The organism is Dysgonomonas sp. 216 (assembly GCF_010501065.1).
GTDB lineage: Bacteria > Bacteroidota > Bacteroidia > Bacteroidales > Dysgonomonadaceae > QVMM01.
Map to the genome: position 1 here is coordinate 1 of NZ_QVMM01000006.1, position 57,671 is coordinate 57,671.

The 57,671-nt window shown below is 36.8% G+C and carries 46 protein-coding genes and 1 tRNA gene (1 of these 47 running past the window's edge); 28 read left to right on the plus strand and 19 right to left on the minus strand.

Annotation, left to right across the window (positions count from 1 at the left end; translation table 11 throughout):
* Positions 1-218: 218 nt before the first annotated feature.
* Positions 219-839 carry a phBC6A51 family helix-turn-helix protein gene (locus tag D0T53_RS04840; RefSeq protein ID WP_163265648.1) on the minus strand — a complete coding sequence of 207 codons (621 nt, stop codon included), beginning with the start codon at positions 837-839 and terminating at the stop codon, positions 219-221.
* A 285-nt stretch (positions 840-1,124) separates the two neighbouring features.
* Between D0T53_RS04840 and D0T53_RS04845 the strand changes: the two genes are divergently transcribed.
* The 17 genes from D0T53_RS04845 (at position 1,125) to D0T53_RS04920 (ending at position 25,814) form a co-directional block, all read left to right on the plus strand.
* Entirely contained in the window at positions 1,125-1,745 is a 621-nt protein-coding gene (locus D0T53_RS04845; RefSeq protein WP_163265650.1) for a TetR/AcrR family transcriptional regulator, read from the plus strand.
* Positions 1,746-1,827: 82 nt separating this feature from the next.
* Positions 1,828-3,078, plus strand: a complete 1,251-nt coding sequence (locus D0T53_RS04850; RefSeq protein WP_163265652.1) for a TolC family protein — start codon at positions 1,828-1,830, stop codon at positions 3,076-3,078.
* A gap of 6 nt (positions 3,079-3,084) precedes the next feature.
* Complete coding sequence (locus tag D0T53_RS04855) at positions 3,085-3,978, plus strand: HlyD family secretion protein (protein WP_163265654.1); 894 nt, start codon at positions 3,085-3,087, stop codon at positions 3,976-3,978.
* 13 nt (positions 3,979-3,991) lie between these two features.
* A complete protein-coding gene (locus D0T53_RS04860; protein ID WP_163265853.1) occupies positions 3,992-4,903 on the plus strand; it encodes an ABC transporter ATP-binding protein in 912 nt (303 codons plus the stop codon).
* Complete coding sequence (locus tag D0T53_RS04865) at positions 4,903-5,640, plus strand: ABC transporter ATP-binding protein (protein ID WP_163265656.1); 738 nt, start codon at positions 4,903-4,905, stop codon at positions 5,638-5,640. The genes D0T53_RS04860 and D0T53_RS04865 overlap by 1 nt, the downstream gene beginning before the upstream one ends.
* A gap of 31 nt (positions 5,641-5,671) precedes the next feature.
* A complete protein-coding gene (locus D0T53_RS04870; protein ID WP_163265658.1) occupies positions 5,672-6,781 on the plus strand; it encodes an ABC transporter permease in 1,110 nt (369 codons plus the stop codon).
* 12 nt (positions 6,782-6,793) lie between these two features.
* On the plus strand, positions 6,794-6,922 hold the full coding sequence (locus D0T53_RS13545; RefSeq protein WP_255489392.1) for a hypothetical protein: 129 nt from the start codon (positions 6,794-6,796) through the stop codon (positions 6,920-6,922).
* The gene (locus tag D0T53_RS04875; RefSeq protein ID WP_163265660.1) at positions 6,916-8,028 is read left to right on the plus strand and encodes an ABC transporter permease; all 1,113 of its coding nucleotides are present in this window, start codon (positions 6,916-6,918) and stop codon (positions 8,026-8,028) included. The genes D0T53_RS13545 and D0T53_RS04875 overlap by 7 nt, the downstream gene beginning before the upstream one ends.
* A 383-nt stretch (positions 8,029-8,411) precedes the next feature.
* Positions 8,412-11,699: a T9SS type A sorting domain-containing protein gene (locus D0T53_RS04880; protein ID WP_163265662.1), complete on the plus strand. Its 3,288-nt coding sequence runs from the start codon at positions 8,412-8,414 to the stop codon at positions 11,697-11,699.
* A 308-nt stretch (positions 11,700-12,007) separates the two neighbouring features.
* Positions 12,008-13,351 carry a T9SS type A sorting domain-containing protein gene (locus D0T53_RS04885; RefSeq protein ID WP_163265664.1) on the plus strand — a complete coding sequence of 448 codons (1,344 nt, stop codon included), beginning with the start codon at positions 12,008-12,010 and terminating at the stop codon, positions 13,349-13,351.
* A gap of 15 nt (positions 13,352-13,366) precedes the next feature.
* A complete protein-coding gene (locus D0T53_RS04890; RefSeq protein WP_163265666.1) occupies positions 13,367-16,429 on the plus strand; it encodes a family 43 glycosylhydrolase in 3,063 nt (1,020 codons plus the stop codon).
* Positions 16,430-17,111: 682 nt separating this feature from the next.
* Positions 17,112-17,879, plus strand: coding sequence for a transcriptional regulator (locus D0T53_RS04895; RefSeq protein WP_163265668.1), 768 nt, complete (start codon positions 17,112-17,114; stop codon positions 17,877-17,879).
* Positions 17,872-18,825, plus strand: a complete 954-nt coding sequence (locus D0T53_RS04900; protein ID WP_163265670.1) for a nucleotidyl transferase AbiEii/AbiGii toxin family protein — start codon at positions 17,872-17,874, stop codon at positions 18,823-18,825. The genes D0T53_RS04895 and D0T53_RS04900 overlap by 8 nt, the downstream gene beginning before the upstream one ends.
* A 427-nt stretch (positions 18,826-19,252) precedes the next feature.
* Positions 19,253-22,072 carry a type I restriction endonuclease subunit R gene (locus D0T53_RS04905; protein ID WP_163265855.1) on the plus strand — a complete coding sequence of 940 codons (2,820 nt, stop codon included), beginning with the start codon at positions 19,253-19,255 and terminating at the stop codon, positions 22,070-22,072.
* 6 nt (positions 22,073-22,078) lie between these two features.
* Positions 22,079-22,996 carry a DUF5655 domain-containing protein gene (locus D0T53_RS04910; protein WP_163265672.1) on the plus strand — a complete coding sequence of 306 codons (918 nt, stop codon included), beginning with the start codon at positions 22,079-22,081 and terminating at the stop codon, positions 22,994-22,996.
* Positions 22,993-24,537, plus strand: coding sequence for a type I restriction-modification system subunit M (locus tag D0T53_RS04915; protein WP_163265674.1), 1,545 nt, complete (start codon positions 22,993-22,995; stop codon positions 24,535-24,537). Before D0T53_RS04910 ends, D0T53_RS04915 begins: the two co-directional genes overlap by 4 nt.
* A gap of 53 nt (positions 24,538-24,590) precedes the next feature.
* Positions 24,591-25,814: a restriction endonuclease subunit S gene (locus D0T53_RS04920; RefSeq protein ID WP_163265676.1), complete on the plus strand. Its 1,224-nt coding sequence runs from the start codon at positions 24,591-24,593 to the stop codon at positions 25,812-25,814.
* Here the strand turns inward: D0T53_RS04920 and D0T53_RS04925 are convergent.
* A complete protein-coding gene (locus D0T53_RS04925) occupies positions 25,807-26,532 on the minus strand; it encodes a restriction endonuclease subunit S (protein WP_255489393.1) in 726 nt (241 codons plus the stop codon). The genes D0T53_RS04920 and D0T53_RS04925 overlap by 8 nt on opposite strands.
* A 1-nt stretch (position 26,533) precedes the next feature.
* Here D0T53_RS04925 and D0T53_RS04930 point away from each other — a divergent pair, with 1 nt between their 5' ends.
* Positions 26,534-26,989, plus strand: a complete 456-nt coding sequence (locus tag D0T53_RS04930) for a restriction endonuclease subunit S (RefSeq protein WP_370457788.1) — start codon at positions 26,534-26,536, stop codon at positions 26,987-26,989.
* Here the strand turns inward: D0T53_RS04930 and D0T53_RS04935 are convergent.
* The gene (locus tag D0T53_RS04935; RefSeq protein WP_163265678.1) at positions 26,982-28,226 is read right to left on the minus strand and encodes a restriction endonuclease subunit S; all 1,245 of its coding nucleotides are present in this window, start codon (positions 28,224-28,226) and stop codon (positions 26,982-26,984) included. The two genes, D0T53_RS04930 and D0T53_RS04935, sit on opposite strands and share 8 nt — an antisense overlap.
* An 81-nt stretch (positions 28,227-28,307) precedes the next feature.
* Here D0T53_RS04935 and D0T53_RS04940 point away from each other — a divergent pair, with 81 nt between their 5' ends.
* A complete protein-coding gene (locus D0T53_RS04940; RefSeq protein WP_163265680.1) occupies positions 28,308-29,234 on the plus strand; it encodes a site-specific integrase in 927 nt (308 codons plus the stop codon).
* A gap of 89 nt (positions 29,235-29,323) precedes the next feature.
* Here D0T53_RS04940 and D0T53_RS04945 read toward each other — a convergent pair whose 3' ends face one another.
* On the minus strand, positions 29,324-30,007 hold the full coding sequence (locus tag D0T53_RS04945; RefSeq protein WP_163265682.1) for a hypothetical protein: 684 nt from the start codon (positions 30,005-30,007) through the stop codon (positions 29,324-29,326).
* A gap of 183 nt (positions 30,008-30,190) precedes the next feature.
* Between D0T53_RS04945 and istA the strand changes: the two genes are divergently transcribed.
* Both istA and istB read left to right on the plus strand, forming a co-directional pair.
* The gene (gene istA, locus D0T53_RS04950; protein ID WP_163265684.1) at positions 30,191-31,792 is read left to right on the plus strand and encodes an IS21 family transposase; all 1,602 of its coding nucleotides are present in this window, start codon (positions 30,191-30,193) and stop codon (positions 31,790-31,792) included.
* 48 nt (positions 31,793-31,840) lie between these two features.
* Entirely contained in the window at positions 31,841-32,608 is a 768-nt protein-coding gene (istB, locus tag D0T53_RS04955) for an IS21-like element helper ATPase IstB (RefSeq protein WP_163265686.1), read from the plus strand.
* A 261-nt stretch (positions 32,609-32,869) separates the two neighbouring features.
* Here istB and D0T53_RS04960 read toward each other — a convergent pair whose 3' ends face one another.
* The 7 genes from D0T53_RS04960 to D0T53_RS04990 all read right to left on the minus strand — a co-directional run bounded on the left by D0T53_RS04960 (position 32,870) and on the right by D0T53_RS04990 (position 40,329).
* Entirely contained in the window at positions 32,870-34,711 is a 1,842-nt protein-coding gene (locus D0T53_RS04960) for an ATP-binding protein (RefSeq protein ID WP_163265688.1), read from the minus strand.
* A 102-nt stretch (positions 34,712-34,813) separates the two neighbouring features.
* On the minus strand, positions 34,814-35,557 hold the full coding sequence (locus D0T53_RS04965; protein ID WP_163265690.1) for a Shedu anti-phage system protein SduA domain-containing protein: 744 nt from the start codon (positions 35,555-35,557) through the stop codon (positions 34,814-34,816).
* A 16-nt stretch (positions 35,558-35,573) separates the two neighbouring features.
* Positions 35,574-36,002: a hypothetical protein gene (locus D0T53_RS04970; protein WP_163265692.1), complete on the minus strand. Its 429-nt coding sequence runs from the start codon at positions 36,000-36,002 to the stop codon at positions 35,574-35,576.
* A 126-nt stretch (positions 36,003-36,128) separates the two neighbouring features.
* Positions 36,129-37,340, minus strand: a complete 1,212-nt coding sequence (locus tag D0T53_RS04975) for a site-specific integrase (RefSeq protein ID WP_163265694.1) — start codon at positions 37,338-37,340, stop codon at positions 36,129-36,131.
* 99 nt (positions 37,341-37,439) lie between these two features.
* A tRNA-Val gene (locus tag D0T53_RS04980) sits at positions 37,440-37,514 on the minus strand.
* A gap of 99 nt (positions 37,515-37,613) precedes the next feature.
* Entirely contained in the window at positions 37,614-39,371 is a 1,758-nt protein-coding gene (locus tag D0T53_RS04985; RefSeq protein ID WP_163265696.1) for a DNA polymerase III subunit gamma/tau, read from the minus strand.
* A gap of 70 nt (positions 39,372-39,441) precedes the next feature.
* Entirely contained in the window at positions 39,442-40,329 is an 888-nt protein-coding gene (locus D0T53_RS04990; protein ID WP_163265698.1) for a beta-1,6-N-acetylglucosaminyltransferase, read from the minus strand.
* Between the two features lie 161 nt (positions 40,330-40,490).
* On the opposite strand from D0T53_RS04990, the gene D0T53_RS04995 reads away from it, so the two are divergent.
* The 3 genes from D0T53_RS04995 to priA all read left to right on the plus strand — a co-directional run bounded on the left by D0T53_RS04995 (position 40,491) and on the right by priA (position 45,231).
* Positions 40,491-41,888 (plus strand): OmpA family protein, encoded by a 1,398-nt coding sequence (locus D0T53_RS04995; RefSeq protein ID WP_163265700.1) that lies wholly within the window; start codon positions 40,491-40,493, stop codon positions 41,886-41,888.
* A gap of 269 nt (positions 41,889-42,157) precedes the next feature.
* Positions 42,158-42,778: a porin family protein gene (locus D0T53_RS05000; protein WP_163265702.1), complete on the plus strand. Its 621-nt coding sequence runs from the start codon at positions 42,158-42,160 to the stop codon at positions 42,776-42,778.
* Positions 42,778-45,231, plus strand: coding sequence for a primosomal protein N' (gene priA, locus D0T53_RS05005; RefSeq protein WP_163265704.1), 2,454 nt, complete (start codon positions 42,778-42,780; stop codon positions 45,229-45,231). Before D0T53_RS05000 ends, priA begins: the two co-directional genes overlap by 1 nt.
* 86 nt (positions 45,232-45,317) lie before the next feature.
* Here the strand turns inward: priA and rplS are convergent, their stop codons facing one another.
* The 8 genes from rplS to D0T53_RS05045 all read right to left on the minus strand — a co-directional run bounded on the left by rplS (position 45,318) and on the right by D0T53_RS05045 (position 52,210).
* Positions 45,318-45,680, minus strand: coding sequence for a 50S ribosomal protein L19 (rplS, locus tag D0T53_RS05010; protein WP_163265706.1), 363 nt, complete (start codon positions 45,678-45,680; stop codon positions 45,318-45,320).
* Positions 45,681-45,815: 135 nt separating this feature from the next.
* Positions 45,816-46,691: a carbon-nitrogen hydrolase gene (locus D0T53_RS05015; RefSeq protein ID WP_163265708.1), complete on the minus strand. Its 876-nt coding sequence runs from the start codon at positions 46,689-46,691 to the stop codon at positions 45,816-45,818.
* Between the two features lie 13 nt (positions 46,692-46,704).
* Complete coding sequence (locus D0T53_RS05020; RefSeq protein WP_163265710.1) at positions 46,705-47,733, minus strand: agmatine deiminase family protein; 1,029 nt, start codon at positions 47,731-47,733, stop codon at positions 46,705-46,707.
* Between the two features lie 398 nt (positions 47,734-48,131).
* Positions 48,132-49,193: a bifunctional diaminohydroxyphosphoribosylaminopyrimidine deaminase/5-amino-6-(5-phosphoribosylamino)uracil reductase RibD gene (gene ribD, locus D0T53_RS05025; RefSeq protein WP_163265712.1), complete on the minus strand. Its 1,062-nt coding sequence runs from the start codon at positions 49,191-49,193 to the stop codon at positions 48,132-48,134.
* Between the two features lie 132 nt (positions 49,194-49,325).
* A complete protein-coding gene (locus D0T53_RS05030) occupies positions 49,326-50,126 on the minus strand; it encodes a hypothetical protein (RefSeq protein ID WP_163265714.1) in 801 nt (266 codons plus the stop codon).
* 12 nt (positions 50,127-50,138) lie between these two features.
* A complete protein-coding gene (locus D0T53_RS05035) occupies positions 50,139-50,504 on the minus strand; it encodes a GntR family transcriptional regulator (RefSeq protein WP_163265716.1) in 366 nt (121 codons plus the stop codon).
* A 1-nt stretch (position 50,505) separates the two neighbouring features.
* Positions 50,506-51,372, minus strand: coding sequence for a hypothetical protein (locus D0T53_RS05040; RefSeq protein WP_163265718.1), 867 nt, complete (start codon positions 51,370-51,372; stop codon positions 50,506-50,508).
* A 7-nt stretch (positions 51,373-51,379) separates the two neighbouring features.
* On the minus strand, positions 51,380-52,210 hold the full coding sequence (locus D0T53_RS05045) for an ATP-binding cassette domain-containing protein (RefSeq protein ID WP_163265720.1): 831 nt from the start codon (positions 52,208-52,210) through the stop codon (positions 51,380-51,382).
* Between the two features lie 224 nt (positions 52,211-52,434).
* On the opposite strand from D0T53_RS05045, the gene D0T53_RS05050 reads away from it, so the two are divergent.
* From D0T53_RS05050 to D0T53_RS05065, 4 genes are all read left to right on the plus strand, one after another.
* The gene (locus D0T53_RS05050) at positions 52,435-53,043 is read left to right on the plus strand and encodes an L-threonylcarbamoyladenylate synthase (RefSeq protein WP_163265722.1); all 609 of its coding nucleotides are present in this window, start codon (positions 52,435-52,437) and stop codon (positions 53,041-53,043) included.
* A gap of 72 nt (positions 53,044-53,115) precedes the next feature.
* Entirely contained in the window at positions 53,116-54,582 is a 1,467-nt protein-coding gene (locus D0T53_RS05055) for a S41 family peptidase (protein WP_163265724.1), read from the plus strand.
* Positions 54,583-54,609: 27 nt separating this feature from the next.
* On the plus strand, positions 54,610-57,048 hold the full coding sequence (thrA, locus tag D0T53_RS05060; RefSeq protein WP_163265726.1) for a bifunctional aspartate kinase/homoserine dehydrogenase I: 2,439 nt from the start codon (positions 54,610-54,612) through the stop codon (positions 57,046-57,048).
* 43 nt (positions 57,049-57,091) lie between these two features.
* On the plus strand, positions 57,092-57,671 hold the beginning of the coding sequence (locus D0T53_RS05065; RefSeq protein WP_163265728.1) for a cofactor-independent phosphoglycerate mutase. The gene runs 632 nt beyond the window's last position; 580 of the gene's 1,212 nt are visible here — the first part of the coding sequence; its start codon is at positions 57,092-57,094; its stop codon lies off the right edge, out of view.

A 57,671-nucleotide genomic window follows, 5' to 3' on the forward strand; every position in this document is an offset into this window, starting at 1 on the left:
TGCAGGCGGCAAAGGCGTTAAAAATTAAAAGCTGTTTGAGCAGCTTTAGCTGCGAGTTATTTTTAATTTAGCCTTTACGGCTGCAATGCTGTCCCCAAGAAGGTATAGCCGCAAAATGCCTTTTTGATTCCTTTTGCGGCATAGGGCAAAAGGAATGCAAGTGATCTTCGATCACGCGCAGTAGCGGCAGTTAAAAGAACGTTTTTTAAGCAATAAAACTACCCTTCGTAATCGTCGGGCATAGGTTGATATACGTAGTTGGGATCGTTAAGGCGGCGGGGCAATTGTTCCATCTCCCATTTGGTTTCTTTGTCTACAACTTCTACAATGATGGGCCGACGGCTTGGCGAGTTCTCTTTTTCTTCTTTCTCGGCTTTTTCGCGACGTTCTTCACGCTCCATTTTCAGTATATGGGCAATGTCCGACGCTTTTGGTTCGCAGTGTTTTTCGGTTACAATTATTTCTTTCAGTTCCATCTCTTCGGGGTCGAGTGCCGAGGGAACATATTTCTTTTTCACTATTTTCTGGGTATAGCCTTCCATTTTTCGGCGCATGGCATTTCGAGCAAGACGGTACAAGCGTTCCTGACGCTCTTCGATTGCTTCTTCAACAGCCTGAGCAAATTCGGGTTTGTTTTTCTTCCATTCGTAAAACGTTTCGCGGCTTATTTCTGCTGCATCGCACACGTTAGCAATCGACAGGTAATCTTCGGAGATAAGGATGCAAATTTTTTCTACTGTTTCGGGGGTATANGCATCGCACACGTTAGCAATCGACAGGTAATCTTCGGAGATAAGGATGCAAATTTTTTCTACTGTTTCGGGAGTGTACTTTGCCATAATTCTAGTGGTTTTAAATATTAGTTTTTTACTTATAGATAAAACGTTCGAATTTTCTTCGGGATATTTTTGGCAACCGGTTGTTATTTAGTTAAATATGGTATTTGCTTCTTTTTTTAATCATGTTTTAGTTTTTGTGCTTCGAACAACAAAGCTTTTTACTATTGCCGTTGATTATTGTTTAAAAAAGTTAAATAGAGGAGAGTCTGCTTTAGTGTATAAGATAATCGTATATATTTGCATTAACAGCCGTGTTAAACAAAGCTGTTAATAAGAAAAAATAATATGTCTACAAAAGAAAAAAACAACGAACAACTTATACTGGAGGCAGCAGAGGCCGTTTTTTTAGAAAAAGGCTACGATAAAGCTAAAACAACCGAAATAGCAAAAAGAGCGGGTGTAACTCATGCAATGTTGCATTACTATTTCCGGACAAAGGAGAACTTGTTTGATATGATATTTCGGCAAAAATCGGAAATGATGTCAAAAGTATTATTAATATCATTTGAGCAGGATTTGCCTTTTCTCGAAAAGGTAAAAAAAGGTATCGAAAACCATTTCGATGCAATAGCTTCTAATTTTCGTTTGCCCGGCTTTGTATTCAGGGAAATACTGGATAATCCGGAGCGTCGGGAAAAATTCTTGAAAGTAGTTTCGCCAAAAGCCTTAGCTGTTTTAACCAAGTTTAAGGATGAAATGGACATTGAGGTTGCTAAAGGAAGCATTCGCCCTATAGAAGCTTATGACCTTATTATGAATATTATGTCGCTTAATATATTTGTGTTCATCATATCTCCGATGGCTAAAGAATTGTTGAATATGAATGATGATGATAAATTTAAAGCTTATTTACAGCACCGTAAAGCAATGAATGTTGAACTGATTTTGAGCCATTTGAAAGTATAATTTTTTTATCACGTTGTTAACAGGGTTGTTAATCACGGCTGTTAACAAGATAAAAACAAGAATTAATTATAAATAAACACTTATGAAACCCAGCGTATTTATCTTATTTCTGATTTTTTATTATCCTGCGTTTTGTTTTGGGCAAATACGGATAGAAGATTGTTATGCAAAAGCAAAAGCCAATTATCCGCTTATCAAACAATATGGTCTTATCGAGAAGTCGAAGGATTATAATTTGTCGAATGCCGGTAAAGGTTATTTGCCTCAGTTTCAGTTGTCGGCAAAAGCTACATACCAATCCGAAGTTACAGAAATACCTGTAAATATTCCGGGCGTCGAAGGTTTACATAAAGATCAATACAGTGTTACGCTGGACTTGGATCAAACAATATGGGATGGAGGTGTTATCGGTTCTAAACGTAACGCAATAAAAACACAAGCCGAGGTAGACCAAAAGAATATAGATGTAACAATGTATAGTATTAACGAAAGCATCAATCAGTTATTCTTTTCAATACTATTGTACGATGCTATGCTTGAACAAAATGTGCTTTATCAAAAGGAATTGCAACGAAATTACGATCAAATAACAGCATATATAAATAACGGCATAGCTAATCAATCCGATCGGGATGTGATTAAAGTAGAGCAACTGAAGGCGAAGCAAAACCAATCGCAACTCAGGCACGATAAACAGGCCTTTATGCAAATGTTATCGGCCTTTATCGGAGAACGAATAACCGAAAATGCAGTATTGCAGAAGCCCGAAATACACTCGTATTTATTACTGGATATTAACCGTCCTGAACTGGAATTATACGATGCACAGTCGCGAAATATGGATGCGATGAGGAAAGAAATAAAAGCGGGATTAATGCCTAAACTGGGTGTCTTTCTGACAGGAGGATATGGGCGTCCCGGATTGAATATGCTTGAAAACGAATTTTCGGCTTATTATATTGGGGGAGTACGACTTACATGGAAGTTTGGGGGCTTATATACACGGAAAAACGATCTCAGGGTTATCGAAACCAATCAGGAATCTATACGAACCCGACGCGAAACCTTTATGTTTAATACTAATCTGGAGGCGACTCAGAAAAACAGCAATATCAGGAAACTGAACGAGGTGCTGGCTTCGGACGATGATATAGTTACATTGCGGGGTTCTATCAAGCATTCGGCCGAGGTTAAGGTTCATAACGGAACTATGTCGGTTACCGATTATATGCGGGAAGTAATTGCCGAACAAATGGCTAAGCAAGACAAGATAACACACGAACTTGAACTTATTCAGGCAATATATAATCTGAAATATATAACAAATAACTAAAATACAATGAAAATAAGCAATCTACTATTTATCGCGATCGGTATAATAATTGTATCTGCTTGTGGCAGCAATGACGATTTCGATGCCTCGGGCGTATTTGAAACAACAGAAGTAATTGTTTCGGCAAGGGGAAGTGGCGAGTTGGTGCAATTTAATGTGCAGGAAGGGCAATTGGTCGATTCCACTTCGTATATCGGGGTTATCGATACTGTGCAGCTTCATCTAAAGAAGCTGCAGCTGATAGCATCGGCAAGTGGAGTTAGCAATAAACAGACGAGCATTCCGAAACAAATTGCAGCATTGCAACAACAAATTGCTACTCAAAAGCAAGAGCAAAAACGTTTCGAGAATCTGGTTAAGGCAAATGCTGCAAACCAAAAGCAATTGGACGATATTAATGAGCAGATAAAACTGTTAGAGAAACAACTGGCTGCTCAGCTGGAAACGTTGAGCAACACAAACAGTAGCATAAAGGATGAGAACTTGTCTCTGAACATGCAAATAGCTCAGATTGAAGACCAGATCGAAAAATCGATAATTACCAGTCCAATTAAAGGAACGGTTCTGGCAAAGTATGCCGAACGTGGTGAGTTGGCTACACAAGGACGGGCTTTGTTTAAAGTTGCCGATATAGAACGCATGTATTTGCGGGCATATATAACAGCATCGCAGTTAACTATGCTGAACATGGGACAACAGGTAAAAGTGTATGCCGATATGGGCGAAAAAGACCGTCGCGAGTATCAAGGTACGGTTACGTGGATATCCGATAAGGCGGAATTCACACCTAAAACAATACAGACCCGCGACGAGAGGGCTAACTTGGTTTATGCAGTGAAGATTGCAGTGAAAAACGACGGATACATCAAAAGGGGGATGTATGGAGAAATACGGTTTTAAAAACAAAGTTGAAATGAGTGCGGTTTCGGTAAAAGATATAAGCAAAAGCTTTGGTTCGGTTCAAGCCTTAAACAATATAAGTTTTGAGGTGCCCGAAGGGTGTATCTTCGGGATAATAGGTCCCGATGGTGCAGGAAAAACCTCTTTGTTCCGCATACTGACAACCTTAATGTTACCCGACAAAGGAGATGCTTTTGTAGATGGAAGCCACATTAAGAACGATTACCGGCTGATTCGTAAAAAAATAGGATATATGCCGGGGAAATTCTCCCTGTATCAGGATTTGACTGTCGAAGAAAACCTAAACTTTTTCGCAACCCTTTTTAATACAACCATCGAGGAGAACTACTATCTGATAGAGGATATATATAAACAAATAGAACCTTTCAGGAAAAGGAGAGCAGGTAAGTTATCGGGAGGGATGAAACAAAAACTGGCACTAAGCTGTGCTTTAATCCATAAACCTAAAGTCTTGTTTCTTGACGAACCGACGACGGGAGTCGACCCTGTATCGAGAAAAGAATTCTGGGAAATGTTGAAGAAGCTGAAAGAGCAGAATATAACAATACTGGTATCGACCCCGTATATGGACGAGGCTTCGCTTTGCGACTATATTGCTCTGATGCGTAACGGTTCGTTTATGCAGATTGATACCCCTGATAATATTGTAGCCCGGTATTCCGAAACTTTATGGGCGGTAAAGGGAGATGCTATGTTCGGCTTGTTTAACGATCTGCGCAGTTATAATCAGGTTAAAACCTGCTTTACATTCGGGGATGCCTTACATGCCGCCGTCGATAAAAGCCTGACCATGCTCGATTTAAGAAATTATCTGGAGCAAAAAGGCCATACCAATATCAATATTCAGGAAATAAAACCTTCGATCGAAGACTGTTTTATGTTGATGACCGAAACACAAGCATAATGAAAGAAACTGTAATACAAACCGAAAACCTGACCAAAAAATTTGGCGATTTTGTTGCTGTCGATAACATTACTTTCGAGGTGGCAAAGGGCGAGATATTCGGATTTTTAGGAGCTAATGGTGCGGGAAAAACAACGGCGATGCGAATGTTATGCGGTTTAAGCCTGCCAACATCGGGCACGGGAACTGTTGCGGGTTTTGACATACGGAAACAGTCGGAAGATGTGAAAAAGAATATCGGCTATATGAGTCAGAAGTTTTCGCTTTACGACAACCTGAAAGTGTGGGAAAACATACGGCTTTTCGGGGGGATATATGGAATGAAAAGCAAACAGATATCCGAAAAAACCGAACAGATATTGGACGAATTGGGGTTCAGCGACGAAAGAAATACACAGGTAAGGGAACTTCCATTGGGATGGAAACAAAAACTTTCGTTTTCGGTATCTATTTTCCACTCTCCGAAGATTGTATTTCTGGATGAACCTACCGGAGGAGTCGACCCGATTACCCGGCGCCAGTTTTGGGAACTGATATATCAGGCTGCTGACAATGGCATCACGGTTTTCGTAACTACCCATTATATGGACGAGGCGGAATATTGCAACCGAATTTCGATAATGGTAGACGGAAAAATGGTAGCATTAGATTCTCCTCAAAATCTGAAGCTCAAATGCGATGTGCAAAGCATGGATGAGGTTTTCCGTTTTTATGCACGGAGGGCTACGCGCGAATAATTGTCAAAAAAAAAGAAATTAATATCATCAGATGTCTCAATTTTTATCGTTCATAAGAAAAGAATTTTACCACATCCTTCGGGATACACGCACAATGCTCATTCTGTTAGGGATGCCAATTGTGCAGATTATTCTTTTCGGGTTTGCAATAAGTACCGAAGTAAAGAATACTAAGGTTGCGGTATTCGATCCGTCGAAAGATGCAACTACCCGCCATATTATCGATAGGTTTCAGGCAAGCGAATATTTCACCGTGTCCGACTATTTGTATAACCCCGATCAGATAGAGAAAGTACTGAAAGAAGGCAGGGCTAGTATTGTTATGGTTTTTGACGAAAACTTTAGCAATAACTTATTGCACACAGGCAAGGCAGATATTCAGTTGATAGTTGATGCAACCGATCCTAATCAGGCAACAACAATAACCAATTATGCAACAAATATTCTTAACCGGCAATATTCCGAAATAACAGAGGGTAGCTCCGGCGCACCTTTTACCATCGTTCCACAGATACGAATGCTCTATAACCCACAGATGAAGGGTGCTTATAATTTTGTGCCAGGAGTAATGGGGCTTATACTGATGCTTATTTGTGCCATGATGACATCTATAGCCATAGTTCGCGAAAAAGAGACAGGAAGCATGGAGGTGTTGTTGGTTTCGCCCGTTAAGCCCATATATATAATACTGGCAAAAGCTGTTCCTTATTTTACACTATCGATAGTGAATTTTATTACCATTCTCTTATTGTCGGTATTTGTGTTAGGCGTACCAATTGCAGGCAGCTTGGTGTTGTTAACGGCAGTGTCGCTGTTATTTATTCTTGTGGCTCTGCTATTCGGGCTTTTAATATCTAATGTAGTAAATACACAGGTTGCAGCTATGCTTATTTCGGGTATGGGGTTAATGTTGCCAACAATATTATTGTCGGGTATGATGTTCCCTATCGAAAGCATGCCCGCAATATTGCAATGGATAGCGAATATTACGCCGGCGCGTTGGTATATAGAGGCAGTCAGGAAATTGATGATACAAGGTGTTGACGGTGTATTTGTGATAAGGGAGTTTGCCATTCTTATATTTATGGCTTTGGTGCTTATGGTAATCAGTTTACGGAGTTTCAAAACGCGTATGCAATAAAAAATGACGGTTATGAATTTTTTATTATTAGAGGCTTTGGTGCAAATAGAGCAGGAGAAAGAAAATACGGCTGAAAACAACAACGCCCGTGCCGAGGATAATGCTTCGGACGAAAACATTAAAGACGAAGAGCCATGCTGAAATTTCTGTTGGAAAAAGAGTTTAAACAAATACTTCGGAATTCGTTTATCCCAAGGATGATTATTGCTATGCCTGTTATGGTAATACTAATTTTGCCTTGGGCGGCGAATCAGGAAATAAAGAACCTGAAAATAAGCATAGTGGATAACGACCACAGCACATATTCTGCACGCCTTATAGAGAAAGTTGTTTCGTCGGGTTATTTTCATATTTACGATGTTGCCGATACTTACGGTAAGGCTATGGAAAGTATTGAATCGGGCAATGCCGATCTTATCCTTAATATTCAACCCGATTTCGAGAAACATCTTATGCAGGGAGTTGCTGCCGAAGTAATGATTTCGTCGAATGCCGTGAACGGAACAAAAGCAGGGCTTGGATCGGGATATCTGGCTACAATTATAGCCGATTTTTCGGACGACTTGCGCGAGGTGCATGGTTATAAGGCTACTGCTAACGGCGGGGCTGTTATAAACATTGTGCCCAACAATAAATTCAATTCTTCTCTCGATTATAAGGTGTTTATGATTCCGGCTCTTACGGTAATGCTTTTAACCATGCTTACAGGCTTTTTACCTGCACTGAATATTGTTAGCGAAAAAGAGGCCGGAACTATCGAACAGATGAATGTTACACCTGTAAATAAATTTGTGTTTATACTGGCAAAACTTATCCCCTATTGGGTTATAGGCTTCATTGTTATTTCCATATGTTTCGGAATAGCCGCCCTTGCCTACAATCTGTTTCCTGCGGGCAGTCTGGGTACGGTATACCTGTATGCGAGCGTATATATACTTGTTGTTTCGGGGCTGGGGCTGGTTATATCGAATTATTCGAATACAATGCAGCAGGCCATGTTTGTTATGTTCTTTTTTATGCTTATCCTTATTCTTATAAGTGGTTTGTATACCCCTATAAACAGCATGCCCCAATGGGCACAAGCTATTGCGGCTGTTAATCCTTTAAAATACTTTATCGAAGTTATGCGTTCGGTATATCTGAAAGGAAGTAGCCTGACCGAACTGACCGGTCAGTTATATATACTTTGCGGATTTGCCGTATTTTTTAACGGATGGGCTGTATTGAGTTATAGAAAAAGCAGCTGATTTTTTGCTGTTCTTTTAAGGCTCCTTACTTTTGTCCCCGGCATGTGTCGGATAAGAAGAGAGTAGATTTTTTTTTCATCGAAATTTCACACATTTCTGAAATACAGCGTGTTAAATATTATGTGTTAACACTTTGTGTCATTTCGTGTCGGCATTTTGTTGCGATTTGACACAAAAAAATCATTTTTAGTACTTACCTTTGTGCCCGCAAAAGCACAAATGTGCTGCATTATCCTCCCGATATTTCGTATTTCGACTATATAAAAAACGAATAACATATTTTATAATCCGAAACGCAAAGGTGGTAGGCCTTGTATTGTTTGCGATAAATATTTTTGTGTCTAAAACTCTTAGCGTTTAATAAAAAATAACTATACATCGAAATGAAGAAAGTATTACTCTTATTCGTGCTGTGCCTGTTGGCATATACAACGCAGGCGCAACAAAAAATTACCTTCACATGGGATTCCTTTGCCAATGGGGCTAAATCTGTAAGCTTGCGGGCAACAGCAGGAACAGATAATATTACCGTGGACTGGGGAGACGGAACCATCGCTAAATTGAGTGGTACAGGAACAGATGCTTCTACATCGGTCACAGGTCTTATAACTTACACCGAAGCCAAGAGCTATACTGTTACCATAACGGCAGATGCGGGAACCGACCTTACCTATTTTAGTGTATATCTAGATATGAACCTGAGAAGCCTTGATGTGAGCAAAGCTACCAAACTGACATCTCTGATATGCCGTGGAGACGGCAATTGGCTTACCGAATTGGATGTGAGCATGCTTCCCGAACTGGAGACCTTATATTGTTTCAGCAATCGCCTCAAGAAACTGAAAATTAGCGAAGCCGTTAACACAAAACTAAAATCATTACTCTGTTATAAGAACCGTTTGCCCTTGTCGCAACTTTATCCTATATGGGCGAATAAGAATATAAGCACATCTAAAAACATAGATGGCCAGTCTTTTACCGATAGCATAATGGTAAATGCATACACCGACCTGAGCTCGGAACTCTCTTTTGGCGGGGTAGAAACCCAATTCACTCTTTTCGTTTACAACTATAACAGTTACAGCTGGGAACAAACTCTTGTGAAAGGTAAAGACTATTCGTGGGATGCAGGCAGGCTTTATTTCCATAAAGAAGGATATTATAAAGTGGAAATGACCAATCCCAATGTACGCAATGGCACAAGTGACGAAGGTTCCGACCTTACCGTAACGGCATTTTATCTGGTAACACCACCTGCCGTAACCTTCACCTGGGCGGGTAGTGCATCGAGCAAACGTTTTAGTTTTAGGGCAACCTCTGGCACCGATAATGTGGTGGTAGACTGGGGCAACGGCACCCAATCGACATATAGTGGAGGCGGAGATGAAAGTCCTAAAGCAGCTTGGGTAACTTACGGCGACACCAAATCTTACACGGTTTCCATCAGTACCGTCAAAGGCTCAGAGCTGACTATGTTGTCTTGCTTTGATAATCAACTAAGTGCTTTGGATGTCACAAACAATCCGGCATTACGCTCTTTGTCTTGCTATAAAAATCAACTAAGTGCTTTGGATGTTACAAATAACCCGGCATTAAGCATTTTGTATTGCTTTAATAATCACCTAAGTGCTTTGGATGTTACAAATAACCCGGCATTAAGCATTTTGTATTGCTTTAATAATCAACTAAGTGCTTTGGATGTTACAAATAACCCGGCATTAACCGCTTTGTCTTGCGATAACAATCAACTAAGTGCTTTGGATGTTACAAACAATCCGGCATTAACCGCTTTGTATTGCGATAACAATCAACTAAGTGCTTTGGATGTCACAAACAATCCGGCATTAAGCTATTTGGATTGCTATAATAATCAACTAAGTGCTTTGGATGTTACAAATAACCCGGCATTAACCGCTTTGTCTTGCTTTTATAATCAATTGCCGTTAACAGCATTATATGCTGCTATAAGCAATGGAGCGCCTTATACCAATGCTCTTTCCATATCGCCTCAAACCTTGGCAGCAGATACTGTTCAGGTAAATGCAGGTATTGCCATTCCGGTAATCGATGGTACCGAAAGCGAAGTTACAGTAGTCAATGCAACAGCCGGCACAGACTACACTTATGCCAACGGCACACTTACTTTCTTCAAAACGGGTGAATATACCGTAACTATGACCAACAGCAAGGTGGTTGGCAAAGATGGTAGCAAAGCAGAGGTAAGAGTTACATATACGGTAACACCGCCTGCCGTAACCTTCACCTGGACGGGTAGTGCATCGAGCAAAAGTTTTAGTTTTAGGGCAACCTCTGGCACCGATAATGTGGTGGTAGACTGGGGCAACGGCACCCAATCGACATATAGTGGAGATGACAGAGCTAAAACAGCTTCGGTAACTTACGGCGACACCAAATCTTACACGGTTTCCATTAGTACCGTCAAAGGCTCAGAGCTTACCCTGTTGTCTTGCTTTAATAATCAACTAAGTGCTTTGGATGTCACAAACAATCCGGCATTACGCTCTTTGGATTGCTATAATAATCAACTAAGAGTTTTGGATGTCACAAACAATCCGGCATTACGCTCTTTGTCTTGCTTTAATAATCAACTAAGTGCTTTGGATGTCACAAACAATCCGGCATTAACCGCTTTGTCTTGCTCTAATAATCAACTAAGTGCTTTGGATGTCACAAACAATCCGGTGTTAAGCTATTTGTCTTGCTCTAATAATCAACTAAGTGTTTTGGATGTTACAAATAACCCGGCATTAAGCTATTTGTATTGCGATAATAATCAACTAAGTGCTTTGGATGTTACAAACAATCCGGCATTAACCGATTTGTCTTGCTCCACTAATCAACTAAGTGCTTTGGATGTCACAAATAACCCGGCATTACGCTATTTGTCTTGTTCTGAAAATCAACTAAGTGTTTTGGATGTCACAAATAACCCGGCATTACGCACTTTGTATTGCGATAATAATCAACTAAGTGCTTTGGATGTTACAAACAATCCGGCATTAAGCACTTTGTATTGCGATAATAATCAACTAAGTGCTTTGGATGTTACAAATAACCCGGCATTAAGCTCTTTGTATTGCACCCATAATCAATTGCCGTTAACAGCATTATATGCTGCTATAAGCAATGGAGCGCCTTATGCCGATGGTCTTTCCATATCGCCTCAAACCTTGGCAGCAGATACTGTTCAGGTAAATGCAGGTATTGCCATTCCGGTAATCGATGGTACCGAAAGCGAAGTTACAGCAGTCAATGCAACAGCCGGCACAGACTACACTTATGCCAACGGCACACTTACTTTCCTCAACACGGGTGAGTATACCGTAATTATGACCAACAGCAAGGTGGTTGGCAAAAATGGCTACAAAGCAGAGGTAAGCGTTACATATACGGTGGAAGGCTTGCCGGTAGGTATTGGCAGCAACAATAGCGATGTGTTCTCGGTTTATCCAAATCCTGTTTCCGATGTGTTGTATATCAAAGCAGCCGATGTTCGGCAAGTCGACGTTTACAACGTGCAGGGTGTGGAGGTTATTTCGCTGTCGGGCAATATTCAAAAGCTGGATATGAGTAGCTTAACACCAAATAGTTATGTGGTTATTGTGCGCACAACCGACAGATTGTATCGGGCAATAGTGGTAAAAAAGTAAACGATCTTTATAAAACTATATACCAGAACGGGTATCTCTATCAATAGGGGTATCCGTTTTTTTGTGACTACATTGGTTACACATTACTGCTATATTGGTAAAAAACGCATTGGGTTGGAACATACATAGTCCGATTAATCTATAAAATGAGGTGTATTCGTAGATAAAACGTATATTTATGGCGGAGTATAGTGAAAATGCATCAAATTATCCAATTCATATCAGCCTAATTATAAAGATATAAATTATCTAATTTTAATGCTACACTTTGGAAAATATTAAATAACTAATTTTGAACGCTTTATCTTATGAAAAGAGACTTGTACCAATTGACCTTAATAATAATCTTTGTTATTGGAGGTGTTTTTAATTTATCGGCTCAAATATCAGATGAAACAAGCCCTGAGGAGTTGAAACTACCCAATGCTTATATTGTAAATCCGGGTAGTAGCATTAGCATTCCCATCATAAAAGCTTATGCAATATGGACACAAATAGAAAGTTTGTCCAATACAAATCCCGATTTATCTGGTAATATTACGGCAGAATTGCTCTGGCAGGATAATCAGTCGCTAATATCTTCGGTATCAATACAAGGAACGGCAAAAACCGCAAATATTAATATTGTAACAAACAGCAATAAGGGTAATGCGGTAATCGGACTGAAAATTGGAGGAATAATAAGATACAGTTGGCATATATGGGTAACTGACTACGACCCGAAAAACCAAAATATCAGATATGCGGCCGATGGCGAAGAGCTGTTTTTTATGTCTACAAACTTAGGAGCAACAACCGATTTGAACGATAATCCGGAATCTTTCGGATTGTTATATCAGTTCGGGCGTAAAGACCCATTCCCCGGAGCCGGTTCGATACTTGAAAATAACTACAGCAATATAGGACGCACAATATACGACATTGACAATAATGTATTGGATCAAGGTATAAAGTATGAAGATGTAATCGAAACCCATAATTTAGCCAACGCTATCCAAAATCCTTTAAGTTATTATGTTGGGAATGACGTAAACGGTAAGGACTGGTATAGTTCCAATCCTCTACATAATGATACATTATGGTGCGGAACAACCGGAGAAAAGGGTGTATTTGATCCGTCACCCGAAGGATGGCGTATACCTCCAGCACACAAAATGTATCCAAATTTATTAAATGAAGCAGAGCAAAATATATCGGGGTATTCAATGAGTGGCAGCAGGGATTTTACAAACGGATTGTTTTTTATGACCAGAGACTATGGAATGTATTGGTCGTCAACGGCAAACAATTCCTTAGCATATTACATGTTTCTTTCCGATCTTTTGGTACAGGCAAAAAGTTCCCATTATCGTTCAAATGGATACTCTATTCGTTGTATAAAGGACTTAAACTACGGAACCAATATTAGTAATGAAGTGCTAAACAAGTCTCAGTTAAACGTATTTACCGATAAAAATACTATAATAGCAAATGCTATTGACGAATCGTATTATGGATGCTTTGTGTCGGTTTATAACACTAGCGGAACCCTTGTTGCTAAAACCAAAATACTTGGTTCTCATGCTATCTTGGCAAGTAATGTAACGGCAGGACTTTATCTTATTAAGATAACAGGAAACAATAAATATACCACTAAAGTACTTGTAAAATAAAAAATACTATATAACATGAAGAAGTTATTATCACTAATCTATATCGCTGCATTTGTATTGAATCTCCCACTAGTGGCGCAGAACAACTTAAGCAATAATTTGATTTTACATTACGAGTTTAACGATCCATCGGGAAGCACAAAAGTAACCGACTCATCGCCTATGGCAAATCATGGGACAATAAAAGGATCGGGTGCTGCGGTTTCAAACGGACAGATAAGGCTTCCCGGAGGTAATGCCGGTTCGAATGCAGCCTATATACAATTACCAACAGGTATGTTCGACAATCAGAATACGTTGACTATCTCGGTTTGGTTGAAGAACGAAACCGGCTCAGGCAATTATGCTGCTATGTTTTTCGGAACAACACAAAGCCCGCCTCTTCAATACTGGTTACTAAACCCGGCAAATATGGACGGACGTTTTAAATCGGTTATAACAAACCATATACAAACAGGCTCGCCCTGGACCAGTGAGTACGGGTTTTCTCCAACCACGGCTTCACAAGGGATGAATGGTGTTATAACTAGTAACGAATGGGCGCTATACACAACTATTATTCAACCGGAGGTTATCAAGGCTTATTACAACGGAACGAAGATAGGAGAAGTTGCTATCAGCCGTACTGTCAGCGATTTTGGTAGTAATTTAGTAGCTTATATCGGACGATCGTCATATAACGACAAGTTTTATAAAGGATCTGTCAAGCGAGTAAAAGTATTCAAAACAGTTTTAACCGATTTTGACATAAAAGACGAATATTATTTAGGATTGGGCAACGAAGCACTCCTGAATGCCTTAGAAGAGGATAAAAATGCACTCAGCTTTCCTGCCGAAACCGATATGATGAACAATTTGGTATTACCTGCTATGGGTAGTAATGGTAGCCGTATACAATGGGCATCATCAGATATTGCTTTCATCAGCGAGGACGGACAAATAATGCGTGACAAAAAGCTTGATCGTGAAGTTGTATTGACTGCAACCCTTACATTGGCTGGTAAATCTGTAAAAAAATCGTTCCTTATCAACGTTTTGGCTGACACTCCCGAAAGACAGTTGGAGTATATAACCAGTAAATTTGACCTAGGAATATCTTATGTGACGGAAAATATTGTTTTGCCTTCTGTAACAGGCGAAGATTATGCTATATCGTGGGTTAGTAACAACAATTCTTTTCTTGATAATAATGGAATCGTTAATCGTCCGGCTGTGGGTAGCGGAAATCAACAAGTTACATTAACTGCTACAATATCGAAAGGAGGCCTCTCTTTAAGTAAAGACTTTGTGGTAACTGTGGCTGAAGACAGTTATGGATACTTAATGAGCTATATTATGTCAGGTGGAACCGAACGGACAAATAGTTTCTTTATAGCAAACAGTCAGGATGGTTCGGCTTATACATCGCTAAATAATAGTAAAGCTGTTGTATATCCTCTGGTTGGCACAAAGAAACTCCGTCAGCCTTGGTTATTCAGAAAGGCCGATGGCTCTTTTGGTATGATGGCAACAGATAACAATAGTAATGGAGTTATTATATACCATTCGCCCGACTTGATTAACTATGTAGATGAAACATATCTGTCACTAAATAATGAAAAGATAAATATCGTGATGTTCATGTGCGATTATAACAATGCTAAGCGCGCTTATTCTATCAGGTGGCAGGGCAGAAATGGTAAATACTATGAAACTACTACGAAAGATTTCAAAACAATAGAATCAACTGTCGAAATAGCTGCATTTTCGCGTCCTGCTACTTCAGGTACATATCCAAACAAAGCAATTGATCGTAGCGTAATTGCTCTTACTAAAGATGAATATGACAAAGTTGTAAGAAAATATGGAAAAATTACCAATACAGGAATCGCCGGCATAAATCCTATTACCATTCAAAACGGAGGTCAACTTGATTTGCCTGACAGAGTTACTGCAGAATACAACGATGGATCGACTAAACAATTAGGAGTTGAATGGAGTGAAGAAGATATAAATAATATCGATTTGGGTTCTCCCGGAGAATATACCATAAGCGGAATTGTTCAGCAACCCGATTATGCAAATCCATTAATCCGTCAACGTGCTGATCCGTGGATTACAAAAGGAGATGACGGTTATTACTACTTTACGGCATCGTACCCAATGGTCGGATCCAGCGATCCGGAAGGTTACGACCGTGTGATATTACGACGTGCAACTAGCATTGAAGGTTTAGCGACAGCCGAAGAAATAACAATCTGGGACGAAAAAAATTGTTCTTCATGTTTCCGTTATGTATGGGCTCCGGAAATTCATCAGATAAACGGAACTTGGTTCGTTTTCTTCACAACATCTATAAATAATGCTGCTTTCAACATTCGTCCGCGTGTTATAACTTGCAGTTTAGGAGAAAAAGACCCGTACAATCCGGCTTGTTGGGAAACTGTCGGACATCTGATGGAGCCGTCGAATGGAGATAACACTTCATTTAGAGACTTTTCGTTAGATATGACATATTTCGAGAATAAAGGAACTCATTATGTAATTTGGGCACAAGCAATAGGCTATTCTAGTTTAGCTATAGCATCAGTAAATGGAGCGCAACCTTGGAAAACAACAAGTGCTTACACGCTTTTAACTTCGCCCGAATATGCATGGGAATGGGAAGGCCCCTGGGTAAACGAAGGAGCGGCTGTTATAAAGCATAACGGAAAGATATATGTGGCTTTTTCGGCTTCGGCTGTTAATCATACATATTGTGTAGGCTTGATATATGCTGACGAAGATTCTGATTTGTTAGATATAAAGTCTTGGACTAAAGTGAGATATCCGTTGTTGTCGACAGAGGATTTACCAGAAGGTCAAAGTGGTCCGGGGCACAACTCTTTTACAACAGATAAATACGGAAATCCTGTTATTGTGTATCATGCCCGTAACCCGAAAGAAACAACAGATGGAGGATTATATGATCCGGGACGTCATGCTTTTGTGAAAAGTGTTAATTTTGCATTTGATGGAACTCCTATCTTTAATATGAAAAGAGAAGATGAATTAAATCCTGCAAATAAAAATATATCGATAAAAATAATTGTAGAGTAGTGTTTTTGTACTTACAACGCAAAAACTAGCCTATTTAGGACACGAGTGGTCGGAAGAAATTCCGATCACTTTTTTTATTTTTAGGTTTTGAAAAAAAAATATTAGGATCTTCTCAGATCTCCATAAAAAAGGGGTGGGGGAGATAATTTGTTAATTTTTATCTTTGGAAAAAAGGATATGGTTCGAAGATAGTTATAGTTTCCTTCAGGTTTATTAGATTGCTTACTATTTTGAAGGTTGAAGGCAGTAGTACGCAGATAAAGTTTTATTTGGGAGGAAAGAATAATCGAGATGATTACGGATCAAATTTTAGGACAGTATCAATTAAATAATTATTAATCGAACGCACTGTGTTCTTAAATATGTTACAAGGAAGTAGTAAATACAAAAAAAGCAGCTACATATTATTGTAACTGCTTGATTTTCTGTGGTGGGCGTTGACGGATTTTAAATATTCCATCTAACCCATATACTGTCAGTTATTTAACTATCGAAAAATGTATTCTACTCACTCGTTACTCACTCCGTTTTTGGAGTGATTTTTAAGAGAACTTTTCCTCTTTAAGTGATAGGACAAAGGTAGAAATAAATTTGTAGATTTCCTAATTACTATTTTGTTTTTAGCTCAATAATACATATTTTTATGTATCTTTGTGCGAGAAATAAAATCCAAGAAGAGGATATGAGTAAATATATCGAAGAATTCCATAAACTCAAAATCTTCCATAAAAAAGATATTGTTGTATTGACCGGTGACGAAAATGCAGCAAAAGAACTTTTGCGGAGGTATAAACAGCAAGGGCTAATATCACAAGTAAGGCGAGATCTCTACGTTGCAACGGATTTGGCTACAAAAACCAGTTCTGCTTCAAAGTACGAAATAGCCAGTCAAATAAACTCTTCTTCTTACCTATCCTACCATGCTGCATTAGAATATCATGGTCTGGCTCATCAGGTATTTTATGAAATGCAGGTTTCATCCAAAGAGAGGTTCAACAACTTTGAGTACGATGGGATTAGTTATATTTATTCGGAATCGAAATCAGATGCCGGAGTTATTATTCCTCCTGCCGATACATTAATCAGAGTAACCGATTTGGAACGCACTGTTTTAGATTGCATTAATCAAATAGACCGAAGTGGAGGACTGGAAGAAATGATAGAATGTTTTGCCCTTATCACTTATATTAACGAGCATAAACTACAAAACTATTTGAAGCAATTCAATAAACAGGTTCTTTATCAAAAGACAGGATTTGTTCTTGGCTACTTTCAAAAAGAAATGAAGTTAAGTGATGCTTTCTTTGATTTTTGTAAATCCAAGATTGGGAAAAGTATCCGTTATCTGACAGATCAACAGGAATCCAATGTGTATTTTAGTGAATGGAAGCTTTACGCTCCTAAAAACATTCTTTCATTTTTAGAACAAGGAGGAAACGTCAATGTATAATTATAGCAAAACTGATTTGGAGAGAATAGCTTCCGGTACAGATTTTATTCGGGATAATCTGGAAAAAGTATTCCGGCTTTGTGATATCTTGAAACACTTAAATGAAAATCCTTTATTTGCAGAACATTTGGCATTAAAAGGAGGAACTGCAATTAACCTGACAGTTTTTAATCTTCCACGCTTATCGGTTGATATCGATTTGGATTTTACCAAAGAGTGTTCACGGGAGAAAATGATGACAATCCGGGAGAATATCAATCAGGATTTTTTGAACTATATGTTTACACAAGGATATGCTTTGAGTCCTAATACCAAAAGTCCGCATTCTCTTGATTCATGGGTATTTTATTTCCAGAACGCAGGAGGGAATAAAGATAACCTGAAAGTAGAGATAAACTATTCTTTGCGAAATCATATCTTGCCAATAGTTGAAAAGAAAGTGAATATAGACTTTCTACAATTTGACTCTGAAGTAAAAACACTCTCTACCCTTGAACTATTTGGGAGTAAAATTAAAGCTCTTATTGAGCGGACAGCTCCCCGGGACTTGTATGATATTCACAATATGTTGAAATATAACATCATCCATCCTGATGAGATGAACAAACTCCGCAAAATTATATTATTCTATCTTGCTGTAGGAGGAAGTGATAAACCTTCAAACAGTTATAGTCTTGAAAGTATTGATAACTTGAAATTTGCACAAATCAGGAGTTCTTTACTTCCTGTCCTTAGGAAAAGCGAACGATTTGACTTTGAATCAGCCAAAGTAGAAGTGAAAGAGTTTCTTATGAAACTGATAGTATTTACCGAAGATGAAAAGTCATTTATTGAAAACTTTAACGGCAATATTTATCGACCGGAATTATTGTTTGAAGATATCGAAATTGTAGAGCGGATCAAAGATCATCCAATGGCAGTTTGGAAGATGAGGAATAACAAATAACAAGATTTACATGTCCGAATTATATGTGATTTTTTCGGACAAACCACGTGAATTTTTGAACATTTTTGGAGATAATCCAAAAATACCGCCATTTTCTTGGAGTGTAATCCAAATTTATTGTTAAAATTCATATCTACTTTCTTTTCGGAGCACGTTTCCCGACTAACAGTCCAATATCTTGTAGTTTTCTTCGCAAACGAGCTAGCTTTATGAAAGCTATCGGAGATAAATGAGAAAATAGATAGGCATGTAAAGGTGTAAAAAATACCTGCTTTGGAACAAGAACAAAGTAGAAGCTTACCTTGCTTTACTTATTCCTGCTATAATAGTTGTAAAAGAGGGATTTAGCTCACATATTAATCCTCAATGTAATAGATTTAAGATTAAAATGGTATCTTTGGCGATTAGAAATAGAACAGCTCTTCAAATGGTAACGCAAAGTGAACAAATATTAGAAAACGGTTTGATAAAAACCTTACAAGATAATGGATATGAGTATATTCAGATAAAAGAAGAAGAAAACTTATATACCAACTTCAAAACTCAACTCGAAAAACATAATAAAAAACAATTAATATTACATAATAGAGAACGGTTTACTGAAAAAGAATTTGAAAAGATACTTATTTACTTAGAGGGTGGAACCCGTTTTGAGAAAGCCAAAAAACTTCGCGATTTATACCCTCTTGAGTTGGAGGGAGGAGAGCGCATCTGGGTTGAGTTTCTTAACAAGAGCAAATGGTGTCAAAATGAGTTTCAGGTTTCCAATCAAATCACGATTGAAGGACGAAAGACTTGCCGATACGATGTTACAATCCTTATTAATGGTCTACCTCTTGTACAGATAGAACTCAAGAAAAGAGGTGTTGAGTTGAGAAAAGCATATGACCAAATACAACGTTACCACAAAACCTCTTTCAGCGGGCTGTTCGATTATATACAACTATTTGTAATTTCTAATGGGGTTAATACTCGTTACTTTGCTAACAATCCGAATAGCGGTTTTAAATTTACATTCAACTGGACTGATGCAGAAAATAGACCCTTCAATGATTTAAGTATGTTTGCTAACTTCTTCTTGGAAAGATGTAATCTTGGAAAGATGATAAGCAAATACATTGTTCTACACGAAGGGGATAAATGCCTGATGATACTCCGTCCCTATCAATTTTATGCAGTAGAAAGAATTTTGGATAAAGTTCAGAATTCTAACAACAATGGATATATTTGGCATACAACAGGAGCGGGCAAAACATTAACTTCTTTCAAAGCAGCCCAATTAGCATCAGAAATCGATGGCATAGATAAAGTCCTTTTTGTTGTAGATCGTAGAGATTTAGATACTCAAACTCAAGCAGAGTATGAAGCCTTTGAACCAGGAGCAGTAGATAGCACTGATAATACACTTGAATTAATTAAACGTTTGAGTGGAAGTTCTAAAATTATTATTACTACTATCCAAAAACTAAATACAGCCATAACCAGAGATTATTACAACAAGCATTTACAAGAGGTTAGTGATCAGAAGGTTGTGATGATTTTTGATGAATGTCATCGTAGTCATTTCGGTGATAGCCATCGAAATATCGTTCGCTTCTTTAAGAATTTGCAGATATTCGGATTCACAGGTACACCCATCTTTGTCGAAAATGCCAAACAGGAGATAACAACTAAAGAGGTTTTTGGAGAATGTTTACATAAATATTTAATAAAAGACGCAATCGCTGATGAAAATGTTTTAGGCTTTCTCGTTGAGTATTATAAAGGAAATGACGAACAGGTTGTTGATTACGCAAATGAAGTACGGATGAAAGAAATAGCTAAATTCATTCTTGCTAATTTTAATAAATCAACATTTGATGGTGAATATAATGCTCTATTTGCAACACAGTCAATATCAATGTTATTACAATACTACAAAATATTTAAAGAATTAAACTCCAAAATCAAGATAGGAGCAATATTTACTTATGCGGCAAATGGTAATCAGGATGATGAACAGACCGGAATGAATCAAGGATTTGCATCCGAAACTGTAGAAGCTGACGAGTTACAGCGTATTATGAATGATTACAATCAAATGTTTGGGACAGCTTATTCGACTGAAAACTTTAGGGCTTATTCTGATGATATTAATTTGCGGATGAAAAAGAAGAAAGCGGATATGCCGCCTTTAGATTTGTTGTTAGTGGTTAATATGTTTCTTACTGGTTTTGATGCAAAAAAATTAAACACGCTTTATATTGATAAAAATTTAGAATATCATGGACTTCTCCAAGCATTTAGTCGCACAAATCGTATACTTAATGAAAAGAAACGTTTTGGGAAAATAGTCTGTTTTCGTGATTTAAAAAACAATGTAGATACAGCTATAAAACTTTTTAGCAATGATAATCCTATCGAAGATATCATCAGACCACCTTTTGAACAAGTTAAGAAGGAATTCAATGAATTACTTCTAGATTTCAAAGAGAAATATCCTAATATAAACTCGATTGATGGACTGAAAAGTGAATATGACAAGCGGGATTTCGTATTAGCTTTTCGAGAAATTATAAAGAAAAGAGCAGAAATACAGCTTTATGAAGAATTCGACAAAGACAATACGGAGCTTGTTATGCAGGAGCAAGAATTCGAAGACTTTCGAAGTAAATATTTGGATATTGCCGTTGGAAATATAAATATCACCGATACAAATATTGCAGCAGAGCCAGAGATTCCTTACGGAGATGATAGAACACTTGACGATATAGATTTTTGTTTGGAATTACTTCACAGCGATATAATCAATGTGGCTTACATTTTGGAACTTATTGCGGACTTGAATCCTTCCGCTGATGATTATCAGGAAAAACGTCAACAAATCATTGATACAATGATAAAAGATGCGGTAATGCGGAATAAAGCAAAACTGATCGATGGTTTTATCCGTCAAAATATAGATGACAATAAAAATGGATTCGAAAAGTCTAAGGCTGATGGTTCTATCGATCTTGAAAGTAGACTAAACGAATACATGAATAAAGCAAGGGAAGAAGCCGTAGAGTATCTTTCTGATGAAGAGGATATAGATAAGGAAGCATTAATTCAATTCTTACAGGAATATGATTACCTACAGCGAGAAAAACCTGAAATCATTCAAGAAGCAATCAAAAAGAAAAAAGTAAAATTAAAAGAACGTAAAACGATTCAATCTCGTATATTAAGAAAGTTACGAGAAATTATTAATTTGTTTAATTGGGAATAAGCATATATGAGTATATTCAGATTAGTAGGGCAATTTGATATTGTTAAAGAGCTCCCTTTCAGATTTGAAAAGGATATCCAAACATTAGTCGAAAAAAATGTGGATATATTATTGCATTTGGAGTTCATTCGTTCAGAATTTTCTCTGAATAATTTTAGGATTGACACTTTAGCTTTTGATATAGAAACGAAATCATTTGTTATTATAGAGTATAAGCGAGACAAGAATTTTAGTGTTATAGATCAAGGATATGCATATTTGTCTCTAATGCTTAACAATAAAGCTGATTTTATTCTTGAATTTAATGAATCTAGACAAACGACATTAAAGCGTTCAGATGTGGATTGGTCTCAATCAAGGGTGATTTTTATTTCTCCTCAGTTCACAAATTACCAAAGAGAAGCTATCAACTTTAAAGATTTGCCTATTGAATTATGGGAGATAAAAAGATTTGAGAATGAGACTATTTCCTTTGAACAAATTCAAAAGTTTTCTGCAAAAGAAAGTATTAAGACTATTTCTCGAAGTGATAAAACAGTAGAAGAAGTAAATAAAGAAATAAAAGTATATACAGAACAAGATCATTTACTAAAAGTTGATTTCGAAACCAGAGAATTGTATGAAAATGTAAAAGAACGACTAATGTCATTGGCTGATAATATCACAATGCAACCCAAAAAACAAACAATTGATTTTCGAATTGCCAACAATATTTTTTGTGATATTATTTTACAAAACAAGAAATTGAAAATATATGTAAATCTTAAAAGTGGTGATTTACAAGATCAAAAAGAAATAGCTCGAGATGTATCAAATGTAGGCCATTGGGGAAATGGCTCCTATGAAATTAAACTTACAGATTTAGATGATATTGATTACATCATTAGTTTATTGAAACAATCTTTAAGAAAAAACAGAAAATGAGTGAAGAATTACAACAGAAACTGCGTGCTCAACTATGGGCAGTCGCAAATACATTGAGAGGGAATATGTCGGCAAGTGACTTTATGTATTTTTCGTTAGGTTTTATTTTTTATAAATATCTTTCGGAAAAAATAGAGTTATATGTAAATGACGAATTAAAAGAAGATGGTTGTACTTTTCAAGAAGCTTGGGCAGGCAATGATGTTGAGCTAAAAAATGATATAAAAGAAATTTGCATCGAAAATCTAGGTTATTTTATACAGCCGGAATATCTTTTTTCTACAATTATAGGAATGGTTGAGAAAAAAGAGAATATTCTTCCTGCTCTCGAACGATCCTTGAAACGCATAGAGGATAGTACTACCGGACAAGAAAGCGAGGATGATTTCGGAGGTCTTTTTTCCGATATAGACTTGGCTTCTCCCAAACTGGGAAGGACTGCTGACGACAAAAATAAATTGGTCAGTGATGTGCTTATTGCATTGAATGGAATAGATTTCGGTCTTGAAGAGGCGGAAGAAATTGATATTCTTGGTGATGCTTACGAATATATGATTTCTCAATTCGCGGCCGGAGCAGGAAAAAAGGCGGGAGAATTCTATACGCCTCAGGAGGTTAGCCAGATATTAGCTGAAATTGTAACTACTGGAAAAACACGATTGAAAGATGTATATGATCCAACCTGTGGCAGTGGCTCTCTTCTGCTCCGCACAGCTAAAAGTGGAAAAGCAGATGTGATATACGGGCAAGAAAAGAATCCGACAACTTTCAATCTTTGTCGCATGAATATGCTTTTACATGGAGTAAAATACAACGATTTTGACATTCAAAATGGAGACACATTAGAAGCTGATGATTTCGGAGAAAAGCAATTTGATGCAGTTGTGGCAAATCCTCCTTTTTCTGCCACGTGGAGTGCTGCAAGCAAGTTTAATAACGACGATCGTTTCAGTTCTGCCGGAGTACTTGCTCCAAAATCGAAGGCTGATTATGCTTTTATTCTGCACATGATTTATCATTTGAATGAAAGTGGAACTATGGCTTGTGTAGCTCCACATGGGGTATTATTCAGAGGCAGTTCGGAAGGAAAGATTCGTCAATTTCTGATTGAAAAGAAAAACTTTATTGATGCCATAATTGGTCTACCGGCAAATATCTTCTATGGAACAAGTATTCCCACCTGTATCTTGGTCATTAAGAAATGTCGTAAAGAAGATGACAATATTCTTTTTATTGATGCCAGCAAAGACTTTGAGAAAATAAAAACTCAAAACAAACTTCGCCTGGAACATATCAATAAAATTATCGAAACTTACCGTAATCGTACAGAGATAGAGAAATACAGCCATTGTGCAACTTTGCAAGAAATTCGAGACAACGATTTCAATCTGAACATTCCTCGTTATGTAGATACTTTCGAGGAGGAAGAAGAAATTGATATTCACGCAGTAATGGCTGAAATCAAGGAACTTGAAGCCAAGAGAGCTGAGTTAGATAAAGAAATCGAAGTGTATTTGAAAGAATTGGGACTCGTCCTTTAATTTTTTCTATCTGAAATCCTTAATGTTTATAGCTAAGAAAATAAATGAGTGCAATGAAGCAAGATAGAAAAGAAAAAGGCAATGTTCCAAATTTGAGATTTCCGGAGTTTGAGGGAGAGTGGGAGGAATATAAACTTTCGGATATTGCTCAAAAAATAACAACAAAGAACAAAAATGGTAGAATTAATAATGTTATTAGCAACTCTGCTCAGCACGGCCTTATTCCTCAATTGGATTTTTTTGACAAAGAGATAGCTAATGATGACAATACTGGAGGATATTATATAATTGAAAATGGAGATTATGTATATAATCCGAGAAAATCGGTAACAGCTCCATATGGTCCTGTAAATATTTATAATGGGGACAATTTAGGTATTGTCTCTCCACTATACCTTTGTTTTAAGGTCAAAAATATTAATAAAAGTTTTTTGTTTTATTTCTTTAAAAGCTCCTTCTGGCATAGATTTATGTATTTGAATGGAGATAGTGGTGCTAGATATGATAGAGTAAGTATAAAAGATGAAACATTTTTTAAGCTACCTATACATTGTCCAGAAAGAGAAGAACAGGAAAAAATAGCCCAATTTTTATCTTTGCTTGACCAGCGTATTGAAACTCAAAGCAAAATAATTGAGGACTTAAAAAAACTAAAGACTGCACTTGTGGATGTACTGTATAACTTCCATAATAGAAAGTCTTTCTTACGGTTCCCTGAATTTTCAGATTGTTGGCAACAATATACATATGGAGATTTATTTCATGTAAGTACTGCAAGAAATATAGATCAATCTATAAATCTTATTTTATCTGCAAGTCAAACACGAGGGATGATTGAACGTGATAAAATAGATATTGATATAAAATTTGAACAAGCTTCGACTCGAACATACAAAATTGTTCAGTCTGGTAATTATATTATTCATTTGCGCTCATTTCAAGGAGGCTTTGCTTTTTCCGAAAAAGAAGGCATCTGTAGTCCAGCGTATACGGTTTTAAAACCAACTCATTTATTGAAATATGCCTTTATGAAAGATTATTTTATATCCAGTCGATTTATAAAAACACTAAAATTAGTCACATATGGTATTAGAGATGGACGATCGATAAATGTTGAGGAATTTTTAAAATTACCTATAGCAATTCCGTCTTTGGAAGAGCAATCAAAAATCGATGAGATACTGATTGCCCTTGAAGATAAAATTTTCAATGAATATAAGCTATATATTTCATTTATAAAACAAAAACAGTGCTTACTTAAAAATATGTTTATATAAACAAATATCTTAAAAGATAATATTTTTGTTGTAAATATTTTTGCTGCAAGTTAGTCTCAATATCAATCCGTCTATCTATTTCTGAAAGAAAATTTCCAATTTTCTTCTGTTCATTTAAATTTGGAATAGAGATTTTAATACGGGAAAAATTGGGATAAAAAAGATACACTCTAACCCCTCCTTCACCATATACATCATAATAGAAATTTACTCTTTTAGATTTCAAAAGATATGAAGCCCAACTAGAATCGATACTATCTTTCAATTTAAAGCATACATAAAGAGAACTGATCATACAAGGGAAATCCCCATTGTATTGTGCAATTGAGCCTACATTTATTCTGGCTGGGTTATAAGCAAATTCTCCTGATTCTATAATTTTATAAGAGCCTATATCTTCACCTATCATTTCACGATCTCCAAATTTTTCAGATTGAACAACAAATCCTTGATCATTTGTAACAGAGTACATTGGAAAAACCTTTTTCTCCTTATTGCGGCGATTGAAATTATTGGTAATATTCCCCAGTGTTGTTTTTAGATGCTTTTCTCCAAATTCAGAAAATCTTATGAGAGTTTTTCCTTCATCGAGGAAATTATATAATCCATCCACAAGTGCAGTCAAAGGAGATGCATAATCCTTAATTAAAGGGATTAGACAGATTCTCTTTAAAGAAACAACGACCTGGAAAAGCTGTAAGATTGGAGATATTCTCAAAATAGGAAGTGGTAAAGATTACAAGCATCTGAAAAACGGGAATACTCCTGTTTATGGCACAGGTGGATATATGCTATCTGTCAATGACTATCTATATGATGGTGAAAGTGTTTGTATTGGAAGAAAAGGTACGATTGATAGACCTATTTTTCTAAATGGGAAATTTTGGACAGTTGATACTTTGTTTTACACATATAATTTTCAAGGACTATTGCCTCGTTTCTGTTATTATCTCTTTAGTTCAATAAATTGGTTACAGTATAATGAAGCTTCTGGAGTCCCAAGCCTATCAAAGGAAACCATCGAAAACATACAAATTCATTTACCTAATATGTGTGAACAAGAAAGAATCTGTTCTATTCTTGATACAATTAATCGCAAATTAGAGACCGAAAACAAGGCACTTTCAGCATATCAATTGCAGAAGAAATATATTTTGAACAAAATTTTCATATAAACATCTGTCGCAGAAAATATAGCTTTTGTTTCTCAAAGACACAAAGGGTAGCTTTTTCATTTTCTAGTCTCATACATAATATATTAAGAAATGAAGCAATTCTGTTTTGCTCCTCATATGAAGGGATATAATGCATTGTGTTGAAATAAGCATCAATAGAGATATTCAAAAGACCATGGTTCCGCGCACCTTCTCCTGCTATTTCAGAAATAGCTTGATACCATTTATTGGATTCAAAATAATGTACTAAATAATCAGAGTTGACATTATCCAGTGGTTTAAAACAAATATATAAAGTTGATAATGCCCCCTTTTCATGTGAGTCAAGTCGCTTCACAGCTCCCCAAGGATAATCCTTTGAATAACTTTTATTATATGCAAATTCACCATTATATAAAAGGTAATAGTTCGACATATCGTTGCTTGCAACCTGTTTGTTGAAAAAAGAAATCTGATCTACTAAACCATATTGAGCAGCAATTGTTAATGCTCGTTGAGTTTCATTATCTTTATTCTTGCGAGTTACTCGCGATGTAAATTCTTTTAGTGTGCTTTTTCTCCAACTTTCTAAATATTCCGGGAATCGCAAAGCGGGTTTACTTTTTCTATTACAAAATAAAAGATTATCAAGCCCTTTAATTAAGGATTCTAGTTTCTCAATTATTTTGTTTTGAGTCTCGATACGCTCATCAATGAGGAGTAGCAAGTGAGCTATTTTTGCCTGTTCTTCTTTAGAAGGGATGCCAATATAAAGTTCATCAAAGTTTTTAGAATTTATTGAATAAATTTTGGTTCCTTGTGCCAATCGTCTTACTTGATTACGAAAAGGAATTGAAGAAAAAGCATAGCCTTTAAACCCTTTTATAGTTAAGTGTTTCTTATCTCTACCATGAATAGTATGCAAGCCACATACTATACACTTATTATTGCAATTTAAAAACTCAATAGCTTTAGCAACATCATTAGTATCTTCAGAAGCATCAGCGAAGGCTACATCTCCATCTTTACAAATAGTATATTTATTCGGAATAAATTCATCTTTAATATTTGGTAAGGTACATTTATCTAATTCAATTTGAGTTGGAAGCCCTTTATGTATTAGTCCATAGTGGAGATTATGAATATTATCAGTCTCAAATTCTAACTGTTCCCATGACAAAGAATTAGTTGGGAAGAATTCTAATATATCTGAGACTTTATATTCTTTCCACTCTCCTGTAAACTCCGGAAATCTCAAATTTGGAACATTGAGGATATTTGGTACTTAAAGTCTTTCTGTGTATATTCTTTTGAGTAATAATATTAAAATCAGAAGAATATGACAGGAAAAGTAGAAGTTAGTAAGGTAATCGACCTGTGGAAAAATGACAAAAAGCAGTATGTGAAAAAATCAAGTTATTCAGCGTATATGCTTTTAATAGAAAACCACCTGTTACCAAGCTTTGGGAGTCGATTTAGCGTTCAAGAGTCCGACGTTCAAGAATTTGTGTTCAAAAAGTTGGAAGAGGGATTAAGTCAGAAAACTATCAAGGATATCTTGATTGTCTTGAAAATGATATTGAAATTTGGGGTGAAGAATAAACTGCTTGAATATCAACAATTCGACATCCAATTTCCAACAGAAAGAGAAAAGTCTGAAATTGAGGTTCTAAGTAAAAACAATCAGAAAAAAATCATGAATTATGTTCAAGAACATTTTACATTCAAAAACTTAGGAATTTACATTTGCTTGAGTGCCGGTATTCGAATCGGAGAGATTTGTGCTTTGACATGGGATGATATAGATACTGAAACCGGTATTATCAATATCAGAAAGACAATCCAACGGATTTATGTTATAGAAGATAATGATAGACGAACTGAACTTATCCTTGACTCTCCCAAAACAAAGAATTCTATCCGAGATATTCCGATGAGTAGAGATTTACTGAAAATGCTAAAGCCAATTAAGAAAGTGGTAAATAGTTCATTTTATCTATTAACCAATGATTTCAAGCCCACAGAACCCCGCACCTATAGAAACTACTACAAGAAACTGATGAAAGAGTTAGATATGCCAGAACTGAAATTTCATGGACTACGTCATAGCTTTGCCACGAGGTGCATTGAAAGTAAATGTGATTATAAAACGGTTAGTGTCATTTTAGGGCATTCCAATATTAGTACTACTCTTAACTTATACGTCCATCCAAACATGGAGCAAAAGAAAAAATGTATAGATCAAATGTTTAAAGCATTAAGATAAACTGACTGACCTCAAGACTAGAAGTATTTCTTCAAAACGGCTTGAGGTCAGCAAACTAATACTTAAGCTAAAAGATAATCTTATTTCCCTTACTCCCTAATAAATTTCATGAAATCAAAATTGTCGGTTCCATTGCCTAGTATAGCTTGTCTATTATCTTCAATCCTATTCAAAATAGCCATTGCCCGTTCCTCAGCACCATGAATCTGTTTGGTGAATTGGTTGTAAATATCAGTTCCCTCAATTTTTGGAATGATATAACCAATCTGTGTTTCCTCTTCTTTTGTAATCGGTTTACCTTGAAGCGTTTTAACCACCAATTCAAATTCATCAATACTTGTTCCTGTACTGAATTGCGAGCGTTCCTTTTCCGTCAGAATAGGAATACTTTCTTCATCTATAGTGTCCGGATCGATGTCGGAAAGTTCTTCTACTTCCAACGGGATAGACATAAACGGTTTGTTCTCTTCTATCATCTTAGATTGTTGCAACACTAGTTCTTTCAGTTCTGCTATTTCCTTTTTCAAAAGGTCATCCTGTTTTATTGGCTCTTCTTGTTTAGGTTCTCTTTCATCGGATAGTTTGAATTTTGACTTTCCGATAATATCCGGTATCTGGTTTGGCTTTGAGGATTGTTGATTTTCATCCGCATCTCTCTTTCTTGATTGATATTTCTTATCAAACCAGTCTTTGAAGATATTCCAAAGATTCAGGCATGCCATAAAAAAGCAAGCTGTTGCGAGTAGTATTGCTTTTATCTTTTCCGTTTCCATATTTATAGGTTGATTATTCGGATAATTTCCTCAACTAGTAAATTGTATAAAATAATTGAAAAGTATACCACCAGTTAAGTAAAATCTAAGAGAGCATATAATAAAGCTCTGTATTTTACTAACAAATATTAACATTATAAATTCCTTTGTGTATTAACCAACACAGAGGGTAAAATGATAACAATGGTGGAAAAACAAACAATTATACACATGTACCGTACGGTTGGGTACAGTAAACGGGCTATAGCCAGGGAGTTGGATATCAGCCGTAAGACCGTTCATAAAGTCATTTGTGAGTATGAAGCAGCTTTAAACTGTCCTGATCCGGAAGCCTCTCTGGAATCGGTATTAACTACCCAATCACGTTATAACAGTTCGCGGCGCGGCCCTCGTGTTATTGTCGGTAGCCTGAAAGATTTAATAGACGACTGTTTAGAGAAGAACGCCCGTAAACGTGCCATGGGCCTTAAGAAGCAGTGTATGCGAGGTAAAGACATCTACGAACTGTTAATAGACAAAGGCTTTCAGGTCAGCTATACAGGAGTTTGTAAATACATCGCCTCAGTTGCTGCCATCAAGAAAGAGGATAAATCCCAGGAAGCCTTTATCCGTGGTTATTATCCACCGGGAGAGTCCTGTGAGTTTGACTGGGGTGAAGTCAAGCTTTACTTAAATGGCAAACTTCATCGTATCCAGATGGCCGTCTTTACCCTGAGCCATAGTAACGGGCGTTATGCCTGGCTGTTCCATCATCAGGACCAGTTAGCCTTTATGGAGTCACACCGTAACTTTTTCCGCCAGATAAAAGGTGTTCCCTCGATTATGGTCTATGACAATATGCGTGTGGCTATCAAAAAATTTGCAGGAGAAGAAAAGAAACCCACCGATACCCTGCTACGCATGAGTAACTTCTACCGCTACCATTACCGCTTCTGTAATGCCCGTGCCGGTTGGGAAAAGGGGCATGTAGAGCGTTCTGTCGAATATGTCAGGCGTAAAGCTTTCAGTATCAATCTTCATTATACCTCTCTGGCAGATGCCCAAAACCACTTACTGAACATATGTGAGAAGATCAACTCGCGCAGCGGCAGCCCTTCGACAATCAATAAAGTGGAGGAACTGGCCGCAGACCTGGCTGCATTAAGACCCTATACCAATGAGATGGGATGCTTCCAGATGGCTGAGTACAAGGTGGACAAGTGGTCCACCATCTGTATGAACTGTTCTCACTACTCGGTTCCCGATACACTGGTGGGCAAGATCGTTACTGTTAAGATGTACTCCGAGAAGATTGTTATCCTTTTTGGTAATGATAAAGTAGCCGTACACGAACGCATATACTCCCGCCAGAAAGGTTGGTCCATCAAACTGGAACATTACCTGAACACCTTGTTGCGTAAACCTGGAGCACTAAACACTTCCCTGGCATTAAAGCAGATGCCGCAGCCGATACAGGCCTTGTTCAACAAGCATTTTACGGACAAGGCTCGGGATTTTGTCTTCCTTTTACAGTATGCCAGAGAGAACAACTTTAGCGATAACGACATAATAGAAGCATACACTTCATTGAAGGCACGGGGCCTGAGAAGTATATCGGCAGACCAGATCAAGGCCATGATGTATACCAATAACGAACCGCAAGGTATGCCAGATGAACCTATTTATCTGGATGAGAGTCACAAGAGCGGATCTGCCCTGATCGAAGACGGAGCCATGAGGATACTGATGGATCTCTCGCGCATAATGGATACAGAAAACAATATAAAAATTATCACTAATAATTAATAATCAGTTATGAGACAAGAAGTATTTAATATAAACAACAGTATGCAAATGGAAAATCTGAATGAAAAAGAAAAGGTATTTAATTATGCCAAAGAGCTTAAGCTACCAGTCCTGCGGGATGAACTCGACGACTTTATTACCTTGGCAACCGATGAAAACTGGTCCTACCGGTCCTTCATATGCCAGCTGTTAACCAAGGAAATGGACATGCGTATCGAGGCACGCCGCAAACAACGTATCAGGATAGCAGGCTTCCCTGAACTAAAGTACCTTCAGGAACTGGTAAGGGAAGAGTTGCCCAAGGATGCACAAACAGCACTCCCTGAGCTTGAAACGCTGGAATTTATCAAAGAAGGACGTAATATCGTATTTTGTGGTAATCCAGGAACAGGCAAGACGCATATGTCCATAGGCCTCGGTATTAAAGCTTGCCTGGAAGGCTATACAGTCTTCTTTACCTCTGTGCCACGCCTGCTTACACAAATCAGGGAATGCCGATCTCAAAAGAGCCTGAGACAGCTGGAAATGCGCTTCCAGAGGTATGACATGGTCATCTGTGACGAGTTTGGATATGTCTCTTGTGATAAGGAAGGAGGAGAACTGCTATTTAACCATCTGTCTCTCAGGGCAGGAAAGAAGTCTACAATCATTACTACAAATCTTGCTTTTGACAGGTGGGGAGAGATAGTAAAGGATAAGGTTCTCGTGGCGGCGATGGTAGACAGGCTCACGCATAAAGCATATCTGATTAACATGAATGGACAATCTTACAGAGTTAAAGAAACTAAAAAAATGTTACAACCTAATGAAGAATAAATATCTTTAACCAATCTCAGCCGAGACACTTAGTGGTATACTTTTCAATTACTAAGTGGACTACTTTTCAATTATATTATACACTGCTTTGTATGAAATAAGGGATTTGTTGTATGAAATGATTTGTTTTTGTTGGATTTGAAAATTGACTAAAAAAAGAAACCCCTCTATTAATAGAAGGGTTATAGATAATGATTTTTTATTAGATAAAATGATGTATATAGAACTAATAATATCCTTATTATTCACCATAAATAAGTTTTATGAAATGAATTTGGATTTTATAAAATTCAAAAAAGTTTGATTTCTAGCATTCGCATCACTAACAACAGCATCAATGTCCCACATAAATATTCCTATAGGTAGTGTTTTTTTAGGATTCAACGAAATTGCAACTTCTTTTTCTCTATAATACATTTTTCCTGTAGAATATAGCTCTGTATATTCTCCAGATAGAGCCAATTCTGTTGCGTCATCAAATTCGATAATGCCATAATACCAAATTCTTTGTATCTGGTTATTATAATATTTCATTAAACTTCTAGCTCTTGTTTCTAATTGATTAATTGCTTTTAGATTTTCATATTGTCCCACACCTCTTTTCTTTAATTCTACAATAACAATATCAAAAGGCTTATTTTCATTAGGACTATTAGAAAAAATAAATGCTAGATCAGGTCTATCTGAGTCTTTTTCAATTATTTCCTCAGCTGTTATATATGATACTAACTCAGTCATCTCTCTATCACTAAGAGTAATTTCATATGTCATATATTTATCATCAAGCAACCATGCGTTATTCCTATATAAGTCATTGATTGTGTCTTCTTTTAAGAATCTACCATCTTTACCCATATCAGCAAATAACTTATGTAATTCTGCTTCACTATTATTTGAATTAGAATTTTTAAGTCTATTGATAGTCAGTTGCCTAAATAATATATATTCAGTTAATGCTCTTGCGGAAATATCTAATGACTTTTTAAATTGTTCATCATCAAGACTTTTTGCTTCTAGTAATTCTTTTTGAGCCTTAAAAAATTCATCTTGGGCATTTTTGAGAATATCGTTTCTTCTTAAATATCCTATATTCTCTTCCTTAAAATAACCAGATAAATGAGGATATGTATTTACCAAATTATTCCTTATCTGTTGATTGTTTTTTTTGACAGCAGGAACCCTTTCCTCAATTAATGATGCAACCTTTTTTCTAAAAAGATGTTGGATAGCCTCTAATTCTTGAGTTGTGATAGTTAGGTTTTGCCTAGCTAGGTCAACCTTTCCTCTAAAAAAATCAGAGAATAAAAGAAATACCATTTTATACCCAACGGGTGTATTTTCTTTATCTATTATATCTACATTAAACGTTCTGTTGTCAACAGAAATTGCGGAAATAAAAGAACTATTGTTTAGATCATCTGTTTTTTCTATAGAAAAATAAAGTTGAAATTTATCTATCAGATTTATAGAGGCATCTAATTCAACAAACTCTAGATTAGGGATTTCATTATTATTAAGAGACTCCTTGTATATTGTTTCATCTATTCTAGTTTCAATATTTATTATTATTTCTTGTTTTTCTTGTTTAAGTTTAAATAACCTAGGATAAAACTCTTCTAGAATTCTATTCTTAAGATACTTGGGATTTACAAATTTATTCTTAGCTATTTTTTGAAGAGTGTATCCAGTCATAGTAAAAGTAGAGCCTGTTTCTAAACTTTCACTATTTGTTATAATTGAATTTTCTTCTTTAAAACCCTCTGAAAATAAAAAATCTCTTTTCTTTCCCTCTGCATATATGCTTGACACATTGACAGTATCAAAATAACACAAATATACAAGCCTTCCTAACCCTTTATGAGAGCTTTCTTCTACATCAAAAAGTCTAGAAAATTTCCCATATCTATCATCTGTAAATCCAAGACCATTATCTGAAATTTTTATTTCAAAAGTTTCTGGTTTATTGAATGCTTCAATTGAAATATTAATATTTATTTCACTAGCTTCGGCATCTAGCGAATTAGCTATAGCCTCAAAATAAACCATTTCTAAAGATGAATTTCCAAAGAACATTTTAACGGCTTGACCTAGTTTAACTTTCATATATCAAGTAATAAATAAAAAATTGGGACACTAAGATAGAGATTTGCAATGAACAAATACTATAAATATTTTTTATTCTTATTATTTAATATGCCTTATAGGCTAAATATTTTGTAAATATTTATTTTTCAATTTAATAATTTCTTCTAAATTATTTTTATAAAAATGTGTTATCATAACTCTATTTTGACAGAACTTCTTCCAGTCAGAATCGGTAATAGCTTTGAATAATGGGCTTGTTAGAGACCTTTCGTATTCATCTCCATAATCAGAATCTAGACAAGGATAAATGTTATTCTCATTTTTATCTAATAAGTTGGTTAGATAATCAAATGATCTTATTTCTATATTAGCTTCTTGTGCTATTTGATTTCTTTTCTCCACATTTATAGCTAAATCATTTCTTCTTCCAATAATTATAGTAAACTTCAAACAACTATCATTTAAGACTCTAGTATTATAAAAGGGTAAAAATTTTCGAAAATAAGATTTGTTTTCTATTAAGTATCTTTTCCAATCTCTAATTTGTTGTAGTGCATTATTAAAATCTTTTGCTGGAACACCTGCACTTGTGAATAATTGACTAGACGGCTTTTCTATTTCTATAAACTCATATTCTATTCCATTGCTCCATCTGTCTTTTATATTAACGAAGTCTACTTCATACTCACTTCCAAGCTTGAGTTTAGATATAGTTAAATAACATGCAAAATCTGTAAAGAAAAAACCTGCATTATCTTTAATGTATTCATGATATTTTAACTCATTGTAATCATGGTTTAAAAGCTCAAGCCATTCATTTTTCACTTGATCTTTTCTTTTCTGAATGTTTAAAAAGTTACTCATAGGAGACAGTTAAGTGTCATAATATTTTATTTCTAAGCTCTTCTGATTTCTCGATAATTCTCTTAAGCTTTTCTCTTCTTGGTCTGTGTAAATTATACTTCTCTAAATCTGCATACTCTTTTTTGATTGAATTTAAGTGATTAGCTGCATTGTCCAAGGTAAAACTACCATCATAGAACAATTCTTTTTGATCATTTGATTTTAGAGTAAAGTATAACAAAATAATGACAATATTATCAAGAGTTATACTTGTTCCAAGAGAATACATATGAAACTTTTGAATTACTATTATGTTTATATAATCAAAATAGATTCTTTTTTGACCATATTTGCTTAAACGAAATTCTTTTTTCCCTTTTAATTGATCTCGTTTATCTGTAGTCTCAATAAATCCGAATTTTAAGAGTATATCTTCTAATTCTTTATTTGCTGAATATTTTTTCATTGCAATTTCATTTTACTCAAAGATAACTGTTAATTCTTTTAAGCTAGAAAATAGAAGAGAATAAAATTTAGCGAAGTATGTAAAATATACTTTTCTCAAAAATATCCTCCTCCATATTCATCATCTCTATAACAAATTCTTCATAGCTTCATCAATCTGACTATTTTCAAAGCTATCTAAATAAATCTGTGTTGTCTTTAAATCGGAATGTCCTAATGTTTCACTAATCAATGCAATATTAACACCAGAACATTTTAAGACACTAGCAAACGAGTGTCTTGCAACATAGGTAGTAAGATTCGCATTTATTCCTGCTTTGGCTGATATGATTTTCAAACACTTATTTATATGTTCCAAAACCTTATGCTTACGATTATATTTTTGTAGCTCTGTTATATGTATAGTTTTATCAAGAATAGGAAAAATATAATCGTCAGAACAAACACCCTCTTTCAAATAGCTATTTACTATTTGTATAGCTTCTGTGCCGATTGGAATTGTGATTTTCTTTCCTGTTTTTTGCCTAATATAAGATAATTTGCCCTCTGATATATTACTGTGTTGCAAATTTGCAATATCGGTAAAATTGATTCCACCACACAGATAACTAAATACATACAAATCTTTACTTAGTTGCATATATTTATTATTAGAATCAAGGTCAACATTCATTATTTGCTTATTGGATTCTTTAGGAATAGCACGTTTTTCCGTTGTTGTATCAAACTTAGATATTTTAAATTCTTTAAAAGGGTAGGATTCTGCTTTAGCGTTCTTATTGGCGATTGCTTTATTAAATACACTTCGTAACGTTCTGAAAAATACACTTATTGAAGTTTCTTTGCATTGACTGTCTCTAAGCCATTTTTCATATTTATTCAACCATTGCAAAGTTATTTCATTGAAATAAATGTCTAATTTGTTGTTGGTAAAACGTTTTAAGGAGTTGAAAGAATCTCGATAGTTTTTAGCCGTTCCAATTTTACCTATTGACTTTAGATAATCAATATATTCAATATAAAATTCAGAAACGGTTTTGTAGATAATTTTATTCGTCTTTGCGTCTAATAGTGTGGATGCTGTAAAGTCTTTATCTTCGGACTTAAATTCAAGAATCTGTTTTTGATACTCATTTTCTTTCTCTAAAATGATTTTCAAAATTAATTCTCTATTTGGGCAGTTTGCTTTGGGGCGTTCCTTTTCGAAGTCCCAGAATTTAGGATTTACGGATATTCCTAAACTTTTATATTTCTTCTTTCCATCTTTACAGATGCGAATTACTAACGGATGTTCTCCATTTGCTAATGTTTTCGATTTGTAACACAAGATATTAACCATGATTTTACGGTTTAATTCTTGGTTTAACTTTTATCAAAAAACCATTATTATAAACACAAAAAAAGACTTACAATTTACTGTAAGTCTTTGATTTTCAAGTGGGCGTTGACGGATTCGAACCGCCGACCCTCTGCTTGTAAGGCAGATGCTCTGAACCAACTGAGCTAAACGCCCCTTTATGGGTTGCATTATTTCTCAAATGCGATGCAAAGATATTGCTTTTTTTTTATATCCAAAATAAAATGTGTCTTTTTTTTTGAAAAAAATAGAGCATTAATTTTCTTCCAAGCCAAATTCGTCCTTTAATCGCAGAAGATTTTGGTTCTGTTCGGCCATCAAGTCAAATTTTTCTTTAGCCGTAAATGCTAATTTCTTTTCATTGTCAACAGAGATTCGTACTTCCATACGAATATGCGAATTTTTTAATCTGTTTCTAAGGAATGTTAGTATTGTGAATGCCGAATCATTTAACTTTTGTTCTTGTAGCTGATTGTTTACTACAACTTCGAAAAGATCTCGATTTAAGAGGCTGGGTAAACAATTTATCATTGTGTTTTTTAAGTGATGATCGTCTCCTATGGCATCCGATTCAGTATATGATTTCCATTCATTGATAAGTTCCAACGGTGTAAAAGATTCTTCCAATATTACGGATTGGTCGTTTTCAGTCGAAGAAACCTCCTCTTTCTTTTCTTCAGTAATAGCCGATATCGATATTCCTAAGCTGCCGGGCATTTTTGTCTGTACCTTTTGAGAGGATATCGGTGGCGACTTTATTTCCGGAGTTTTAGTAACCTGGGGTTCGGGTTTGGGAGATATATTTGTTATGGGTTTGGTTTGATTGGATGCTATGGGTTGAGAAACAGGCGTGGACGACTGTTGTGTGTGAATTGGATTAATTACTGAGTTTTTTTTTTCTTCACCGCTTTGTGTCGGTTGATCTGATAATTGACAAAGTTTTATTAATGTAAGATCTGATAATAGTCGTTTGTTTCGGCTTAATCTGTAATTAAGATCACAATCGTTTACTATTTCTATTGCTTTGTACAAAAAATGGTTGCTACATTTTTGTGCAATTTCGGTGTAGCGTGATCGAATCGATGCTCCGACTTCGAATAATTCAGCTGTTTTGGCGTCTTTACATAAAAGTAAATCCCTGAAATGAGATGCAATACCTGTTATAACGTTGTGTCCATCAAATCCTCGGTTTAAAATATCGTTGAGAGTTAACAGCGAGTCTGTAACATTTTGGGCTAAAATGCTTTCTGTTAATTTGAAATAATATTCATAATCCAGAACATTAAGATTCTCGATAACAGATTTATATGTGATATTGCCACCGGTAAAGCTTACTACCTGATCGAATATTGATAATGCATCCCGCATGCCTCCATCTGCTTTTTGCGCAAGGATATTTAAGGCTTCGGGGTCGGTAGTTACACCTTCGTTTTCGGCTACATAATGTAAATGTTCTACTATGTCGGTAATGCTTATTCTGCTAAAATCGTATATCTGGCATCGCGATAATATAGTAGGTAATATTTTATGTTTTTCGGTTGTGGCCAAAATGAAGATGGCGTGGTGAGGCGGCTCTTCTAATGTTTTGAGGAAAGCATTGAATGCAGCCGACGACAGCATGTGCACCTCGTCGATAATATACACTTTGTATTTGCCTATTTGGGGCGGAATACGCACCTGATCTATTAATGAGCGAATATCATCGACCGAATTATTGGATGCGGCATCAAGTTCGTGAATATTCAACGAGCGTTGTTCGTTAAATGCCTGACACGATTCGCATTTATTGCAAGCCTCTTTTTCGGGTGTTGGCTCCAGACAATTTATTGTTTTAGCGAATATCCGGGCACATGTGGTTTTTCCAACTCCTCTTGGCCCACAAAATAAATAAGCATGAGCCAGCTTATTCGATGCTATTGCATTTTTAAGAGTTGTTGTGAGCGAGCGTTGCCCGACAACTGAGCGAAAAGTGCTTGGTCGGTATTTTCGTGCCGAAACAATATAATTATCCATAGGGTATCCAAAATATATAGGATTACAAATATACAAAAAGTTAGAGAATTATAATCCCTGCGATTGTTAACTATTGTTTGCCTTTTAAGTAGTTGTCTACTTCGTTTAAAAGGCTTTGAGATACAGGGTATTCAAACTTTCGGGCGAATAAAGCATCTGAATTTATAAGCGATTCAAAGTCGGAATCGTCTAAATTTGCCGGAAAATTTCCATTTCGCTCTTTCCAAAAAATAAAACGAAGATTGTTGTTAACTACATTGTGCTTAAAAGGAGAATCCATAATTAATGTCTGAAAAAATATTTCTTCGGAACAAAAAGAATACTTGAAGCGTGCTAAATATGCCGGATTTGAGTTTGTGTGTTGTAAAACATATTTTACACACTCGCTGCTAAGCGTCCAATAGGTCGATCCTCCATATAAAGGAGGAAACCATTTTGGTAATTTCCTTTTAAATTTGATTAAAGTTTGCAGTTTTTTTGTCAGGGCAATAAATACTCTGCCAAATCCGCTTCGTCCATTTAGATAGTCGTAGAAATTATATTGTTCAATTCTGTCTAATCCTCCATGTGGCCATCGTTCGTAAGGCAATTTTTGAACTTCCATAAACTCTTTGCCTTTATTATTATAGATAAAAGAATCTATGTTTTTACAGCTTTTTATAGGGTAATCGTGTCCCGTAATTAGATGAATATACTCGTTCGAAGAGTCTTTTAAAGCCTCTTCCGATAGATGTAATATTGCTTTTAAATGGTTTATGCCTCCCCAATTTATCTTGTACTTTTGAGAAATCAGTTCGATGCTTTTTATTTGAGAAAGCTTTTCGGTGTCGGAGGCAGACACTTTGCTTTTCCGATCTATATGTATGTATATCTTAAAATTGTCGTAGTTGAAGAAGGTGGCTATCTTTATTAAATGTTCAATATTCTTATAAGCTGTTATGATTATGGCATGTTGCATATGTTTTTTTTGCAAAAATAACAATATTATGAAGATAATATAGCGAATTTAGAGAACGCAAAAGCTTAACACTAAGAAAATTGTTGTAAATTTGTGTTTTGGGAATGAAAAATATTGTATATTTGCTCCCTGAATAAGTAACTTTTGTTAATTATAATAATATGAATCAAAAAACTTTACTGGCTATCTTGGTGATGCTATCTTGTAACCTTTCATATATTCTTGCACAAGAAGAATCGTCTTCTGTAAGTTTAGAACTAGAGGGTGCAGAGACACAGGAGGTACTACACAACGCTTACAAAACCAGCTGGGTTAAAAATCGGTTTAAAGACACATGGTATATAACATTTGGTAGTGGTGTTCAGACTATTATCGCTGAAGATGATGATAAAGCCAATTTTACCGACCGTTTAACTTATGCACCATCTATTACTATTGGTAAATATTTCTCGCCTATATGGGGGTTAAGAGTGCAAATAACCGGAGGATCGTTGCATGGGTTCAATGATGGAGAATCGGGGACATACCGCAAATGGAACAGTGGAAGCGATCACTACCAGGGAGCGGGTTATGCCGGAAGGCCTGGTTATCCGACGACTGCAGATGCTAATTTCGCAACATGGGACCCACAGTGGGTTCGCAGAGGCTATACATTAGACAATGGACAGATTGGGCTTAGCAGTAACGGTTATTTCTGGGGAGATGGATGGCATACAGGAAAGCTATATATGCAACATATAAAATATGCTGCTTTAAATATGAACTTCATGTTCGATTTATTGACCCTGATAGGAGATTACAACCCTAAACGTGCATTCGATATTACTCCTTTTGGAGGAATTGCATATTCTCATTTATTCCCAAGCTGGGGTTATGAGGCTTATGATGTAATTGGAGCAAATGGAGGGGTGAACCTTAAATTTAGATTAGGAAAAAAATGGGATTTTAATTTAGAAGGTAATATTTCATTATATCCGGATGATTATGATGGTCATTTAGGAGGAAGTCGTAGTATGGATATTGTTGCTCAAACAACAGCCGGATTTACTTATAAAATTGGTAAGAGCACTTGGGAGGTTGCACAACCTGCAAGCTACGATATGATTAAAGACCTTAATGATGAGATTACTCGTTTAAGAATTTTAGCTCAACAGGCTAAACCATGTCCTGACTGTCCTGCTTGTCCTGATCCTGTGACTTCGGTAGGAGCTACTAATAATATGAAAGAAACTAAATTCTTACCAGATCCAGTATTCTTCCGTATAGATAAATCTATTATCGATGCTTCGGAATGGCATAAAATAGAAAAAGCAGTAGCATATCTGAACAATCATCCTGATGTGAATGTGGTATTAACAGGTTATGCTGACCGCAAAACAGGTTATCCTGCATATAACATGAGACTGTCGGAAAGACGTGCGAAAGCAGTATCTAAGGCTCTTGTTGAAAGATATGGAGTTACTCCATCAAGAATATCTATTAACTGGGAAGGCGACCGTATACAGCCATTTGATATTAACGCATGGAACCGTGTTGTTGTATTCGTGATTGAAGAATAACACTACCGGATAAAGATACAAGAAAAAGCAGTATGAATCTTCATGCTGCTTTTTTTGTGTACAGATGGTGTTGTAAGTGAGTTATAGTAAAAGATAAGGCTTATTCGTTTTTACGAAAAGAATCCTTATCTTTGAACGCAGACAACAATTGAAGTAAAAGGAGATTGTAGGACTATTGTAATTTTCCCATAGTTAAATAATTATCGACTTAGCACAACAAATAGGTTCTTCAAATTGTTAGAATAGGTAACTTAAAAGTATTATAAATTATGAGAACATCTGAAAAAATCTGGAAAGTAAGTTTGCTTGTCGCATTCTTCTCATTATTGTCGGTTCCGTCTTTTTCTCAAATAAGGTTTGGGGCTCAGGCAGGAGTTGATATTATCGATCACAAAATAAATTCGGATATCCTTAATACAAGAAACCGTCTGGGATTTTATTTAGGACCTAAAATGGAGGCTTCGATCCCGTTTATAGGTTTGGGCGCCGATCTTTCCCTTTTATATGGGCTACACAAATATAAGGTAACAGATAAAGTGAATGCAGATTACGATATCTCTGATTATCACTATCTGAGTATTCCGCTTAACCTGAAAAAGCGCTTTTCGGTTTTGGGTCTGGTAGGCGTGTTCTTTAATGCAGGACCTTATGGTGAAGTGAAACTTAGCGGAGGTAATGTAAAAAAAGCATCTGACGACTTCAAGTCGAGGAATTTTAAGATGGGCTTGAATTTTGGTGGAGGCGTACAACTCTTTAAAAGCTTTGATATAGGCTTGCAGTTCCGTTATAAGCTAACAGACGACTATGCCGATGATAAACCCGGTTTGGGTGATTTGACTAAAATCAATGATAAGACTTGGTCTTTGAATCTTACGTACTTTTTTAAATAATGGCACTATTTGTTGATGTAATTCTGCCTCTTCCCCTCGATTCGTTGTTTACGTATACGGTTCAGGATAATCCGGACGATGTGAAACAAGGATGCAGGGTTATTGTACAGTTTGGTAAAAGGAAGTATTACACGGCAATAGTAGTCAATGTTTACGAAGGTGAACCTAAAGAAGGAATAAAGGAAATAATATCGGTTCTCGACAGGGAGCCGATTGTTTTTTCAACCCAGCTCGAATTTTGGAACTGGGTATCGTCGTACTATATGTGTAGCATTGGCGATGTGTATAAGGCTGCTTTGCCGTCGGCTCTTAAACTGGAGAGCGAAACTCTGATTGCTAAGATTGATGGGTTTGAGAAGAAATCCGAATTTACCCCTACCGAGCTAAAGGTATATTATGCCTTGCCCGATAATGAGGCGGTTAAAATATCGGAGTTGGAAAAACAGCTTAAAATAAGCAACATTATACCTTATGTGAAGTCGCTTGTCGACAAAGGAGCAATAGAGATAAGCGAAGATATAAGGAATAACTATATATCGAAAAAGAGGAATGTTATTTCCTTAGCTAAGGATTTTTCGGAACGCGAGCTTCATCTTTTTATTGACATACTGCAGCGTGCAAAGAAGCAGCAACAACTTTTGATGGAATTTCTCCGAATCAGAGAAGAGGCTTCGGATATAAAGTTGTTTAGCATAGATAAAAAAGAACTGTCTGATAAAACAGGCATTGCTTCTGCCATAATAGATGCATTGGTCGACCGTAAGATATTAAAGCAAACGCAGGAAGAAATCAGTCGTTTCAACTACGGACAGGCTAATCCTGAAGCATCGAATACATTGAATGCTCATCAGCAGGAGGCATACAACAAAATACAATCTTTGTTTAACAACAAATCTGTAGTATTGCTCCATGGTGTAACATCGAGCGGAAAAACAGAAATTTACATCCGCATGATAGCCGAAGCTATTGCCCGTGGGCAACAAGTATTGTATTTATTGCCCGAAATAGCCTTGACTACACAAATTACGGAACGTTTAAAATCTGTATTCGGAAACAAATTGTCGGTCTATCACTCAAAATTTAACGATAATGAACGTGCCGAAACGTGGACAACACTTGTCTCTCAGGGGGAGGGAAGGGTTGTTTTAGGAGCGCGTTCTGCTATATTTTTGCCTTTTTCCGATCTGAGCCTCATAATAGTTGACGAAGAACACGAAAGTTCTTATAAGCAACAAGACCCTGCACCTCGTTATAATGCTCGTAATGCAGCTATTGTGTTAGCTAATATACACAAGTGTAAGGTTTTGCTTGGTACAGCAACTCCGTCTGTCGAAACTTACTACAATGCACGGAACGGAAAATTCGGTTTAGTTACCCTGACTAAACGGCACGATGAAATTGAACTTCCCGAAATTGTACCCGTTAACACAAAAGAATTAAAACGGCGCAAACAAATGAAATCTGTTTTGTCGCCTCCCCTAATAGATAAAATGAAGATTGCTTTTTCCGACGGCAAGCAGGCTATATTGTTTCAGAACCGTAGGGGATTTGCTCCGCTTATTGAATGTAAGGTCTGCTCGTGGACAAAGTATTGCGATCATTGCGATGTGAGTCTTACCTATCACAAAGGGCAGGGTGTTATGGTGTGTCACTATTGCGGTGCAACTTACCGTATACCTGATGTGTGCCCGAATTGCGAAACACCTACATTGGATGTTGTAGGATATGGAACAGAACGTATTGCGGAGGAAGTTGGCGAAGTATTTCCTGATGCTTCGATTGCACGGATGGATTTGGATACAACACGCACAAAGAGGGCTTACGAGCATATTATATCCGATTTTGAATCGGGGAAAACGAATGTGCTTATCGGTACTCAAATGGTATCGAAAGGATTGGATTTTGACAATGTAACCGTGGTTGGTATATTAAACGCTGATGGTTTGTTGAACTATCCCGATTTCAGGGCGCACGAAAAGGCATTTCAGCTTATGACACAGGTTAGCGGACGTGCGGGACGAAAGAATGCGCGTGGGCTTGTTTTGCTGCAAACGGCTAATCCGCAGCATCCTATAATAAAGGATGTGGTAAATAATGACTATGAAAATTTTTATGATACACAGATAGCCGAACGTCAATTGTTTCGCTATCCTCCTTTTTACAGGCTTATATCTGTTGTGTTGAAAGCAAGGGACGAGCGTGTGCTTGAAGAGGCTTCACGCCATTTTGCGCAAATACTGAGAGAATCGTTCGGCGAAAATGTTTTGGGGCCAACAAAGCCGCCTGTTGCCCGTGTGCAATCGTTGTATATAAGAAATATACTTCTGAAAGTGGAGATTCAGGCATCGCCGCAAAAGGTAAGGGATGCTATTAAGTATTATAAAGAATATCTGTTTTCGCAGCCCGATTTCAAGTCGGTACTTATCCAGTTTGATGTAGACCCATTGGTATAAACTTACTGCCTGCCAAAGAAAAAGGCCACCCGTAATGGATAGCCTCTTTTTCTCTTCTGCAAAGCCTTTCGGCTCTCTCAAGAAAATTATTTGCTAGTAGTAGCAACTCTTTTTTCTTTGATTCTTGCTTTTTTACCTGTAAGAGCACGAAGGTAATACAATTTAGCTCTACGAACTTTACCAACTTTGTTTACAGTGATGCTGTCGATAAATGGAGATTCAAGAGGAAAAATTCTCTCTACACCAATGTTATCAGACATTTTACGAACAGTGAAACGTTTTTTATCGCCGTGTCCTCCTATTTTAATAACAACACCACGATATTGCTGAACGCGTTCTTTGTTACCTTCTTTAATACGGTAAGCGACTGTTACAGTATCACCACTTTTAAATTTAGGATGCTCTTTCCCTGTGGCAAATGCTTGTTCTGCAATCTTAATTAAATCCATCTTTTTTAATAGCTATTATTGTGATTCTACGCAATATACACGGGCTTGTCCCGTCAGAGATTACGCAAAGCGGTGCAAAGATAGATATTTTTTTATAATTGACAAGTTATTGGTTTATATAATAAACACTTCGGTTCAATCTCTGAATCGTTTTGTCAACTCGTCAAAAGCATCGATGCGCCTGTCGCGAAAGAATGGCCACATGCGGCGTACCTCTTCCGACCGTTTCATATTTATTTCTACTACCTGTGTCTCTTCGTCCGAGTTGCTGCCTTGCCAAAGAAGTTCGCCTTGCGGACCTGCTACAAAGCTGTTGCCCCAAAACTGAATGCCGTTTGTTTGTGCTGACGGATCGGGTTCGTAACCGGTACGGTTTACCGACACCACATGCAGGCCATTTGCCACCGCATGTCCTCGTTGCGATATAACCCATGCGCCCAGCTGGCGTTGTTTCTCTTCGTCCGAATCGGTCGATTCCCAACCTATTGCTGTTGGATATATCAACAGGTCGGCTCCTGCCAATGCCATCAGACGTGCAGCTTCGGGATACCATTGATCCCAGCAAACCAATACTCCCAATTTTCCGACTGATGTTTCGATTGGCCGAAAACCCAAATCGCCGGGTGTAAAGTAAAACTTCTCGTAATAAGCCGGATCGTCGGGGATATGCATTTTACGGTATTTGCCAGCAATACTGCCGTTTTTTTCAATAACTACCGCTGTATTATGGTATAAACCGGGTGCGCGGCGTTCGAACAGCGAAAGAACCAATACTATGCCCAATTCTTTGGCCAATGCTCCAAATTCGTCAGTCGATTTTCCGGGTATAGTTTCCGCTAAATCAAAAATATCAGGATCTTCAACCTGACAAAAGTAAAGCGAATTGTGCAGCTCCTGTAAAACAACTAATTCGGCTCCTTGTGCAGCTACAGCTTTTATGTTTTCTTTCAGCTTGTTTATATTGACGCTTGTTTCGGATGCATTTTTTTGTTGAACGATTCCTATTTTCATTATATCTGATCTTTTATTTTACGTAGTTTTCGGGATACTGCATTGTTACACAGTGTAACGATCCGTGTTGTTTTATAATAGGCAAACAATTTATTCCGATAATCTCTCTGTCGGGGAAAGCTTTTTGTATTTGCTCCAATGCCGGTTTGTCTTTATTGCTTTTGTAAGTAGGTACTAACACAGCCCCGTTTATTATCAGAAAATTAGCATAAGTGGCGGGTAATCGCTCTCCGTCTTCCATTACTTTGTTAGCCATAGGGAGCGGAATCAGGTTGTATGGTTTTCCTTCGAAATCGGTAAACGATCGCAGTTGTTCTTCCATTTTTGATAATGCACCGTGATGTTCGTCCGTTGGGTCGTCACATTTTACGTATGCAATGGTGCGCTCGTCGCAAAAGCGGGCAAGTGTGTCGATATGGCTGTCGGTATCGTCTCCGGCCAGATATCCGTAATCGACCCAAAGCACACGGTTTAAACCAAATGATTTTTTCAGGTATTCTTCCACTCCGCCTTTGTCGAGATATGAATTTCTGTTGGGCGAAAGCAGGCACTCCGAGGTGGTTAATAATGTTCCTTTTCCGTCGGTTTCGAGAGAACCGCCTTCCAGCACAAAATCTTTTTTATTTATTAATTGTACTTCGGGTGCAAAACAATTCATTTTGAATAATTCCCTGTTTATTAAATTGTCGGAATTTGCGGCAAATTTCATTCCCCAACCGTTGAATGTGAAATCGTATAAAACGGGTTTGTCTTCAATCAGAACCGATATTGAGCCATGGTCGCGTGCCCATGTGTCGTTCGATGGAATTTCGACAAGTATCAGGTTCGACTTGTCGAAACCGTCGCCTAATAAAAATTTTACTAAAGGCGAGTTATGGCAAACAATAATAAGTTTCTGACGTTTCAGAATTTCCTGTGCAATATTAACAAAACAAGCCGAGATTTCTTCGAGCATATATGCCCAGTCCGAAAATTCGTGAGGCCATGTCAGTTGTATTGCACTTTGCGAATACCACTCGGGCGGAAAAAATACTTTCGACATATACTGTAATTCTTATTTTTATTAAAAACTTAGTTATTCTATTTGTCTAGAATAACGATGCCGTTTAAAAGCTGTTTAAAGTCTGTTGTTTGAAAAACCTTACATATCTGACAGCTTTTTTTACTTTTGAATGTTTTATGTAAACTGTTAGTATTCTAAATATTGAAACTATTCCAATTGTATTTGCGAGGCTTTATCCCGAAATTCTATCGATGTAGAATTAGCTTGTTATCCTAATGCCTTAAATCATGCGATTTTTCGAAAACCTGACAAACCTTACAGTTTTTATCTGTTTTTTATAACAGTTAATAGTGTCCGATGTTTATTTTGTCGTCCCGTTTTCTATATAGATAAAACAAGGGAGTATAATACTCAGTAATTCAACCGAAAATGCAAAATTACAAATTAATTTCCCGAATCAGATGTTTTTGTTTCGAGCCTTTAAATATTCTTTCGTTTTTCACATGTCCTTTTAGCTCGGGTGCGGGAACTCCACTTCCAAATTGTTTGTCGGCAATTTCGATAAATGCTTCATCCCATAGTTGGGCATTGATAAAACTATTGAGTAGCAGGCTGCCCCCTTCAACCAGTAGCGAGTCTATTTTCAGTTCGTTTAATTTGCTCAACAAAGTAGGTAAAAGATGCTTGTCGAACGGTATTTCTACATAAGTGACATTTATCTCGCTTGGTTGGTTGTCAGGAAGACTTTCGGTAAAGATCAATGTCCGGATACTATTGTCAAATATTTTATAATCTTTAGGTATTCGTCCTAGCCTGTCGAGAACAATACGGATAGGATTTTTTCCATACCAATAGCGGGTTGTAAGCGAAGGGTTGTCGTTAATCGCTGTATTTGTTCCTATCATAATTGCGGCAACTTCCGAACGTAGCTTATGCACGAGCATACGTGTAAATTCGTTTGATATTGGGGTAGGAGTGTGCAGGCTGTTTTCTGTTCGTAATTTGTCAATAAAGCCGTCTTCGGTCTGTGCCCATTTCAGATAGATATAAGGGCGTTTTTTCACTTGTGCCGAAATGAATTCCTTATTAAGCAAGCGGGCTTCGTGTTCAAGAACCCCTGTTATTACTTCAATTCCTGCGTTTTGTAGCATCCTTATTCCTCGTCCCGAAACTTCGGGGTAAGGGTCGGTCGTTGCTACAACTACTTTCGGTATTCCCGAGTCTATTATTAGTTGCGAGCAAGGTGGCGTTTTGCCATAATGTGAGCAGGGTTCGAGCGATACATAAATTACAGATTCGCGCAAAAGCGACTTATCTTTTACACTGTTTATTGCGTTTACCTCGGCGTGTGGCTTCCCGTATTCTCTGTGAAAACCTTCTCCTATTATTTTGTTGTTGTGTACAATAACAGCTCCTACCATAGGGTTAGGGCTGACATATCCTCTGCCGTTTTCGGCGAGTTGCAAACAACGTCGCATATATTTTTCTTCGGTGGTCATTCTCCCAATTTCTTTGATTTGCTGTTGCAATTTACAAAAAACCTGACAGTTTTATATCTGTATCTTATTATAAAATAGCAAAGGCCGATAATTGCTATCGACCCATACTTGGTGTTACTATCATGAAAAATATTACTGTTGGCGATAATGTACAATTGCCGAATCGGCTTTGAGTTCGATGTTTAATCTGGCATCTTTATTTTTAGGATTCCAATAAAGTTCTCTGGCTTCCGATTTGGGAAAATATACGCTCTTATGTCTTGAGCTTGTAAGAACTTCGACTTGTATGTCGCAATCTTTAACTTCCCACCAGTCAAGAGCGTCAAGATCGATATTTAATGTGTCAACTTTTGATTTTTTTATGCTAAAACTATTGTTTCGTTTTATTTCAGGTGTTATTTTCTTAATACTACAGTTTTCGATATTTATTGAGCCTGTCATTTTTATATTAACATCATCTGTAACTATATTCTTTAAGTTAGCACCTAATCCGTAAACATTACTGATTATATTGATTGACGAATCGGCGGATAACTTAAGGTCCATTTTTTCAACAAACAAATTTGACTTAATATTATGATCTTCATACAATCTGTCAAGGTTTAGCTTAATAATAAGAGTATCGTTCGAGTTTTTTATGTTGACATATGGCTGTAACTTTTTCGAATATGTAATTTCCTTTTTATTATTCGTTTTTGCTGCCGGTTCAATAAATAAACATCCTTTCAGGTAATGTTGATTGTTCTGTTGTGTTTCATAATCCAATAAAACAACTTTGTAAGGAGCTATTTCCATGTTGACGGGATTGTTGTTCAACCCAAAATCATATTTTGGTATACTATGATCCGCAATCCGTAAATATATTATAAAGGCTATTGTTACAGCTATAATCCCACCAATAACTCCCAGGAATATTTTAGATGTAGTTCTCATATTTTGTATTATTTATTGATTCTTTTTATATTCTTCATACATTTTCATTACATCTTCCATTGTAATGTCAAGTGTATATATTTGTTTGAAAAAGTCGTTAATGTCGCTTTTCAAAAAGTTGTTTTTACGCATTTCCTTTATCCTGTTTTTTGCTCCATCGGCAACAAAATAACCGATACCTCTTTTGTTATAGATAATTTCTTGCGATTGCAAACTTTCGAACGAGCGCATAACCGTGTTGAAGTTCACTTCTACTATCGAGGCATATTCGCGTACCGACGGAATGCGTTCGGTTTCGGGGTGTTTATCGAGTAAAATCTCGTCACAAATACGCTCTGCTATTTGTAAGTATATTGCTTTGTTTTCTTTAAAATCCATGTTACCATCGTTTTATTATTTCCGATTCTTTAAACCGGAAGTATGCTAATACCCAATTGAAAAGAGAGAATATGCATAAGAAGATTAGTGATAGATTTTTAGGCATCATGTTTCCTGTGCATGCATTCATTGCTGATGAAAACTCTTTTGTGCCCTCTTCGCCGCTAAACAAAGCTGAAGTTACAAAGTAGCAAATAAGACAATACGCTATAAAAATAGCTGTTCCGGCAGCAAAGGTTTTTACCAGTGAGTTTTTAGGCCAGAATGTAGTACCCAGAATAAATAATGATTGGAAGTAGAAATAAGAACAGATTATTATAAACACATGATACCAATTAGTGAAGAGAGTGGGTATCTCGTTACTATATCCGAATTCTGATGATATTAAATTGCTAAACTTTATAAACGGAATATTTATATCGGGGTAACGCACCGAGCAAAATAGCACTCTTGTTGCATCACTTAGTAAGAATATTGCCGAAAAAATAATTATGAATCCTAAGGTGAATGTAACCCACCGCGATAAATATTTTTCGAATGATGATGCAGGCAACATTAAGTATGAGATGCGCTTTACCTTATTATTTATCGGGTTCATTGCCTGTGCTGCTGCGATAAATCCAAACACAAAAAACAGTATAATGGCATATCGTATCAAGTCGATATTTAGTTGTGCAGCATAAAATTGAAGTTCTGTGGCAGACTTATATTCTATATGATAAACTGTGGTTGAGTTCCATATAAAAATAAGAGTGAGTACTCCGTATATTGCAAGCATGTACAGCAAATATTTTTTCATGTTCTCCTGTGCGTCTTTGCAAAGAAGAAAGCCGAAGCGTTTTATGCTGAAAAAGTTATTGTTACTCATAGTCGTATTATTTTAAATAGTCGGTTAATTTATTGGGATTTTCTAACATTGCATTAAATAATAATTCGAGATTGAGTGGTGTTTCTTCGTCGTTATTATTTGGTAATATCAGGTTAAATCCCTGAATTGAAGGTGCGGCATATAGGGCGTCTTCTTTCAGTATGTTGTTGCTGCTCTCTACAAAACGTAACTTTTTGCAGATAGATGTAGCAGATGTGTTCATCAATATTTTGTTTTCGTCGAGTATGATTATCTGTTCCAGTAAGTTATCTACATCTTTAACCTGATGGGTTGAGATAAGTATGGTTTTATCGTCTGTCATTCCCGATGCAATAAATTTACGGAACTGGCTTTTCCCCGGAATATCGAGCCCGTTTGTCGGCTCGTCCATAACAAGCAGAGAGGTGTTGGTGGCTAAAGCAAAACTCATAAATATTTTTTTCTTTTGTCCCATCGATAAGGCCTGCAAATTTACATCGGGATCCATATCGAAGCATTCGAGGTTCTTCTTTAATTGCTCGTTGCTGAAGTTGGGATAAAATACAGAGTTTATCTTTACGTATTTTTTTAACGATATATCGGGAAGGATAAATTCTTCGGGAACGATGAACATTTCATTTAGAGATGAAGGTAAACGATGTTTTACGTTTTTTTTGTCATACTCTATTTTTCCCGACTTCGATGTTAACAATCCGGTCATAAGATAGAGGAGTGTAGACTTGCCGGCGCCATTTTTGCCTAACAGCCCGTATACTTTTCCTTTGTCGATAGTAAGGTCGAAATTTTCAAATACTTGTTTCTTTTTGTATTTGAAGCTGATTTTTTCAAGTGTTGCCATAGTGATATTATATATGTTGTATAGTGTAATAGTGTATTAGTATACGGCAAATGCATTTATTATTTTTTACTAAACAATACCTTTTCCGAAAAAATGTGATAATATTTAGTATATCCGGTTTATTTTTCCCGATACCGATTTAATATTATTGCCCGTAACAGCTTGTAATTAAAAACAGTTATATTTGTATTCTGTCCTGTATAAATGCTTAAGATTGTTTGAATATGTTAGTGAAAATATATCCTGAAAACCCCAGCCAAAAAGAGATTGATCGCATAGTTAAGATTCTGCGCGATGGTGGTTTGGTTATTTATCCTACCGATACGGTTTATGCTATGGGTTGCGATGCATTAAATGTGCGTGCCGTGGAGCAGATATGTAAACTGAAAGGCATTAATCCGCAACGCAGCAATTTGTCTATTATCTGTTACGATCTGAGTGATGTAAGCGAATATGCCAGAATGGATAATAATATATTCAAACTGATGAAAAGAAATCTTCCGGGTCCGTTTACTTTTATTCTGAATACAACAAGCGTGTTGCCGAAGATATATAAAAACCGAAAGACGGTAGGTGTACGTATCCCCGATAATAATATTATTCGTGAGCTTGTCCGCAACTTGGGAAACCCCATTATGACTACTTCGATAAAAGATGACGATGAGGTGTTGGAATACACAACCGACCCAGAATTAATTTATGAAAAATACAACCATCAGATTGATGCGATGATTGATGGAGGATATGGAGACATAAGCCCTTCTACTATTGTGAACTGTACAGAGGCTGAACCCGAAATAATACGACAAGGTAAAGGGGAACTTATTTTGTAGTAACAGATTAAAGATTTATTTTTGTAAACATATAATCAAATAGACAATATTATGCATATTAAATATATAAATATGAAACTTAACAGACAACTTTACATTCTAACTGTAACCTTATTTGCTTTTTTGTTTGTGTCGTGTTCCAATAATGACGATGATTTTGATCCAGTTCATGATTATGTAAATAACTGGATATACGAAATTATGGATGCATGGTATTATTGGGATGATAAAATGCCTGCAAATCCGGATACAACGAAAGATCCCGAAAGCTTTTTTAAATCGTTACTATATACATATAATAAACAAACCAATCCTGAGGGCGACCGTTTTTCGTGGATACAGAAAAACTATGTCGATTTGTTGAATGCATTGAATGGGGTAACGCCTACCGATGTTGGTTTTGAGTATCTTGCCGCTTACCGAAAAAACTCGAATGCGATAGATTATTGGGTGTGTTACGTAAAACCAAATACCGATGCGTATGCTAAAGGCCTGCGAAGAGGAGATAAGATATCTACTGTAGACGGGGTAGCGATTACCAAAGACAATTACGCATCGTTGCTGAGGGCAGGAAAGTCGGAGTATGAGCTGAAAGTGTTAAATCCGGCAACGGATGAAACGAGAACTATAATCGTTACTGTAGAGCAAAATTATGCCGAGAATCCTGTATATTACTCAAACACATATGATGTTGACGGTAAAAAAATAGGTTATCTTATGTATAACTTTTTTGCTGTAGATAAAGGAGATAACCGAGGTGCTTATGATATAGCCTTGAATAATGTTCTGACAGAGTTTTATAATGATAATATTACAGACTTAGTTCTGGATTTACGTTATAATACAGGTGGAATTATTACCAGTACTGTACGATTGGCCAGTGCGCTTGTACCTGACCGTAGTACGGAGAAGAAATTCAATATAAAAAAGTATAATCCAACCGTAACAGCCTATTATCAGGAGAAAGAGGGTGATAAATTCTTTTATGACAGTTTTGTAGATAATTTTACAATTTCGAATACAACTTACAATATTCCCCGCTTAGGAGACAAAATAGGCAAACTGTATATTCTGACATCTGCTAACACAGCTTCGGCAAGTGAGTTAATTATAAACGGATTAAGGCCTTATATGGATGTGTTTTTGATTGGAGACGTAACTTATGGTAAAAATGTAGGTTCTATAACGTTTTATGAAGAAAACAAATCTTACAATAAATGGGGCTTACAGCCTATAGTTGTCAGAACATACAATGCAAATAATGAATCGGATTATAATACCGGATTCGAACCAGATGTAGCTATAGACGAGATTTTGAATGCTCTGGATAACGATGATATGTTGTACCCTATAGGTGATAAAGATAACGAGATTATGCTGAAAATGGCTATCGATATAATAACCGGTAACAATGCCTATACAACAACAGTGAAAAGCAGTCGTTTAGATTCTTCACTGAAAAAGGGCTCGTCGCTCGAACAGAAGCCGGGTGCATTCCAGATGGTATTTGAGACTCCCGAGTTGCAATTGAATAAGTAAAACAGAAAAGAAAACCAATAACAACCAATGAAAGTAATGAAATTTGGAGGAACATCGTTAGGTTCCTCTACCAATATTTTAAATGTAAAGAAGATAGTCGATGCCGAAAAAGGCTCGGTAGTGTTGGTTATTTCAGCTTTCGGAGGAATAACGGACAAGCTGCTCAAAACATCGGAGATGGCAGCATCGGGCGATGCCGCATACGAAGGCTTGTTCGACCTTGTTGTAGATTATCATTATAATATTATATCCGACTTGCCTTTTGAGAGTAGTGTAAGAACCGAACTAACTCAGAAAGTCGGGACGTTGTTAGAAGAACTTCAGAATATATTTAAAGGAGTTTATCTAATAAACGATCTTTCGGCACGCACATCGGATAAAATAGTAAGTTACGGAGAACGTTTATCTACGCTGATATTAAATTATGTGTTCTCCGATTTCAGGTTGTTAGATGCTACACAACTGATAAAAACAGATACGAATTTCGGAAAACATATCCCCGATTTGGAGCTGTCGGGCAGTCTGATAAAGAATGCCTATGCTACTTCGGGAGGCAAAGTGTTGGTGTCGGGTTTTATCTCAAGTTGTAAAACTAAAGGGGAAATAACCAACCTCGGACGTGGAGGATCGGATTATACTGCCGCCATATTTGCTTCGGCACTCGATGCCGACGAGCTCGAAATATGGACGGATGTGGATGGCTTTATGTCGGCCGATCCTAAAGTTATTAATGGCGCGTATGTTATAGATAACCTTACATTTACCGAAGCAACCGAACTTTGTAATTTTGGTGCTAAAATAATTTATCCGCCTACAATATTCCCCGTTTATCATAAGAATATCCCGATAAGGATTAAAAATACATTTAACCCTACGGCTTCGGGCACATATATATCGCACGATGGAGGCAGTAGAAAAGGAAAATCGCTGATAAAAGGTATATCCTCTATTCCTGATACCTGCCTTATCACCGTACAAGGCTTGGGAATGGTAGGGATAATAGGCGTTAATTACCGAATATTCAGCGCATTGGCAAATAACGGCATAAGTGTTTTCCTTGTGTCGCAGGCTTCTTCCGAAAACAGTACTTCGATAGGTGTCCGTTCCGAAGATGCCGATTTGGCGGTAAAAGTTCTTGAAGACGAGTTTGCCCGCGAAATAACATTGGGTAGCATAAACAGGGTATTGCTCGAACGCGATCTGGCAACAGTATCTATTGTTGGAGAGAATATGAAATACACTCCCGGAATTGCAGGGAAATTGTTCGATACGCTCGGGCGTGGAGGCATTAGTGTTGTGGCATGTGCTCAGGGTGCATCGGAAGTAAACATTTCTTTTGTTATAAAGAATCAGTCTCTGCGGAAGGCGCTGAACTCCATTCACGATTCATTTTTCCTTTCCAACTATAAAGTGCTTAACCTGTTTATTGTAGGCATTGGGGTTGTTGGGGGCAATTTAATAGATCAGATAAAGCAGCAACAACCAAAATTGATGGAACAGTTTGCCTTGAAACTGAATGTAGTGGGCATAGCAAGTAGTCGAAAAGCATTGTTCCAAAGAGAAGGAATAGATTTGAATAACTACAGGCAAATGCTCGATAAAGATGGCATTGACAGTTCTCCAAGTATATTGCAAGATCAGATTTTGGACATGAATATCTTTAATGCTGTATTTGTCGATTGCACAGCAAATGAGCAAGTTGCAGGATTGTACGAAGGGCTTATGTCGAAAAGTATTTCGGTGGTTACTGCAAATAAAATAGCAGCCTCTTCGGATTATGACAATTACACAAAACTGAAAAATATATCGCGCGATCGTAATGTGAAGTTCTTGTTCGAAACCAATGTGGGTGCAGGGCTTCCAATCATCAATACAATGAATTCGCTGATAAATTCAGGCGATAAAATTATAAAGCTCGAAGCTGTGCTTTCGGGGACGCTTAATTATATATTTAATACAATAAGCAAGGATATTCCGTTCAGTAAAGCTATACTGATGGCTAAGGAGGCTGGTTTTGCCGAGCCCGATCCAAGAATAGACCTGAGTGGTATGGATGTTGTTCGCAAATTGGTAATACTTACACGCGAGGCAGGGCATGAGGTAGAGCAAAAAGATGTTACGAAAAACTTGTTTGTTCCTCAAAAGTACTTCGATGGAACATTGGATGTTTTTTGGTCTACTATTGGCGAATTGGATGCCGATTTCGAGGCTCGCAGACAAAAGCTTGAGAGCGAGAAAAAGCGCCTGCGTTTTGTTGCAAAATACGAGAACGGAAAATGCGAGGTTGGCTTGCAGGAAGTAGAGTTTACGCATCCTTTCTACGATTTGGAAGGCAGTAACAATATAGTGCAAATAACGACCGAGCGGTACAATATGCCAATGAGTATTAAAGGATACGGCGCCGGAGCAAGTGTGACGGCTGCAGGTGTATTTGCCGATATAATAAGCATAGCGAATATCCGCTAAAAAACAGACTACTTATTTTATTAACTTGTTCAACAAATTATAAATGAAATATATAATAATACTAGGCGATGGCATGGCCGATGAGCCTATCGAAGCATTAGGAGGTAAAACGCCTCTACAAGTTGCTAAAAAGCCCTATATCGATATGTTAGCAGCAAAAGGCAAAAACGGTTTGCTTGATACTATTCCAGAGGGGTTTAAACCGGGTAGCGAAATTGCAAACCTTTCGGTTTTAGGGTACGATGTACCTAAAGTATTCGAGGGGCGTGGTTCGCTCGAAGCGGCAAGCATAGGCGTAGATATTGAACCGGGAGAAATGGCTATGCGCTGCAATATTATCTGTATTGAAGATGGTAAGATAAAAAACCATTCGGCAGGACATATATCTACAGAAGAAGCAACCGAATTAATAACATTTCTGGATAAGGAACTGAACGATGGGGAAGTGAGCCTGTATCCGGGCGTATCGTATCGTCATTTGTTAAAACTGAAAGGTGGAAATAAAAACCTCGATTGTACTGCTCCACACGATGTAATGGGTACACCGTTCAAAGATGTGATGATTAAGGCTACAACAGAAGATGCGGAAGAAACAGCCGCTTATCTGAATAATCTGATAATAA

What these genes read in the sequence shown, in the direction of transcription:
- D0T53_RS04845 (WP_163265650.1), top strand. Translation starts at nt 1,125, where the DNA reads ATGTCTACAAAAGAAAAAAACAACGAACAACTTATACTGGAGGCAGCA.
- D0T53_RS04850 (WP_163265652.1), top strand. Translation starts at nt 1,828, where the DNA reads ATGAAACCCAGCGTATTTATCTTATTTCTGATTTTTTATTATCCTGCG.
- D0T53_RS04855 (WP_163265654.1), top strand. Translation starts at nt 3,085, where the DNA reads ATGAAAATAAGCAATCTACTATTTATCGCGATCGGTATAATAATTGTA.
- D0T53_RS04860 (WP_163265853.1), top strand. Translation starts at nt 3,992, where the DNA reads ATGAGTGCGGTTTCGGTAAAAGATATAAGCAAAAGCTTTGGTTCGGTT.
- D0T53_RS04865 (WP_163265656.1), top strand. Translation starts at nt 4,903, where the DNA reads ATGAAAGAAACTGTAATACAAACCGAAAACCTGACCAAAAAATTTGGC.
- D0T53_RS04870 (WP_163265658.1), top strand. Translation starts at nt 5,672, where the DNA reads ATGTCTCAATTTTTATCGTTCATAAGAAAAGAATTTTACCACATCCTT.
- D0T53_RS13545 (WP_255489392.1), top strand. Translation starts at nt 6,794, where the DNA reads ATGAATTTTTTATTATTAGAGGCTTTGGTGCAAATAGAGCAGGAGAAA.
- D0T53_RS04875 (WP_163265660.1), top strand. Translation starts at nt 6,916, where the DNA reads ATGCTGAAATTTCTGTTGGAAAAAGAGTTTAAACAAATACTTCGGAAT.
- D0T53_RS04880 (WP_163265662.1), top strand. Translation starts at nt 8,412, where the DNA reads ATGAAGAAAGTATTACTCTTATTCGTGCTGTGCCTGTTGGCATATACA.
- D0T53_RS04885 (WP_163265664.1), top strand. Translation starts at nt 12,008, where the DNA reads ATGAAAAGAGACTTGTACCAATTGACCTTAATAATAATCTTTGTTATT.
- D0T53_RS04890 (WP_163265666.1), top strand. Translation starts at nt 13,367, where the DNA reads ATGAAGAAGTTATTATCACTAATCTATATCGCTGCATTTGTATTGAAT.
- D0T53_RS04895 (WP_163265668.1), top strand. Translation starts at nt 17,112, where the DNA reads ATGAGTAAATATATCGAAGAATTCCATAAACTCAAAATCTTCCATAAA.
- D0T53_RS04900 (WP_163265670.1), top strand. Translation starts at nt 17,872, where the DNA reads ATGTATAATTATAGCAAAACTGATTTGGAGAGAATAGCTTCCGGTACA.
- D0T53_RS04905 (WP_163265855.1), top strand. Translation starts at nt 19,253, where the DNA reads ATGGTAACGCAAAGTGAACAAATATTAGAAAACGGTTTGATAAAAACC.
- D0T53_RS04910 (WP_163265672.1), top strand. Translation starts at nt 22,079, where the DNA reads ATGAGTATATTCAGATTAGTAGGGCAATTTGATATTGTTAAAGAGCTC.
- D0T53_RS04915 (WP_163265674.1), top strand. Translation starts at nt 22,993, where the DNA reads ATGAGTGAAGAATTACAACAGAAACTGCGTGCTCAACTATGGGCAGTC.
- D0T53_RS04920 (WP_163265676.1), top strand. Translation starts at nt 24,591, where the DNA reads ATGAAGCAAGATAGAAAAGAAAAAGGCAATGTTCCAAATTTGAGATTT.
- D0T53_RS04940 (WP_163265680.1), top strand. Translation starts at nt 28,308, where the DNA reads ATGACAGGAAAAGTAGAAGTTAGTAAGGTAATCGACCTGTGGAAAAAT.
- D0T53_RS04945 (WP_163265682.1), bottom strand. Translation starts at nt 30,007, where the DNA reads ATGGAAACGGAAAAGATAAAAGCAATACTACTCGCAACAGCTTGCTTT.
- istA (WP_163265684.1), top strand. Translation starts at nt 30,191, where the DNA reads ATGGTGGAAAAACAAACAATTATACACATGTACCGTACGGTTGGGTAC.
- istB (WP_163265686.1), top strand. Translation starts at nt 31,841, where the DNA reads ATGGAAAATCTGAATGAAAAAGAAAAGGTATTTAATTATGCCAAAGAG.
- D0T53_RS04960 (WP_163265688.1), bottom strand. Translation starts at nt 34,711, where the DNA reads ATGAAAGTTAAACTAGGTCAAGCCGTTAAAATGTTCTTTGGAAATTCA.
- D0T53_RS04965 (WP_163265690.1), bottom strand. Translation starts at nt 35,557, where the DNA reads ATGAGTAACTTTTTAAACATTCAGAAAAGAAAAGATCAAGTGAAAAAT.
- D0T53_RS04970 (WP_163265692.1), bottom strand. Translation starts at nt 36,002, where the DNA reads ATGAAAAAATATTCAGCAAATAAAGAATTAGAAGATATACTCTTAAAA.
- D0T53_RS04975 (WP_163265694.1), bottom strand. Translation starts at nt 37,340, where the DNA reads ATGGTTAATATCTTGTGTTACAAATCGAAAACATTAGCAAATGGAGAA.
- D0T53_RS04985 (WP_163265696.1), bottom strand. Translation starts at nt 39,371, where the DNA reads ATGGATAATTATATTGTTTCGGCACGAAAATACCGACCAAGCACTTTT.
- D0T53_RS04990 (WP_163265698.1), bottom strand. Translation starts at nt 40,329, where the DNA reads ATGCAACATGCCATAATCATAACAGCTTATAAGAATATTGAACATTTA.
- D0T53_RS04995 (WP_163265700.1), top strand. Translation starts at nt 40,491, where the DNA reads ATGAATCAAAAAACTTTACTGGCTATCTTGGTGATGCTATCTTGTAAC.
- D0T53_RS05000 (WP_163265702.1), top strand. Translation starts at nt 42,158, where the DNA reads ATGAGAACATCTGAAAAAATCTGGAAAGTAAGTTTGCTTGTCGCATTC.
- priA (WP_163265704.1), top strand. Translation starts at nt 42,778, where the DNA reads ATGGCACTATTTGTTGATGTAATTCTGCCTCTTCCCCTCGATTCGTTG.
- rplS (WP_163265706.1), bottom strand. Translation starts at nt 45,680, where the DNA reads ATGGATTTAATTAAGATTGCAGAACAAGCATTTGCCACAGGGAAAGAG.
- D0T53_RS05015 (WP_163265708.1), bottom strand. Translation starts at nt 46,691, where the DNA reads ATGAAAATAGGAATCGTTCAACAAAAAAATGCATCCGAAACAAGCGTC.
- D0T53_RS05020 (WP_163265710.1), bottom strand. Translation starts at nt 47,733, where the DNA reads ATGTCGAAAGTATTTTTTCCGCCCGAGTGGTATTCGCAAAGTGCAATA.
- ribD (WP_163265712.1), bottom strand. Translation starts at nt 49,193, where the DNA reads ATGACCACCGAAGAAAAATATATGCGACGTTGTTTGCAACTCGCCGAA.
- D0T53_RS05030 (WP_163265714.1), bottom strand. Translation starts at nt 50,126, where the DNA reads ATGAGAACTACATCTAAAATATTCCTGGGAGTTATTGGTGGGATTATA.
- D0T53_RS05035 (WP_163265716.1), bottom strand. Translation starts at nt 50,504, where the DNA reads ATGGATTTTAAAGAAAACAAAGCAATATACTTACAAATAGCAGAGCGT.
- D0T53_RS05040 (WP_163265718.1), bottom strand. Translation starts at nt 51,372, where the DNA reads ATGAGTAACAATAACTTTTTCAGCATAAAACGCTTCGGCTTTCTTCTT.
- D0T53_RS05045 (WP_163265720.1), bottom strand. Translation starts at nt 52,210, where the DNA reads ATGGCAACACTTGAAAAAATCAGCTTCAAATACAAAAAGAAACAAGTA.
- D0T53_RS05050 (WP_163265722.1), top strand. Translation starts at nt 52,435, where the DNA reads ATGTTAGTGAAAATATATCCTGAAAACCCCAGCCAAAAAGAGATTGAT.
- D0T53_RS05055 (WP_163265724.1), top strand. Translation starts at nt 53,116, where the DNA reads ATGAAACTTAACAGACAACTTTACATTCTAACTGTAACCTTATTTGCT.
- thrA (WP_163265726.1), top strand. Translation starts at nt 54,610, where the DNA reads ATGAAAGTAATGAAATTTGGAGGAACATCGTTAGGTTCCTCTACCAAT.